47 protein-coding genes and 4 pseudogenes (2 of these 51 only partly in view) are annotated in these 57,671 nt (G+C 39.2%); 24 read left to right on the top strand and 27 right to left on the bottom strand.

Annotated elements, in window-relative coordinates; translation table 11 throughout:
* On the bottom strand, nt 1–333 hold the beginning of the coding sequence (locus V4P57_RS07985) for a tyrosine recombinase XerC (protein WP_455465999.1). Its footprint begins 636 nt before the window's first position; the window shows 333 of its 969 coding nt (coding positions 1–333); its start codon is at nt 331–333; the stop codon falls past the left edge of the window.
* Nucleotides 334–336: 3 nt separating this feature from the next.
* The gene (locus V4P57_RS07980) at nt 337–1,158 is read right to left on the bottom strand and encodes a SapC family protein (protein WP_455465998.1); all 822 of its coding nucleotides are present in this window, start codon (nt 1,156–1,158) and stop codon (nt 337–339) included.
* Between the two features lie 127 nt (nt 1,159–1,285).
* Between V4P57_RS07980 and rimM the strand changes: the two genes are divergently transcribed.
* The 8 genes and pseudogenes from rimM to V4P57_RS07940 all read left to right on the top strand — a co-directional run bounded on the left by rimM (nt 1,286) and on the right by V4P57_RS07940 (nt 7,512).
* A complete protein-coding gene (gene rimM, locus V4P57_RS07975) occupies nt 1,286–1,837 on the top strand; it encodes a ribosome maturation factor RimM (protein WP_455465997.1) in 552 nt (183 codons plus the stop codon).
* A 51-nt stretch (nt 1,838–1,888) separates the two neighbouring features.
* Nucleotides 1,889–2,155, top strand: a pseudogene (locus V4P57_RS07970) (tRNA (guanosine(37)-N1)-methyltransferase TrmD); the annotation flags it as partial.
* 80 nt (nt 2,156–2,235) lie between these two features.
* Nucleotides 2,236–2,934: a tRNA (guanosine(37)-N1)-methyltransferase TrmD gene (gene trmD, locus V4P57_RS07965; RefSeq protein WP_455465996.1), complete on the top strand. Its 699-nt coding sequence runs from the start codon at nt 2,236–2,238 to the stop codon at nt 2,932–2,934.
* Nucleotides 2,935–3,146: 212 nt separating this feature from the next.
* Entirely contained in the window at nt 3,147–3,587 is a 441-nt protein-coding gene (gene rplS, locus V4P57_RS07960; RefSeq protein WP_455465995.1) for a 50S ribosomal protein L19, read from the top strand.
* A gap of 474 nt (nt 3,588–4,061) precedes the next feature.
* Nucleotides 4,062–4,463: a succinate dehydrogenase, cytochrome b556 subunit gene (gene sdhC, locus V4P57_RS07955; RefSeq protein ID WP_455465994.1), complete on the top strand. Its 402-nt coding sequence runs from the start codon at nt 4,062–4,064 to the stop codon at nt 4,461–4,463.
* Between the two features lie 18 nt (nt 4,464–4,481).
* Nucleotides 4,482–4,868: a succinate dehydrogenase, hydrophobic membrane anchor protein gene (sdhD, locus tag V4P57_RS07950; protein WP_455465993.1), complete on the top strand. Its 387-nt coding sequence runs from the start codon at nt 4,482–4,484 to the stop codon at nt 4,866–4,868.
* Between the two features lie 5 nt (nt 4,869–4,873).
* Nucleotides 4,874–6,718, top strand: coding sequence for a succinate dehydrogenase flavoprotein subunit (gene sdhA / locus V4P57_RS07945; protein ID WP_455465992.1), 1,845 nt, complete (start codon nt 4,874–4,876; stop codon nt 6,716–6,718).
* 14 nt (nt 6,719–6,732) lie between these two features.
* Nucleotides 6,733–7,512, top strand: a complete 780-nt coding sequence (locus V4P57_RS07940; RefSeq protein WP_455465991.1) for a succinate dehydrogenase iron-sulfur subunit — start codon at nt 6,733–6,735, stop codon at nt 7,510–7,512.
* A 233-nt stretch (nt 7,513–7,745) separates the two neighbouring features.
* Here the strand turns inward: V4P57_RS07940 and V4P57_RS07935 are convergent, their stop codons facing one another.
* Nucleotides 7,746–8,069 carry a helix-turn-helix domain-containing protein gene (locus tag V4P57_RS07935; RefSeq protein WP_455466987.1) on the bottom strand — a complete coding sequence of 108 codons (324 nt, stop codon included), beginning with the start codon at nt 8,067–8,069 and terminating at the stop codon, nt 7,746–7,748.
* A gap of 152 nt (nt 8,070–8,221) precedes the next feature.
* Here V4P57_RS07935 and V4P57_RS07930 point away from each other — a divergent pair, with 152 nt between their 5' ends.
* Nucleotides 8,222–8,752: a helix-turn-helix domain-containing protein gene (locus V4P57_RS07930; protein WP_455465990.1), complete on the top strand. Its 531-nt coding sequence runs from the start codon at nt 8,222–8,224 to the stop codon at nt 8,750–8,752.
* Between the two features lie 1,149 nt (nt 8,753–9,901).
* On the opposite strand, the gene virB11 is transcribed toward V4P57_RS07930, so the two are convergent.
* The 17 genes from virB11 to V4P57_RS07845 all read right to left on the bottom strand — a co-directional run bounded on the left by virB11 (nt 9,902) and on the right by V4P57_RS07845 (nt 23,885).
* Nucleotides 9,902–10,963 (bottom strand): P-type DNA transfer ATPase VirB11, encoded by a 1,062-nt coding sequence (virB11, locus tag V4P57_RS07925; RefSeq protein ID WP_455465989.1) that lies wholly within the window; start codon nt 10,961–10,963, stop codon nt 9,902–9,904.
* On the bottom strand, nt 10,938–12,095 hold the full coding sequence (gene virB10, locus V4P57_RS07920) for a type IV secretion system protein VirB10 (RefSeq protein WP_455465988.1): 1,158 nt from the start codon (nt 12,093–12,095) through the stop codon (nt 10,938–10,940). Before virB10 ends, virB11 begins: the two co-directional genes overlap by 26 nt.
* Nucleotides 12,095–12,901: a P-type conjugative transfer protein VirB9 gene (gene virB9, locus V4P57_RS07915; protein ID WP_455465987.1), complete on the bottom strand. Its 807-nt coding sequence runs from the start codon at nt 12,899–12,901 to the stop codon at nt 12,095–12,097. Before virB9 ends, virB10 begins: the two co-directional genes overlap by 1 nt.
* A gap of 13 nt (nt 12,902–12,914) precedes the next feature.
* Nucleotides 12,915–13,613, bottom strand: coding sequence for a virB8 family protein (locus V4P57_RS07910; protein WP_455465986.1), 699 nt, complete (start codon nt 13,611–13,613; stop codon nt 12,915–12,917).
* On the bottom strand, nt 13,610–13,753 hold the full coding sequence (locus V4P57_RS07905) for a lipoprotein (protein WP_455465984.1): 144 nt from the start codon (nt 13,751–13,753) through the stop codon (nt 13,610–13,612). Before V4P57_RS07905 ends, V4P57_RS07910 begins: the two co-directional genes overlap by 4 nt.
* A 188-nt stretch (nt 13,754–13,941) precedes the next feature.
* Complete coding sequence (locus tag V4P57_RS07900) at nt 13,942–14,832, bottom strand: type IV secretion system protein (protein WP_455465983.1); 891 nt, start codon at nt 14,830–14,832, stop codon at nt 13,942–13,944.
* 239 nt (nt 14,833–15,071) lie between these two features.
* Nucleotides 15,072–15,965 (bottom strand): type IV secretion system protein, encoded by an 894-nt coding sequence (locus tag V4P57_RS07895; RefSeq protein ID WP_455465985.1) that lies wholly within the window; start codon nt 15,963–15,965, stop codon nt 15,072–15,074.
* 164 nt (nt 15,966–16,129) lie between these two features.
* Complete coding sequence (locus V4P57_RS07890) at nt 16,130–16,273, bottom strand: lipoprotein (protein ID WP_455465984.1); 144 nt, start codon at nt 16,271–16,273, stop codon at nt 16,130–16,132.
* 188 nt (nt 16,274–16,461) lie between these two features.
* The gene (locus V4P57_RS07885) at nt 16,462–17,352 is read right to left on the bottom strand and encodes a type IV secretion system protein (protein WP_455465983.1); all 891 of its coding nucleotides are present in this window, start codon (nt 17,350–17,352) and stop codon (nt 16,462–16,464) included.
* 239 nt (nt 17,353–17,591) lie between these two features.
* Nucleotides 17,592–18,335, bottom strand: a complete 744-nt coding sequence (locus V4P57_RS07880; protein WP_455465982.1) for a type IV secretion system protein — start codon at nt 18,333–18,335, stop codon at nt 17,592–17,594.
* Nucleotides 18,332–20,803, bottom strand: coding sequence for a VirB4 family type IV secretion/conjugal transfer ATPase (locus tag V4P57_RS07875; protein WP_455465981.1), 2,472 nt, complete (start codon nt 20,801–20,803; stop codon nt 18,332–18,334). The genes V4P57_RS07880 and V4P57_RS07875 overlap by 4 nt, the downstream gene beginning before the upstream one ends.
* 2 nt (nt 20,804–20,805) lie before the next feature.
* Nucleotides 20,806–21,114, bottom strand: a complete 309-nt coding sequence (locus tag V4P57_RS07870; protein ID WP_455465980.1) for a type IV secretion system protein VirB3 — start codon at nt 21,112–21,114, stop codon at nt 20,806–20,808.
* A gap of 481 nt (nt 21,115–21,595) precedes the next feature.
* Nucleotides 21,596–21,910: a conjugal transfer protein gene (locus V4P57_RS07865; RefSeq protein ID WP_455465979.1), complete on the bottom strand. Its 315-nt coding sequence runs from the start codon at nt 21,908–21,910 to the stop codon at nt 21,596–21,598.
* Between the two features lie 157 nt (nt 21,911–22,067).
* Nucleotides 22,068–22,388, bottom strand: coding sequence for a VirB2 family type IV secretion system major pilin TrwL (trwL, locus tag V4P57_RS07860; protein WP_455465978.1), 321 nt, complete (start codon nt 22,386–22,388; stop codon nt 22,068–22,070).
* Between the two features lie 139 nt (nt 22,389–22,527).
* Nucleotides 22,528–22,839: a VirB2 family type IV secretion system major pilin TrwL gene (gene trwL, locus V4P57_RS07855; RefSeq protein ID WP_455465977.1), complete on the bottom strand. Its 312-nt coding sequence runs from the start codon at nt 22,837–22,839 to the stop codon at nt 22,528–22,530.
* Nucleotides 22,805–23,101 (bottom strand): KorA family transcriptional regulator, encoded by a 297-nt coding sequence (gene korA, locus V4P57_RS07850; protein ID WP_455465976.1) that lies wholly within the window; start codon nt 23,099–23,101, stop codon nt 22,805–22,807. The genes trwL (V4P57_RS07855) and korA overlap by 35 nt, the downstream gene beginning before the upstream one ends.
* 127 nt (nt 23,102–23,228) lie before the next feature.
* Nucleotides 23,229–23,885 carry a trwN protein gene (locus tag V4P57_RS07845; RefSeq protein ID WP_455465975.1) on the bottom strand — a complete coding sequence of 219 codons (657 nt, stop codon included), beginning with the start codon at nt 23,883–23,885 and terminating at the stop codon, nt 23,229–23,231.
* A gap of 722 nt (nt 23,886–24,607) precedes the next feature.
* Between V4P57_RS07845 and V4P57_RS07840 the strand changes: the two genes are divergently transcribed.
* Nucleotides 24,608–24,895, top strand: coding sequence for an H-NS histone family protein (locus tag V4P57_RS07840; protein ID WP_455465974.1), 288 nt, complete (start codon nt 24,608–24,610; stop codon nt 24,893–24,895).
* 926 nt (nt 24,896–25,821) lie between these two features.
* On the opposite strand, the gene V4P57_RS07835 is transcribed toward V4P57_RS07840, so the two are convergent.
* Complete coding sequence (locus V4P57_RS07835; protein ID WP_455465973.1) at nt 25,822–27,084, bottom strand: ubiquinone biosynthesis hydroxylase; 1,263 nt, start codon at nt 27,082–27,084, stop codon at nt 25,822–25,824.
* A gap of 461 nt (nt 27,085–27,545) precedes the next feature.
* Between V4P57_RS07835 and V4P57_RS07830 the strand changes: the two genes are divergently transcribed.
* The 11 genes and pseudogenes from V4P57_RS07830 (at nt 27,546) to V4P57_RS07780 (ending at nt 43,815) form a co-directional block, all read left to right on the top strand.
* Nucleotides 27,546–29,981 carry a DNA translocase FtsK 4TM domain-containing protein gene (locus V4P57_RS07830; protein ID WP_455465972.1) on the top strand — a complete coding sequence of 812 codons (2,436 nt, stop codon included), beginning with the start codon at nt 27,546–27,548 and terminating at the stop codon, nt 29,979–29,981.
* Nucleotides 29,982–30,018: 37 nt separating this feature from the next.
* Nucleotides 30,019–30,219, top strand: a pseudogene (locus V4P57_RS07825) (DNA translocase FtsK); the annotation flags it as partial.
* A 124-nt stretch (nt 30,220–30,343) separates the two neighbouring features.
* A complete protein-coding gene (locus V4P57_RS07820; RefSeq protein WP_455465971.1) occupies nt 30,344–30,967 on the top strand; it encodes a LolA family protein in 624 nt (207 codons plus the stop codon).
* Nucleotides 30,968–30,997: 30 nt separating this feature from the next.
* Entirely contained in the window at nt 30,998–31,807 is an 810-nt protein-coding gene (locus tag V4P57_RS07815; protein WP_455465970.1) for an exodeoxyribonuclease III, read from the top strand.
* 467 nt (nt 31,808–32,274) lie between these two features.
* A pseudogene (locus tag V4P57_RS07810) lies at nt 32,275–32,505 on the top strand (exodeoxyribonuclease III); the annotation flags it as partial.
* Between the two features lie 66 nt (nt 32,506–32,571).
* Entirely contained in the window at nt 32,572–34,056 is a 1,485-nt protein-coding gene (locus V4P57_RS07805; RefSeq protein WP_455465969.1) for an efflux transporter outer membrane subunit, read from the top strand.
* Nucleotides 34,053–35,279, top strand: a complete 1,227-nt coding sequence (locus V4P57_RS07800) for an efflux RND transporter periplasmic adaptor subunit (protein WP_455465968.1) — start codon at nt 34,053–34,055, stop codon at nt 35,277–35,279. The genes V4P57_RS07805 and V4P57_RS07800 overlap by 4 nt, the downstream gene beginning before the upstream one ends.
* Before the next feature lie 3 nt (nt 35,280–35,282).
* Nucleotides 35,283–37,268 (top strand): MacB family efflux pump subunit, encoded by a 1,986-nt coding sequence (locus V4P57_RS07795; RefSeq protein WP_455465967.1) that lies wholly within the window; start codon nt 35,283–35,285, stop codon nt 37,266–37,268.
* A 596-nt stretch (nt 37,269–37,864) separates the two neighbouring features.
* A pseudogene (locus V4P57_RS07790) lies at nt 37,865–38,332 on the top strand (type ISP restriction/modification enzyme); the annotation flags it as partial.
* A 188-nt stretch (nt 38,333–38,520) separates the two neighbouring features.
* Nucleotides 38,521–43,482, top strand: coding sequence for a DEAD/DEAH box helicase (locus V4P57_RS07785; RefSeq protein WP_455465966.1), 4,962 nt, complete (start codon nt 38,521–38,523; stop codon nt 43,480–43,482).
* Nucleotides 43,483–43,647: 165 nt separating this feature from the next.
* Nucleotides 43,648–43,815 (top strand): hypothetical protein, encoded by a 168-nt coding sequence (locus tag V4P57_RS07780; RefSeq protein ID WP_455465965.1) that lies wholly within the window; start codon nt 43,648–43,650, stop codon nt 43,813–43,815.
* Between the two features lie 117 nt (nt 43,816–43,932).
* Here V4P57_RS07780 and V4P57_RS07775 read toward each other — a convergent pair whose 3' ends face one another.
* From V4P57_RS07775 to V4P57_RS07755, 5 genes are all read right to left on the bottom strand, one after another.
* The gene (locus V4P57_RS07775; RefSeq protein ID WP_455465964.1) at nt 43,933–44,601 is read right to left on the bottom strand and encodes a YdcF family protein; all 669 of its coding nucleotides are present in this window, start codon (nt 44,599–44,601) and stop codon (nt 43,933–43,935) included.
* Between the two features lie 4 nt (nt 44,602–44,605).
* Nucleotides 44,606–45,559: a cell division protein FtsX gene (locus V4P57_RS07770; RefSeq protein WP_455465963.1), complete on the bottom strand. Its 954-nt coding sequence runs from the start codon at nt 45,557–45,559 to the stop codon at nt 44,606–44,608.
* Nucleotides 45,552–46,211 carry a cell division ATP-binding protein FtsE gene (gene ftsE, locus V4P57_RS07765; protein ID WP_455465962.1) on the bottom strand — a complete coding sequence of 220 codons (660 nt, stop codon included), beginning with the start codon at nt 46,209–46,211 and terminating at the stop codon, nt 45,552–45,554. Before ftsE ends, V4P57_RS07770 begins: the two co-directional genes overlap by 8 nt.
* A gap of 519 nt (nt 46,212–46,730) precedes the next feature.
* The gene (gene acs / locus V4P57_RS07760; protein ID WP_455465961.1) at nt 46,731–48,689 is read right to left on the bottom strand and encodes an acetate--CoA ligase; all 1,959 of its coding nucleotides are present in this window, start codon (nt 48,687–48,689) and stop codon (nt 46,731–46,733) included.
* 2,543 nt (nt 48,690–51,232) lie between these two features.
* Nucleotides 51,233–51,955, bottom strand: a complete 723-nt coding sequence (locus V4P57_RS07755) for a YggS family pyridoxal phosphate-dependent enzyme (RefSeq protein ID WP_455465960.1) — start codon at nt 51,953–51,955, stop codon at nt 51,233–51,235.
* Nucleotides 51,956–52,115: 160 nt separating this feature from the next.
* On the opposite strand from V4P57_RS07755, the gene leuS reads away from it, so the two are divergent.
* Together leuS and lptE are read left to right on the top strand one after the other, a co-directional pair.
* Nucleotides 52,116–54,758 carry a leucine--tRNA ligase gene (gene leuS / locus V4P57_RS07750; RefSeq protein ID WP_455465959.1) on the top strand — a complete coding sequence of 881 codons (2,643 nt, stop codon included), beginning with the start codon at nt 52,116–52,118 and terminating at the stop codon, nt 54,756–54,758.
* A complete protein-coding gene (gene lptE / locus V4P57_RS07745) occupies nt 54,745–55,335 on the top strand; it encodes an LPS assembly lipoprotein LptE (protein WP_455465958.1) in 591 nt (196 codons plus the stop codon). Before leuS ends, lptE begins: the two co-directional genes overlap by 14 nt.
* Nucleotides 55,336–55,343: 8 nt before the next feature.
* Here lptE and fsa read toward each other — a convergent pair whose 3' ends face one another.
* Nucleotides 55,344–55,985, bottom strand: a complete 642-nt coding sequence (gene fsa / locus V4P57_RS07740; protein WP_455465957.1) for a fructose-6-phosphate aldolase — start codon at nt 55,983–55,985, stop codon at nt 55,344–55,346.
* A gap of 683 nt (nt 55,986–56,668) precedes the next feature.
* Between fsa and V4P57_RS07735 the strand changes: the two genes are divergently transcribed.
* Nucleotides 56,669–57,671, top strand: the 5' end (the start) of a protein-coding gene (locus V4P57_RS07735; protein WP_455465956.1) for a primosomal protein N'. 1,235 nt of this gene lie beyond the right edge of the window; only the first 1,003 of its 2,238 coding nucleotides appear in the window; its start codon is at nt 56,669–56,671; the stop codon falls past the right edge of the window.

Genomic DNA, 57,671 nt, shown 5'->3' with positions numbered 1-57,671 from the left:
AGATAAGTATCTGAAAAAAGAGCGCAAACCCGCCATGCTTCGGCTTAAAGAGCGGGCGCTTACGTTATATGTACGACGATAAGCCAAATAAGCGCGCAAATCAATAACGCGTAAATTGGCGAGATCACTGATAGTTGGTTCGTGCCCCAAATGTTGACAAAGAAAAAACAAAAATTGCCGTGTATCACGCTCATAGGCTTGTGCTGTTTGTGTCGCCATACGACGTGTTTGCACAAGAGAATCTAACCAGTTTTTCCTTGCGGTCAAAATGGCATGGTTTGCCGGAATTAGGAAGACATTTTTGCCTTTTCTCGTGTCATCTTTTGTGGACATTTCTTAATTGAGAGTCTCTTTCTTTTTAGGTTTTTTGTCGTTAGAGTGATCGTCCTCATTTTGCGGTTGTTCCTCACGCTTGATAAGCTGCTTTTCACCTTTTAGCGAGAGTATTTTTAAAAGATTATGCGTTGACATAAGGTGCGCAAAAATCAATCCCAAAAAGCCATTTTTATGGAGTTTGGCAAGTTGGCTCGCGGAAAGTTTATTCAGTTTTTCCTCATCGACAATCCAAAAATGTTCTAATTGTGCTGAAAGGCCTTTGTCGTTTTTAACGTTGATAGATTTTTGACTGAGAAGATCCATATCCACAATGGCGTCAATAAATTCAGAGGTCTTTTCCATAGCGATTTTAAAGCTTTCAAGAAAACGAATACGCTCTTCCATAAAAGGAGAAATAGAACCATCGGAATTAAAAAGTTCCGTACCTGCAACTTCATTAAACATACCTGATTGTTGATCAAAACAAACAGAAAGCTCTTTTTCATTTTGAATTTGTGCAAGAACAAAAGGATAGCGACGAACAAAAGCTGGAACATAAGTATTTGTTTTCCAACTTTTATCAGAGGCGATATAATCATTTTCATCGTTAGAAAGACCTACAAGAGCAGCGGATGTATAGTGCCGCTTCTTTTGTTCATCTTCTGCGCACATAAACAAAATAGGATAGTCTAGTGCTGCTTGAAAATATTCACTACTTGCTAAAGGAACCCAGTGGGTATCTTTGGCGAAAGACATATCACTCGGAGGAGAAAATTTTAGGTTTTTATGGGAAACTTTGTTGATTGGGATGATATCTTTGTAAAACAGCATAATATTTGCCATAAGATTTTTCCTTTAATTAATTTGCTTTTGTTACCAAGAGAGGTCTTTTGGGAAGATTTTCGGTATGGCAACAAGATTGAAAAACTAAGAGATTGAAGGATTCGTTTTTGAGAGATGACATTTTCACATGGAATATAATAAAAAAAAGCTTAAAAATAAAGTCTATCTTGCCATTATTGGTTTGCCTCATGGTATAAAAGGGGACGTTTTGGTTAAGGTCTTAAGCGCTGAACCACAGCGTTTAAAGACTTACGATGTTCTCTATGATGATATGGGGCGTTCTTATGAAATTGTAACTCTTCGTGTGCAGAAAAATAATGCGATTGTGCGTTTTAAAGGGGTTGAAGACCGCAGTGTTGCTGAGAACTTAAAAGGGATTCGCCTTTATGTTACTCGCGATCAATTGGTAGATGATCTGGATGAGGATGAATTTTATCAAGTTGATCTCATTGGGCTTCGTGTTCAGGATTGTGCTGGTCAAGTTCTAGGAGAGGTGAGTGGTTTTTTTAATTTTGGAGCCGGCGATTTGCTTGAAATACGGTTGAATACGCATAAAACTATACTTATTCCTTTTAGCAAGGTAGCCGTGCCAGAAATTTGCATTACCTCTGGTCTTCTTGTTGTTGATCCATTGGCCGCTGGTTTAAGCGATGATAGAGAGAATGATGGTTCGAATTAAAAACAAAGGTGAAGGCAACAAAATAAAAGTGGAAAGTGAAAGAAGGCAAAAATGCGTTTCCAAACACGGGTGTTAGCACTTTATCCTGAAATGTTTCTTGAATTTTTAGATTATTCGTTAGCAGGGCAAGCTTTAGAGCGAGAGGTATGGGCGCTGGACACAATGAAATTTAGAGATTTTGCTTTGGATAAACACTATTGCGTTAATGATATCCCGGCTGGTGGGGAAGCTGATATAGTGATGCGGGCGGATGTATTAGCGGTTGCGCTTGGTAGTTGCCCACATGATTCGCCAAGGTTGTTGATGGGTTCGCGTGGATAGCGTTGATGATACACCAGTTGGTGCTGATTTAGATTTAGTACGGCTTAGGCTAAAGGTGAGGATGAAAGAATGAAGAAATGAAGTTTCAAGCGCGCATTTTAACACTTTATCCTGAAATGTTTCCTGGATTTTTAGGTTATTCGTTAGCGGGGCAAGCTTTAAAACGGGGAATATGGTCATTGGAGACAGTGCAAATTAGGGATTTTGCTTTGGATAAACACCATAGTGTTGATGATACACCGGCTGGTGGTGGTGCTGGTATGGTGATGCGGGCGGATGTATTAGCGGCTGCGCTTGATAGTTGTCCACATGATTCGCCAAGGTTGTTGATGAGTCCGCGTGGGCGGCTTTTTAATCAAGCTGATGCGCGCTCTTTGGCACATGAATCGGGAGTAACTTTGGTTTGTGGGCGTTTTGAAGGCGTCGATGAGCGGGTAATAGAAGCGCGGAAATTGGAAGAAGTATCCATTGGTGATTATATTCTTTCAGGTGGGGAAACAGCTGCGTTGGTCCTTTTAGATGCTATTGTGCGCCTTTTACCAGGAGTTATGGGCAATGAGGCTTCTGGAAAGTGTGAAAGTTTTGAGAATGGTTTGCTGGAACATCCTCAGTATACGCGTCCTTCTCTTTTCGAAGGACGGGGTATTCCGCCAGTGTTGACATCAGGTCATCACAAAGCTATCGCTGATTGGCGTCAACAGAAAGCCGAGATGTTAACACGTCAACGTCGCCCTGATCTTTATGCTCGTTATAATAAAAATCGTCAGAAAACTTGATTCATGTTGCAAGGTGGTGTATTGCATAGCTCTCTTTTTAGAGAGTTTTTCTGCGAAGGATTTTCTGTAGTTCCATAATTAAATTAAGAAATGGTGTATTCGCTCCTGCATAAAGCATAGCCTAAAGAACCTCTTTCCTTCTTATGAAAAGGCTTTTTCGGCAAGGGTCGAGCGCTCTGACTGTTCGATAAAAAACGTGAAGGATAAAAGGAATGAATATTATCGCACAGCTTGAAGCTGAACAATGTGCAAAAATTGAAGCAAAACGCAAATTGCCTGCCTTTCAACCAGGGGATACAGTTCGTGTCATGGTGCGCGTGACTGAAGGAACACGCACGCGTGTTCAGGCTTATGAAGGAATTTGTATTGCACGTTCAGGTGGTGGGTTGAATGAAACCTTCACAGTGCGCAAAATCTCTTACGGTGAAGGTGTTGAACGTGTCTTTCCAATTTATTCTCCCTTGATTGAAGGTGTTGATCTTGTGCGTCGTGGTAAAGTGCGTCGTGCAAAACTCTATTATCTTCGTGGTTTGAGAGGTAAGGCTGCGCGTATCGCTGAAAAAAGAGATCACCGGAAAAAAGGTGAAAAGGTTGCTGAGAGAGCACAAGAAACAGCTGTTGGTGCAGATGTCGCAACGAAAGTCGCCGAATAAATGCTGTATCTGCTAGAATTTATGCAGAAGCAGCATTGACGTCGCTTTTTTGTGTCTTCCATGATTCGTGTTTGCAGCTAAATTTGAGTGCGCGTAAAAATGTTGAGCCTTTAAAATCTGTATTTTTGTTTTTCTTAGATTATGACTTAAATTCAGAATCTCAAGACGTGTAGCGTTGATATTTTGAAGCAGGGGTGAATGTACTTGAAAAATGCATGTTTATATTTGAGAAACGATGTTAGACCTTTGACGTGAAGAGAAAATTGTATTAGATTAAAGCGGGTTTTACGGCTTGTTTCTGTAGAGCTATCGGTTTTTTTATGCGTGACCTTTAATCCGTTATTTGAGATAACCGACCTGTAAATATTGGCTCTTTAGGTGCCAAATTAAGTGGAAACATAATGTACTTGGTCGTTTTGCGCGAGTCTTTTCGATCATGATACGGTTGCAGTGAAAACTAGGTCAGGATATTTTATGGCAGAGACAACTAGGATAAAAGAGCGCCCTCGTTCCCCACATGTGAGTATTTATCGCTGGTCCATCACTATGGCGATGTCGATCGCGCATCGTATCACCGGTATGGCTCTTTATTTTGGAATGGTCTTTCTCGCCATTTGGCTCGTTTCCATTGCTTGTGGGGCCGAGGCTTTTAAAACAGTTCATGGGATTTATAGTTCTTTTCTTGGGCTTTGTATTTTGTTTCTTTATACGCTTGCTGGAGTTCATTACATGGTTGGTAGTATCCGCCATATTGCTTGGGATATGAAGCCTTGCCTTTTGGATAAAAAAAAGGCAACAGCAACGGCTTGGGCAACAGTTTTTATTTCTCTTATTATTACTTTTACGATTTGGATTATTGGATATAGCATCGTCTAGCTGGGGGTGGAAAAAGGTATGAAAAAAGATTTTCGAACAGAACTTGGAAAAGTGCGTGGACTTGGGAGTGCGCATGAGGGAACAGAACATTTTTGGCTAGAGCGTTTGACAAGTTTTATTAATCTGCCGTTTTTTGTTTTTTTTATCGTTCTTATTCTGTCACTTATTGGGAATGATTATAGTATCGTGCGTGCGCGGCTTGCACATCCTCTTGTTGCTATTTCAATGGGACTGCTAACTTTTTCAGCCCTTTATCATATGAAACTTGAAATGCAAGTTGTTATTGAAGATTATATTCGGCATGAAAGCGTGCGGATATTATTTTTAGCGTTGAACGTTTTATTTTGTTTTGTTCTTGGTGGTGTAATCATTTTTTCTCTTTTGAAAATTGCATTAGGGGTTTAGACAATATGGTAGACACTGGATCGTCTCTGAGCGTTGGAGTAAGTAACGCCCCTTATCACTATGTGGATCATAAATTTGATGTTGTTGTTGTTGGAGCAGGTGGTGCTGGTTTGCGTGCAACACTTGGTATGGCTGAACAGGGATTAAAGACAGCGTGTATCACAAAAGTTTTTCCAACTAGGTCGCATACGGTTGCAGCACAGGGTGGTATTGCGGCATCACTTTCCAATATGGGGCCTGACAATTGGCAGTGGCACTTGTATGATACGGTAAAGGGATCTGATTGGTTGGGTGATACCGATGCAATGGAATATTTGGTGCGTAACGCACCGGCTGCTGTGTATGAATTAGAACATTATGGGGTACCGTTTTCGCGTACGCAAGAAGGCAAAATTTATCAACGCCCCTTTGGTGGACATACGACAGAGTTTGGAGAAGGGCCACCAGTCCAACGCACTTGTGCAGCAGCTGATCGCACGGGACATGCGATCTTGCATACGCTTTATGGGCAGAGCTTAAAACATAATGCGCAGTTTTTTATTGAATATTTTGCGCTTGATTTAATCATGACTGATGGTGTGTGTACGGGCATTGTGGCGTGGAATCTTGATGATGGTACAATGCACCGTTTTTCTGCCAAGATGGTTGTTCTCGCAACTGGTGGATATGGACGTGCTTATTTTTCGGCAACATCGGCGCATACCTGTACGGGTGATGGTGGTGGAATGATTGCGCGTGCTGGATTGCCGCTTCAGGATATGGAATTTGTTCAATTCCATCCTACAGGTATTTATGGTTCTGGTTGTTTAATCACAGAAGGAGCGCGTGGTGAAGGGGGCTATTTGGTCAATTCTGAGGGTGAACGATTTATGGAGCGGTATGCCCCTTCCTTTAAAGATTTGGCTTCACGTGATTTGGTTTCTCGTTGTATAACGCTTGAAATTCGTGAAGGTCGTGGTGTTGGGCCAAGAAAAGATCATATCCATTTGGTTCTTAACCATATTGATCCCGCTATATTGCACGAGCGTTTGCCGGGGATTTCTGAATCAGCACGGATTTTTGCAGGGGTTGATGTAACAAAAGAGCCTATCCCCATCCTTCCAACGGTTCATTATAACATGGGTGGTATTCCCACAAATTACTATGGGGAAGTTCTCAATCCAACCCCTGATTCGCCTGATCGTGTTCAACCGGGTTTGATGGCGGTGGGAGAAGCTGGATGTGCTTCTGTTCATGGTGCTAATCGTTTGGGGTCAAATTCATTAATTGATCTTGTTGTGTTTGGTCGTGCAGCTGCAATTCGTGCCGGTGAAGTGATTGATCGAGATGCGGAAATTCCTCCTCTTAATGAGGACGCTGTTGACAAAATTATAGCTCGTTTTGATCGTTTACGCTTTGCTAAAGGAGCGATGCCAACAGCTGTGTTGCGTGAAAAAATGCAACGTACTATGCAGGAAGATGCTGCTGTCTTCCGTACTGAAGATTCTTTGCAACAAGGATGTCAGCGGATGAGCCAAATCTGGGGTGAATTGTCTGATCTCAAAGTAACGGATCGTTCGTTGATATGGAATTCTGATTTGGTTGAAACATTAGAGATTGAGAATCTGATGGCAAATGCAATCATGACTGTTTATTCTGCAGAGGCGCGTCTAGAAAGTCGGGGAGCCCATGCACGTGAAGATTATCCAGAGCGTGACGACAAAAATTGGCGTAAACATACGCTTTCGCACTTGTCAAAAGATGGTAAGGTGACGTTGTCGTATCGGCCTGTTCATGTTGATCCGTTAACATCTGAAGAAGATGGTGGTATCGACTTAAAGCGCATTGCGCCTAAAAAACGTGTTTATTAAGGGGAGAATGAGTTATGGTACAAATTAGACTTCCCAAAAATTCTCAAGTAAAAGCTGGAAAGGTTTGGCCTAAGCCTGAGGGCGCTACGCAGCTGACAGAATTTCACGTTTACCGTTGGTCACCTGATGATGAAGAAAATCCTCATCTTGATACTTATTATGTAGACCGCTCAGTTTGTGGCCCGATGATTCTCGATGGACTTTTGTTTATCAAGAATCATATTGATCCAACTTTGACACTTCGCCGATCGTGCCGTGAAGGTATCTGTGGGTCATGTGCGATGAATATTGATGGGACTAATACGCTGGCTTGTACTAAAGGTATGGATGATGTGAAACATCCAATTAAGGTGTATCCTTTGCCTTCTATGCCGGTTGTCAAAGATTTGGTTCCTGATTTGAAGCGCTTTTATGCGCAGCATCGTGTGATTGAACCTTGGTTGCAGACTGTTTCGCCTGAGCCTGCGAAAGAATGGTTGCAAAGTTACTCCGACCGCCAAAAAATTGATGGTCTTTATGAGTGTATTTTGTGTGCATGTTGTCAGACATCATGTCCAAGTTATTGGTGGAACGGTGATCGTTATTTGGGACCAGCTATTTTGCTCCAAGCTTATCGCTGGATTGCTGATTCACGTGATGAGATGTGTGGTGAGCGTCTTGATAATCTAGAAGATCCTTTTCGGCTTTATCGATGCCATACGATTATGAATTGTACGCAAACTTGTCCAAAGGGTTTAAATCCAGCTAAAGCAATTGCTGAGATTAAAAAACTCATGGTTGAACGTCGTTTTTAAAAATTGACAAATTAATAAGAGTTATGAAAAAGGCGAGAAGGTATGTAGGGTTTTTTCGCTTTTTTTGAAGAATGAAGTTTAATCTATAAAAATTTATTGGCTGTTATGTGCGAATTTAAAAAAGCACTTATCGTCTTTTAAAAAAGGATGTCTATCGTTTTGAGTAAAAGCAATGCCTCGTTGAAAAATACGTCTTGAATGTGGAATAAATAAGTGTAACGGATTGGTGTCGCTTAAACGATTGTAGTTTTCATAGAAATTATGCTTAATTTTGATAAATTTTTATAGGCGTCCAATTTTGCATTCTTATTAGCGTGTTTTGCTGTTTTGAAAATGCGACGGCGACTTTTGGGGTAGCGGTCGCTAAAAACCTGCTCAACGGGCAAGCCGATAAAATCGGCAATAGCGCGTTCAGCCTTCTCGTTAGACCGTGTCCAGATATGTTGAACACTGGATGACGATAATTGATAAGCTTTTGCGAGTTCCGCCAAGGTCATATTACGACGGCGTAGCTCGGCTAGAATACTATGGCGATCCCATGTTTGGGTGATGGTTATAACTTTCGCTCCTGCTTCAAACGGATGCTCAAATATCCGTTTTTTGTCGGGTTAATTGTAGAATATATGTCCGCTATATCGGGCGGTAATAAGAGTTATTATTTACATTTATAAATTTATTAACCCTAAATGTAAATCTGGAGTGATTTTTTTTGGCAATATCTGAAAAAAAACCCAAAACAGAACTGGCAAAGCGGTTATGTGAAATACGATTTGCTCTTGGTTTTACACAACGCAAGCAGTTTGCTGATCATCTTACAGTACCAGAAAGTACTATGTATAATTATGAAACTGGCTTACGCGAACCGCCTTCATCAATGTTAGTAATTTACAAAAATATTTGTGGTATAGACGTCAATTGGCTTCTCACTGGTGAAGGTGAAATGTTTAGTGACATGGCAAAGGCTAAAGCAGCAGGTTTTAAGGCACCTATCCTTCCTTCTGGCCTCATGAAAAAGCTCGGTCGCATAGCTTATACGACCTATCGTGATGCAAAAATAAAACTCCCCCCTGAAGATATAGCGGAAATCGCGGCGGAACTTTATGGAAAACTGCAAGAGCTTGTTCAAAACATCAACGACATGGAAGAAGTAGAGGCAACTTTCCCTCTTTTAAAATTGCATTTAAAACGTCAAATCGAAGCTGAAAGAGCACATCTAACAGCTACACAAAATACGGCTTAATGCCTCTATAAAATGAAAAACTGATATGAAAATCTTTTTTGCTTTTTTGGTCATTTTTGGTTGTTTTTGGAATCGCTTTTGCGATTTGTCTGATTTTTTTCAAAGGTCTTTCAAAGCCGGTTTTCTGGGCTTTCACAGACTTTTTAAAATTCTTCAAAGGATTTTCAAAGACCTTTTACAGACTTCTCTCATTTTTAGCACAAAATTCCGATTTTTGCTCTTTTTCGCTCTTTTGGGCAATTTTAGCTGTCAAAATCTAATTTTACAAAACGCGCATTTAATGGTAAAAATTGTACATAAAAACAACAAATTACCACCTATTCCTAACTAATCCCACCTCTTCCTACTTAGTACAAAACCTAGTGCCAAACTACAATTCTTTTGCATTTCTTCATGAAAAATAGAAATTTTTGCTGTAGTTTAGGTTTTTATTTTCTCACAATCTTTGGGTAGAGAAGTATAGGCTGTGTATGATTTTAGAGCAAAAGCCTACCTGTACAATCGTTCCTATGGTTAGGAAGTAACCTGCAATACTGCAAATTATGCTAAAGAAGAAGCAAAAAATGGGGTGAGTTATCATCAAGAATCAATAAAATCTGTTTCAAGATATTTTGTGATACAAGTTTGGTTTGCTGCAAAAAATAGAGTACGGTGCAAAAAAGACTTCAATGGCAATTGCTCGTAATGAAACGGTAATGAGGTGCAGCATGTTATATTATCCATTACCGAATTGAAAATGCAATTTGTTACTATTCAATCGGAACTTATAACGCATTAAGCTGTACACATTGATAAATTATATGAAGAAGTTATTTGATAGAAAAACATCTGTGTTGATGATTACAGAGTAGAACGTGGAATTTTGGAACGATAAGTTGTTATACCACAATCACTTGTGGTTTTGTGGTATGGGTATTGCACAGAAATTACGCTGATATGTAAATTAAGAGCTCTCTCTTTTGTTGAAATGTTTGTTGTGTAATGATTTTTCTTTGGAATTGTATCATCAATTTTTCGCCTTCTTTGTTATAAGAGCATGAAAGGTTCACCAGAAAAGTAAGCGGAGGTGGAAGCTTATTTCAAAAATTGATAAAAAGCCGCCACAAATTGCTGTGATTATTGTGACCTTTATGATACTGGTGGGTTCTTTTAAACTATCTTTGATTTAGAAAAAATTGGGTCGTAAAATACTTCAGAAAGTTTTCGATCTTTGAAGAACAATATCACATCCACTGTAGTGTAAAGTACTACCTTTATCATTTCCAATTCGAGTTGACGACCAACCTCTGATCTTTTGATCAATGTGGAACACCGTTCAAATGTTTGCAAAGCATTGTTGGCGTGTGTTGTTGTAATTGAACCAGGATGACCAGTGTTCAACGAGTTGAGATATTCCCACGCCTCATTACCACGCAGCTCAGCAAGAAAAATGCGGTCAGGTGATTGACGTAAACACGCATCCAGGCACTCATTAGCCGAAACACGACCGGCACCATTGCCATAAATCATATGTACACGGTTGGGATGATTGGGTAGAAAAAGCTCATGGACATCCTCAATCGTGATAATACGCTCTTCTACAGGCACATTTTCAATTAAGGAACGAGCAAATGTTGTTTTACCCGATCCTGTTTTGCCCGCGATGATGATGTTACGTTTATGAAGTACGCATTCTTTCAAAAACTCAAGAATATTTCCATCACGTTTGAGTTGCAGGAGTTGAACTTCAAATGGCTCTAATCGTGTGAAATCCTGTTTCAATAATAAGTTATTTGCTTCTTTTTCTGAAGGCTTATTAAAGCTTACATCGGTAAAGCCATCAAATACACCCTCATCGTTGAGTTCTTCTAGCGTTTTAACCGTAAGGGAATGTTTACGAATCATAAAGGATAGTGCACCATCGATAACAGCTGGTGTTTGTATAATTGTACCACGCTGTCCTCCAGGTAATCGCACGTAATTGATGCTTTTGGGAGCCATACCGTTATAAACAATAATAGCTGTGATAAGTGTCTGCAAAAAAGCAGTTGTTAATTCTGGTACGCTATGTACTTGCCAACCTACAAGGCTTTTTGCCCACACTTCACAAGGACGGCAGATTGATAATTCAGTGATTTTCGGATCTTCCAAGAAATGATCAAGTGGTTGCAGAAGTTGTGCAACTGCTTGATCTTTCTGTATCGGGTTAGCGTGTAACGAGGCTGTAGACATTACTGAAATCCAGATCACGAGCAACAAAAATATTCACTCTTTCACCTTGGTTTTTGTAAAGTGTTGGAACAATGTTGATAGAGTTTTGAAGGACGTCAGTCACTACCGATTCAGCATTCTGCACACCTTGAGATTGTGTTTTTTCTTTACTTTTTTGACCAATTTTGCCTTTTACCCACTCTCCCAAATCACCGATTATACTCACCATGATTGCACCACCGAACCGTTGCCAAAAATGTGTATCAATCCAACCACCGATGCCAGCTTCTCCAAGAGGGCCAGTACCGGGTGAGTCAAGATTAACAATAACACCAGAAGGCGTTTCAATACGCGACCATTGCACGAAGACACGCGCTTGTCCTTGTTGTAAGCCGCTTTGGTAAAAGCCAACAACTTTGGAACCACGGTCTAGTAAAACAACACGGCCACTCGTAGAATAAACATCACGCGTTAAATGACAGGTTGTCATTCCCGGTTGCGATGTAATGATTTTCGTTTCCAGTGTGCAATCCATTTGTGTTCCCTGCGTAATCAGGAGATCACGATTACGAAGCTGAACTGCGTGTGATTGATCTAAACGTATAGGTTGTAGGCTATTGAGTAATGCACCACTATTCCTATAATTGTAAGATGTATTATTTTTCGAATACTCTACAGCACCTTCACTACCACCGCTATTAAGGCTAGAATTTAACATACGCCTGCGCGCTAATTCTTCAGAATCCTTAACCAAATGTGGCGGAAGCGTTGTTTGAAGAAGTTTAGCCCAAGCCGCTGGAATCTCCTGTGTCGAATCTTCTGTTTGTGTTGGTTTTTCTATCTCTTCTACAATCTTCGGCTCTTCTATAATGCGAGGAGTATAGTGTGGTATAATTTGTTGCACTGTTTCTTGAGGTTTTTCCTCTTCCACCTCTACAATATTACGCATTTTTAAAGCTTTCCAGGTTAGAGCAATCGGTATAATGATTATGATAATAAATCCTATCATAAACAATATACGTGCGCCAGGAATCGTTGGACGGCGTTCTAAAATTAGTTCGGAGCTACCATATGCACCCTCAATGTGTTCCTGCTCGGTGTAATTTAGTTCCGCACCTTTATTGATGTCATCTCCTTTCTTATCGTCGAACATTATTTCTCTCCTTTATTGATGCGATGAACCACCGAAGATATCGTTCCAGTTGTATTTGGTATACCATTAGGGTCATAGGCTTCATTGAAAACGGCTAAAGCGCGTGTGCCAAGTCGTATAAGCCACTTAGGATTGATCTTATGAACAGCGATAATATCGTTGGAACTGCCTACAACAGTACGCGGTATTAAGCTTTCATTGCCTTCAGCATCTACTACGTAGACTGATGGCATATCCATGTTGGCGGAAAATTTAAAATAAGTAATGCGTCCATTGTCCCAAACATTTATCGGAGCAATATCTTGATTGCCGCTCATGGTATAATTGAGGTTATAACCTTTCACACCTTTGAGAAAACCACGCTCAATAGCAAGATGTTGATTATTTTCCTCTGGTTTTTGCGTATTCGCATCGGGATAATGGAAAGCTAATTCATAGGTGGAACCAGCACGGTCATTTCGAAACTGTAGTCGAAATTTGTAGCTACGTTTGTCAGTTACAACGATGAGATTCGTATTGGCAAGTTCTGCTTTAGGCTTAATAAAGATATGCCGTCCCTTATGCGCAAAGGCATAGGCATCCGAATCACCAAAGGCGTGGGTGATATACTGTTCGCCTTCTTCAAGAATGATATGTGTCGCTACACCGAGAACGGTTTCAATTTGAACCACATCATCCATGTTATACGTCACGTAGCGAATACGGTGATCATATTGTGAATTAGATGGGGTTTTAAGCGCTTGCACGGGTATCGTATAAAGAGAGGAAAACAAAGACAGTAGGGCAACGAACGCAAGTTTTTTCATAATAATCAATTCCTTAATTATTCAACAGTATTTCCGGGTCAGCACGGTAACTTGTCACTTGGAAACCAAGGGGATTAAGCAATCGATCAGATGATTTCATTGGCGCTCCAACATAGGTGTATCCGATTGTCGCGATCTGGTGTTGTTTTGCTCCAACTGCACCATTGCTATCATGTTGTTGTGTTGTAAAACGCACAGTCGCTTGACCACGTCCATTTGGTTGTATCGATCGTACTTTAACTGTGATGCGTGCTTTGTTGGAAAGCACTTTGTCACGCGCATTTTCACCTTCATAGATCTTATAAAATTCTTGCTGAACAGTTGGTGCGCTTAAAAGTGCTGCAGTATCATAGTTCAATTGAATGGTGTCGTAATCGTAAGTTTCACGGTTAAGGACATACTGGTTGAGCCAGTACCTATCTACAACTTCACCATAACTGGTTTCATGTTCGCGTATTACAGAAATTACATCAACCGCGCCAGTTGTATTATCAACACGTAACACCAAGGGAGCGGGAGCTGGTTGGGAAAAACCGACAACTCCGCACATCATACCAAACAACCCAAAAATTCCAACGACGCTCGCTACACGCCATGCCGTCCTGCGTGATCTTACAAACTCATCTATGAGTTCACGTTCCAAACCTCGACTTTCTTCATAATAACTATTAAGTCGTTCGGCTTTTATTGGTTTAGCTTGTTTTTTTTTCATATTGTTCCTCGCTGAATTTCGGCAGGAATTGTTTTATTAATAGGCACGCGGTTCCAGCCACTTGGTTGCTTTAGTTTTGGCGCTAATGCACAAGCCGATAAAAGACCGGCAATCAAAATTGTAAAAATGATCTTTTTCATTTTAATATTCATCTTTTATAATTGTAACATACTCCCATAACATTTTTTTATCATTATTTCAATTTTGATTATAAAATAAAAAGTATATAGTTTGCTGTTATCTCTCTTTTTTTAATTTTGTTACTTTATTTACGGCAATATTCAACGGTGGTGTAGATACTTTCCACCGCATAACAAAGACATTTTGGCTATTTAGCCATACGGCTTCTGCGAGGAGTATTACTTCCTACAGCATTTAATTTCCAAAGATGTCCAAAGGTAATGCCTTTTGCCAAAGCACTAGCAGCACTTGATAGTTTAAATAACAGTACAATAGAGATAATGGACAAGATGAGAGCACCGCCAAGTGCATAACCTACATTCTGTCTTCCATCAAATTTCAGTTCAGACATATAACTTTCAAAGATGCTCATCATCAGGCTGAATATAGTGACTATCAACACAATGAAAATTATATAGCCTAGGATTTGAGCTATCCATTGTTCGAAAAAGCGATAGGTTGGTTGCCAGAGCAGAGCAATGATAAAGAGTGGCCCAAGTCCGACAAGAAGTATAAGCACGACTTTTGCTAGCAAGATGAATGCGCCGCTGATTGCCACAAGAAAACTTGTTGCCAACAAGATGAGGATACCGAAGAGACCGTAAAGAAGCCCATCAGCATCCAAGAAAGCAGCTTCTTCAAAAGCGTCACTTGCATATTTGAATCCTACTCTTGCGACATTATCAATAAAACCGGCGAATTGGTTGCTATTTCTAATCTGTGGATTTTGTATGAGTGTATCTATAAGTTGATTAGGCATTTCCGTTATCAAATTTGCAATTTTATTTTGATAAAGCCCTGCAGTTAGTGCTATTGAAACAATAATGCTTATACGCAGGCAACGGCTCAAGAACCCAGAGATTGGCATATCTATTGCACCACGGATAATGAGCCATCCATATACCATAAAGGCAATGGTGAGGCCGATTGATACGATCGGTGTAATTGCAACAATCGCTTTTGAGGAAGTGTCTGTAACATAGGTTTTTGTCGCTATGTCAATTGCATTGAACAATTGCGTGAACATTTTAAAGTCCATAATATTCCTCTTTAGCGAATTTTCAATTTTTTATTATCTTTGAAATACGGATGCATATTATATGATTTATAGCACATTTATGCACTCTGCTATCGGCACTTCTCATCGGAATCGTTTGCAAGTGGATCAAATTTTTCCTGTATTTCCTCCAACTTTTAAGATTACACTGGATATTATGCATCGAATTTTATTTCCATGAGCACAAAGGACTGATAACACAAAAAATTGTGATAAAAACTTCAGCGAATAGGTCGTATAGTTGGCATTGTTTTATTCTCACTTGACAGAATTTTTAGATTTCGTTTCTGTTTCTGCTGTTTGATAAGTTCTTGCTCAGCATTGCGTAAATGTGCAATCATTTGTAATTTCGTAGTTTCATTCTGAATCATGGCTAGCATACCCTTAATGTGTGCTTGCAGTTCGGCAATGCTTTTTAGGTCTTCCATTTTACCGACATTCATCAATAACTGCACGATCTGATCAAAGCGCTGTTCTGTTTCTTGAAAAGTCCGCAGACTTACGGCTTTATCAACTATTGCTGCATATTGGCTGCGCACGCTAAGAGAACCGCGTGTTTCACGCAAGTCAGATACACGATAATCTTCCTCTGCGATGATTTGATCGATTAATTCAGGAATTCGTTTGGAAATATATGACTTTTTACTTTTATCGTAGATGAATTGTGGTCCAGTTAAAAACCAACTGCTATCACTTTTTGGTACAATGGGAATTGTCCGAAGACCTGTTATAGAATTATATATTTTGCGTCCGAAATCTTCACCCTGCGTATCAGAGTTTTGTTTGGATACTGGTGACTGCAAATTTACAACACCATTTTGATTTTCGGGGACGTATTGCAGATTTCCTTGCTGATCATACGACGAAATATCCGCCCAAAATCTATCTATTATTTCTTTACTAACTTCCTCATGATTTAACAATCTGCCATAGTTTTCTTTGGTTTGCAATGAATTTTTTATTTCATCATACATTATTTTATCAAATTGACCTGAATTGTATTTTTGCTTTATTGAATTTATTAAATCATTTCGTGCTTGATTCGAATTTTTCGATACCGCACACGATGTTCCAAGAATTACACTCATTACTGCTGTAATAATCAGCTTTTTCATGTTCAATTCCTTTTAGTTTGCACATACTACAGAAAAATCGATAATTATATTGCTTAATTACCGGTGATCTCACAAACTCATCTATGAGTTCACGTTCCAAACCTCGACTTTCTTCATAATAACTATTAAGTCGTTCGGCTTTTATTGGTTTAGCTTGTTTTTTTTCATATTGTTCCTCGCTGAATTTCGGCAGGAATTGTTTTATTAATAGGCACGCGGTTCCAGCCACTTGGTTGCTTTAGTTTTGGCGCTAATGCACAAGCCGATAAAAGACCGGCAATCAAAATTGTAAAAATGATCTTTTTCATTTTAATATTCATCTTTTATAATTGTAACATACTCCCATAACATTTTTTTATCATTATTTCAATTTTGATTATAAAATAAAAAGTATATAGTTTGCTGTTATCTCTCTTTTTTTAATTTTGTTACTTTATTTACGGCAATATTCAACGGTGGTGTAGATACTTTCCACCGCATAACAAAGACATTTTGGCTATTTAGCCATACGGCTTCTGCGAGGAGTATTACTTCCTACAGCATTTAATTTCCAAAGATGTCCAAAGGTAATGCCTTTTGCCAAAGCACTAGCAGCACTTGATAGTTTAAATAACAGTACAATAGAGATAATGGACAAGATGAGAGCACCGCCAAGTGCATAACCTACATTCTGTCTTCCATCAAATTTCAGTTCAGACATATAACTTTCAAAGATGCTCATCATCAGGCTGAATATAGTGACTATCAACACAATGAAAATTATATAGCCTAGGATTTGAGCTATCCATTGTTCGAAAAAGCGATAGGTTGGTTGCCAGAGCAGAGCAATGATAAAGAGTGGCCCAAGTCCGACAAGAAGTATAAGCACGACTTTTGCTAGCAAGATGAATGCGCCGCTGATTGCCACAAGAAAACTTGTTGCCAACAAGATGAGGATACCGAAGAGACCGTAAAGAAGCCCATCAGCATCCAAGAAAGCAGCTTCTTCAAAAGCGTCACTTGCATATTTGAATCCTACTCTTGCGACATTATCAATAAAACCGGCGAATTGGTTGCTATTTCTAATCTGTGGATTTTGTATGAGTGTATCTATAAGTTGATTAGGCATTTCCGTTATCAAATTTGCAATTTTATTTTGATAAAGCCCTGCAGTTAGTGCTATTGAAACAATAATGCTTATACGCAGGCAACGGCTCAAGAACCCAGAGATTGGCATATCTATTGCACCACGGATAATGAGCCATCCATATACCATAAAGGCAATGGTGAGGCCGATTGATACGATCGGTGTAATTGCAACAATCGCTTTTGAGGAAGTGTCTGTAACATAGGTTTTTGTCGCTATGTCAATTGCATTGAACAATTGCGTGAACATTTTAAAGTCCATAATATTCCTCTTTAGCGAATTTTCAATTTTTTATTATCTTTGAAATACGGATGCATATTATATGATTTATAGCACATTTATGCACTCTGCTATCGGCACTTCTCATCGGAATCGTTTGCAAGTGGATCAAATTTTTCCTGTATTTCCTCCAACTTTTAAGATTACACTGGATATTATGCATCGAATTTTATTTCCATGAGCACAAAGGACTGATAACACAAAAAATTGTGATAAAAACTTCAGCGAATAGGTCGTATAGTTGGCATTGTTTTATTCTCACTTGACAGAATTTTTAGATTTCGTTTCTGTTTTTGCTGTTTGATAAGTTCTTGCTCAGTGTTGCGTGAATGTGCAATCATTTGTAATTTCGTAGTTTCATTCTGAATCATGGCTAGCATACCCTTAATGCGTGCTTGTAATTCAGCAATGCTTTTCAGATCATTCGCTTCATCGATTTTATTTAATAATACTAAAATATGATTTAAACGAGCTTCTGTGTTTTCAAAAGCCTTCAAACTTACATCCCTATTTATAGCTGTTGTATATAATATGCGTTTTTCAATAGATTTACGCATATCACTGACAGATCCTATCAGACTTTCTTTTTGCTGCATGTCTGTGAGTGATGCCGATATTTCTGAACGTTTTTCTTTATTATAGATCGATTTTGGATCTTTGAGAAAAAAACTAGAATAGTTTACTTTCTCAATATTTAATTTCCCTTTTCCCGTTATAGAATCGTAAGTTTCTTTTGTTTTTTCGATATGCTCTTTGTGTAACTTAAGCTGTTGTTTTATTAAATTAATGATTTCTACATAGTGTTTTGGCATAGAAGGCTTTTGGGGTGAACCCCAGAAATTAGGCCACCCTGTTGGAACTGCTGCACCTAAATCTGCAGCTCCCGCTCCCCACGTCCAAGCTTTTACTGAGTTTGTTGTCCCTAAAGTTACTACTAATACTATTGCAATGATTACTCTTTTCATACTTCCCTCCTATCTTTTTTTACATGTTGCAAAAAAATTGGTAACCATACTTCAGGATCATTGCCTACTTCGGCGATGATGCTTTCAACCAATTCTGCATTGTCAGGTGTGCCTGATAACACCAAGAGTTCATCACTAAAGTCGTGTTCGATGGTTTCTCCATCGATTTTTACATGGAATTTACCGAGATTTAGCTCTGCAAGCGCGGATTGGTCACCCTGCTTGATGAGGAACTGGCGACTAAATTCACCAAGTCCTTTGATCAGTTCAAATTCAGCGTCTGTTAATTTAAAGCCTTCTGTGTAATCCTCATAATTTGCTTTGGGATTAGCTAGAAAAATGTAGGTTGCACATTGCTGAATGAGTGTCTTGGCAATATTGCTTTCTAGGGTATCACTGGGCTCTTGTGTAGCGTAAACAAAAATACCATTTTGTTTACGGATAGTTTTTTGTTTGTTCTTTGCCAAATCTTCAAAGTACGGATCTTGCAAAGATTTCCAAAACTCATCAAAGATATACATAAACCGTTGACCACTAATCATTCCTTCCGTGCGATAAAGCAAATACATCATAACAGGAGTACGAGTCTCTGGGTTATCTAAGAATTCGGTAATATCAAATCCGTAAATTTGATGTGTCGAGAGGTTGAGTGCATCATGGGGATTATCAAATAACCATCCATAATCACCACCTTCACACCATTTTATCAAGCGAGCGTGAACAGATGGATGTGCACTATAATCACTTAAGTGCGGATTTGGCAAAAATTGCACCAGAAAAGACAAGCGACGCAGTGATTTGTCAATGCTGCTACTCATAATAGATATGATGGCTTGATTAATTTCCTCTTCGTCGTGGTGCGTGACTTCACCACCAATTTCCACCAATTTTTTAACAAATTGTTTCAGAAAAATCAGATTGTCTTGTGTGGGGGGAAGTTGGAACGGGTTAAAACCACTTGGCCTACCAGCTCTAAATGACAGATATTGACCACCCATCGCCCGAATGGCAATTTCCATGCCGCGATCTTTGTCAAAAACAACAGTTGTCGGTTTGAATTTTTGCGCCTGTGCTAACAGAAATCCAAGCAGTACAGTTTTACCAGAACCAGATTGTCCAATGAGTGCGGTATTACCGAGCAATCGCTTGTTCGTTGAGTCTTCTTCAAGTTTGGAGGCATGAAAATTGAAATAAAGCGGCGTTTTACTTGTTGTCTTAAAAATTGTAACTGCTGGCCCCCATGGATTTCCAGTTGGTTTACCTGACATAAAATTATGAAAGGATGAGAATGACAAAAAATTCAATGATGTAATTGGTGCGGGGCGTGGTCGCCATTTCCAATTTCCGGGAAGTTGTGCCCAATAACCGGCCTCTATGGCCAAATCTACGGGCTTTGGCAATACTGCAACATCCAACATAGCTGCACTTGCTTTTGCCATATGGTCGCGAACTTGCTGAATTGTGTCTCCATAGATGGTTAATGTACAATGATGTTCACCCATGACAAAATGCCCGCTTACAAGCTGATTCAGTGCTTCGTCAATTTGCTCAATTTGGCTTGTTGCAACATCGCGAGCATCGATAAGGTTACGCTGATGTCGCTGCAAATAATCCTTAGCAGCATGTCGTGAGAGTACAGAAAAACTCTGTGTCAATACGAATTCAAAATCACTTTCCAGCAAAACATTCAATTGGCCTGGTTTTGTTGTTGCGTCGTATTCCTTAACTTCCATCATTCCAAATCGACGTATTCCACTGGTTGTACGTAGTTCACCAAAAGCACCCCATTTTGAGAAAAAAGGTCGATTGACAGATATATAGTCAGAAAAACGGTCGTAACAAATCGGCATAGGTCGATATTCGCCATTGACAAGCATTCCGAGAAATTCAAGCGCAGAAGAATAAGCATGACCATTTTTTTCATAAGTACCAAGAAGTTCCGCACCGTAACGTTTAAATGATACACCTAAGGTACGGTTGATATCATTGAGAGCTTTGATACATGATTCTTGCCGCATCTTTTTTTGATCGAGCGTCTCACGTTCATGCTGAGAAAAAAATGACATAATTCTATCAGCTACCGGTTGAAAAACGATGGTCAAATAGAGATCATTAACCATCAGGTTATAACCAGTAAAGCTTTGCCGGTATTTTTCATCAAGTTGGTGGCAAAACATTTTATCAAATGTTGAAGCAGGATATTCATAAACACGGCGGCGCACAATATGTGTCCACAACGATAAATTAGCTGATGCAATACCACGTAGAGTGTTGTTTAGCTCCGTAGTCCACTGAAAAATATCTTCTTCTGAAGCACTTTGATGTGAACGTCCATCAATTTTCCAAATCGATAAATATTCCGCGTTTTTAGTAGAAATAATTGTATCTGTAATATGGTGTGAATAGGGTATAAACAGGCTTACCGGCGTCTCTGATACAAGACGCTTGTTGCTCTCAACAGCCGTCATACTTATCTCCTTTTACGGTAGTTAGAGGGGCTGTAACTTGATGCACCCCAAAAGCTCTTATTGCGGTTGCGGAATTTACTATCGATCCACAACCACCAAATTCGAAATGCTTTATCATCATTTTTGGTAATTTGCGCCATAATGAACCAGAGTGGTGGTGCAATCATCCATAGAAAGATACTTACCGTCATGGCGATGGCAGCTACACTCACAGTCATAATTATAAGCGGCATCATTGGGACACCCCAAATTGTCGGAACACGAGTCGCTCCTTTAAATAAGGGAAATGTTTTATGTTTTTGTGGTTTCATTATGAACTCCAATTAAGTGATGTAAAACAATATCCTGCTAATATAAAATGCTGCACTAGCTATGATAACACTGAACGCCCATCGTAAGAATGTGGCTTTTGTGATGAAATTAAATGCATAAATAAGCAGTAGAAATAAAAGAATAACAGCACCAACAATAGGAATAATCATACTGAGCCCATATTGCAAACCTATGAGAACATTTATCTTATTCATTTTTTCTTGGGCATATGTATGCTGAATCATTAGAAACATAATCAAAAATGCTAAACCAGTCCTGATTTTGCCGCTAACTTTTATCTGAAGAGTATTGGAGCATTTCATATCTTTATTCTCATTGTTCTTGAAATTGTCATAAACGATGTCCATTCATTCGCAGCATAAACGAAAATTACCATTAGTATGTCTACGATAGGACGCTATAAAAGATGTTATTTTAAACATTTTGTTATCCATCATTTGCAATAAGTAACAACTAGAATTAAATCATGCGCTGTCGGAATGGACTGCAAAGTCTGCAATAACGACGCAGACTTACCCATCGTACCATATCTCTATTTGATAGAACTTTGATAGAGCATCCTGCGTAACCAATTGCCAAACCAAAAAATATTATAGTAGCGGCAAGAGGGATGGTTACAGAGATTTCTATTTGCAGAGCATCTAGTACTTTTTTAGCGTTCTCTAAGATTCTCGAAGCAAATAGAGAATTAGTCATAACAAACATAACAACAACCGCAACAATTATCTTATCCTTGTTGTCATTTTTTGATTGGAAATTATCTAACCATCCCATATTGTGTAATCCCATTAGATTTAACTGACACAAATAGCTTTTTCTACAAGACAAGAAACACTTTTATTGATTAGCAAAATTAATAGAAAAAAGCCTTCTCTTCGCATAGAAAAAGCACTCTACGCTAAATAGTTCTACATCTCATTCTCAGTTACCTTTAAGTGTTACCCTTAAACAACAAATTGGCAATTTCAACTGCAGAGCCCGCAATGACAACACCAATTGCCCACCGTACAAATGTATCTTTTTCGATATAACGCCCTGCGTAACCAATTGCTAAGCACAAAAGGATTACAGCAGCGGCAACAGGAATAATCAAGTTCAATTCACCCCTAAATTTTTCTAAAATATTTTTTACTTTTTCCAATTTTTCCGCTTGAGCATATACAGGATGAGCCATAAAAAACACAACTGCCATTGCGATAGTTCTTATGAATCTATCACTAATTATCACTCCAAAAGTATTTAATTTTTTCATATTATTTACCCTAATTCAGATTATAATTAGCACGAATAACCTTCTTTTCCCGATGCAAGCAGAATCTTCGTTGATATATACAACAACAATAAAATTCAGGTTTATCTTCTCGCACGGCTTTCTTTATGATTGATTCTCATTAACTAAGTAAAAGATTTGCAATTTCAGCTGCCGACCCCGCAATGACAACGCCAATTGCCCACCGTACAAAAGTATCTTTTTCAATATAACGTCCTGCGTAACCAATTGCTAAGCACAAGAGGATTACAGTAGCAGCAACAGGAATAATTGTACCCAACTCTGTTTTGAATTTTTCTAAAATACCTTTCGCTTTAGTTAAATTCTGTGCTTGAGCACATACAGGATGAGCCATAAAAAATACTGTTACGATCGTGCTAGCTGCAACGATCTTATTATTAACTGCTGTTCGAAGAATATTTAATCTTTTCATGTTTTTTGTCCTGATTAAGTTTAAAACTGCCATAAACAACACCTCTTTCATGAAGAAACTTAAAGAGATATTTCGGATCAGCCCAAGTTCTTAGTTTTCCTCTTTGCGTAAGAAGCGTATACTTATTGGGACTGCCAGTTATTGGGTCATCTGCAACAAACGTAAAGTACCACTCTCTTTCTGAACACATCACAACTGTAATTTCACGTGCTGCTTTCTGGTTAAATGCCATATCGACACTATTTTGTTCTATCATTTTCATTGTTTTTGCCCTTAATTAGAAAAAATCATTCAACCTTATACTAATTAGAGCTTTAACACTTCCTTATCTACCTTCCATTCTTGTATCCTATCAAAATCATAGTTGTAATCCGTAAATGCAGTAAGCACTATTCCTGTTTTTTTCCCAATGAAGAAGTGTCTTCTGCTGCGAAAGCATCACGAACACCGCTTGCCTTATGCGTAAACACATCCACTAATTCTTCCGAAGGGACGGAAAGATAATTCGTATCAATTTCTTGCTTTGACCTCTCTGCATGAAGCTTTACAGGCCCTTGCGATTTTTTATCTAAAAGCATAGGATCTTCCACTTGGACACGCGAAGTAACTTTCTGTACATAAGCATTCGTAAAATCACCTTTGAAATTTCCTGCGTTATAAGAACTTAACGCATCTTGTAAAGAAGTCCGTTCAGACCTGTATCTCGATGCTATTTGATTGTAACAACGTGCCAAAGCAGCTCTTATAATTTCAAGATTCTTACAAGGATCAAACACATTAGAGAAAAAGATACCAAACTGTTCCCGATTTTCGACATTAATTTGTCTCAAGTTTAAGTCAAAATTATGTCTATCTAGCTTAAACTGATCAGTTATGATGCTTGCTTCTTTAAACATAGATGCTCGATATGATAATCCACTATTATCATGCACATCTGTCACATAGATATCATCCTGTGTTCTTTGCACGATGACAGCCAAAAACGACATAAGATGTACGGTAAATGCACATAGAGCAGCAAACATCATAAAATTTTGAATAGTCATAAGCAACACACCCAATGATGAAAAATATTATTAATGTAGGTGTTGAGACCGCGCAATTTCTCCGACTGTTGCCCTATTATATCTCTGTAGATTCGCAAAATGAAATCGCTTAGCTTAGAATATTTTTTGCAATCATAGATTCGGCTTTTAACATACGCCAACACTAGACCAACTGGATAAATATGTGGAATTAAACCACAATCAATATTATAGTCATTATGTTTGCAAAAAGGGAAATTACTTCCAAATGGTAACCATTGCGAAGTAGCCACAGATATCAACGGTCTTGTGTAATTTTCCGATTGTCTAAACTTTTTAGGAGAATAGAAAGATGAAGCAAAAATTCGTTGCATAAGAAAGCATTTCTCACTGTTAGAATGAAACGCACTATCATTATACGGAGAGGGCTTGCTCTTTGTTACGTATTGCCATAATTTATAAAGTGACGATTTATATTCATTGCTGGCCGCTGTTTCATGGGATTCAGAGGAATGAGTGTCTTTTGCATTCCAATCACCACTTCCAACGATCCAATTGAAAAAGGATACGACCGTGACAACTGAGACACAAATAAACAGTTCCTCGTGGTTCAAAGCACATCTCCAGCAAAGTGATATATTCATCATAATTTTAATTTCGATAATAAATAGATAAAACTTGTATATAATTGTGTTTAAAATATGGCAAAGCATAATTCTTTTTTTGCAAGGGGAGTAATTAAGGTGAATGATCTCAAAAATATGAATTTTGATGAGTTACAAGAGATGCGTACCCAAATCGATGTGGAACTAAAAAAACGGCAAGCAAAAGAGAAGCAAAATGCACGGCGGAAAATTCTTGAAATCGCAAGTGCGCATGGAATTGATATAGCTGATCTTGTGAGCAAAGAGCGTCATTATAGAAATCCCAATAACCAATGGGAATTGTGGAATGGGCGTGGGCGTAGACCTAAATGGATTAAAGAATGGTTGGAGAATGGTTATACTCTTGAAGAACTAGAAGTAACTTAATACATATGCAATCTTTGCAAGGTCAAAAGAATAGCAAAAGATATGAACTTAAAAAGCGCCTTCTTTTGAGCCAGTTGGTGTATTAAAAGCTGCTATATTAAAGTGCTGGGTGATAAAATAAAGTTATAAAAAGCACATAAATCTACTCAAGCGCAAATAGTATATCACCATAATAGCCGGTACTCTTATTCTATTTGCCAGCTCAAAATATTGTATCTTCCTCCTATTAAGATGATGTATGAAAGCATTTTATTCTTTATCTCAAACAGTTTTGTTTATATGTTGTCCCCTCTTGTAACGTGCAAACGAATTGTTCTTATTGAATTATCATAAAAGGATTGAAATATACGAATTTTACTGTATTTGAGAGGCTCAACTCTATATGTAAAATTGATAAATTATCATTATCAATAAATATATTGCCAGATGCATGCCATTATGTTTTTGAAATACTGTTTTATTATTATTCTGGGGTTTTTATGAATTTAGATCCAGTCTTTCTCTTTTAAAATTACATAAATAAGGCATCAAATTTTATCTTTTTATTGTTTTTGTGCTTTTGATGAGGAAGTGTCTTGGAAAATAAATTTTTTATGGTTAATACTGGTATTAATATAATTTTTGATATATTTGAAGTGTTCATTACTCAGTTTGATTGCTTATAAAATTAAAAGGCGTATTGAAAATAAAAAGGTGGAGCAGTTTTTAACTTCTATCTATTTTCTCTTGTGTGGAAGATAGTAGGTTTCAATGTACAGGTTATTACGTAGTGTGATGCTACAGGGTATTGGCAGCTTTATTGCATGTCGTCATATTTTCCTCTAAAATCTTGATATTTCAAAATAAGAAAAAGGCCCATTTTGATAAAAGGGAGTCTCATTCATGAATTGTAAAAAGTGAAAAAGTACGATTTTGATTCATTTTTCTTAAAGTGGCAGTCCGTGTAGCAAACGTGGAGCATGAGGAGTGAGTCCGGAAGCTTCCTGAATAAAGTATTTTTTTACTTTTGGTGCCTGATTGACAATTCCAAGACCAGTATCACGAAGCATTCGTAAGAAGAGATTATCATTAGAAAAAAGTCTATTAAGCCAGTCATTACTTAAAGCCATACGCACAGTTTCAAAACGTCTCCAGCTTTGGTAGCGTTCCAAGGCTGTAAGGGATCCGATATCAAGACCCAAACGTGCTGTTTCGATAATAACTTCGGCGAGTGCAGCGCTATCACGTAGTCCTAAATTGAGTCCTTGTCCTGCAATGGGATGGATTGTGTGGGCAGCATCACCAACAAGAGCAAAACGAGGTTTGATACAGTGACGTGTTAAACAAAGACTCAAGGGAAAAGCTTGACGCTCACCATTCCAAGAGATTTTTCCAAACCGATGACCAATGCGTTTTTCGAGTTCTGTTTCAAAAATAAGGGCATCAGCTTTGAGGTAATATTGCGCAATTTTATGGTGTTCATTCCATACAACAGCAGATCGATTGCCTTTGAGAGGGAGAAGAGCGAAAGGTCCAGCAGGTAAGAAATGTTGAGTTGCTTGTCCATGATGGGGTTTTTTATGTTCAATCGTGCAGATAATTGCTGTTTGTTTGTAAGTGTGAGAAAAGCTTTTCAGGCCTGCTTTTTCACGTAATTTTGAATGTGCTCCATCGGCTGCGATAAGCAACTTCGTTTGCCAAATGTCTTCATTGCTTAAAGTGACAGTTGTATGCTGGTCCTCTTGGTGAAAATCAGTGACACGCATGTTTGCAATGACGGTGATATCGAGACTTTTTATACGCTTTTTTAAAGCGTGGATGAGCTCTCTTTGTTCCACCATAGCAGCAAAAGGTTCGTTAGGAGCAACATTTCCTTCAAAGGTTAAAAAAACTGGTTTGACTGGATCATTTGTGCGTGAATCCGTGATGATCATAGAATAAATGGGTTGAGCATAGGGTTTCATATGTTCCCAACATTGCAATTGTTTTAACATACGAATAGAAGCAGCAGAAAGGGCAATGGTTCGTATATTGGAAGCGGGGATTCCTTCTTGAGGCGCAGCATCAATGATATTAATTTTCAGTTCAGGAGCTGATTGCTTGAGTGCTATTGCCAGAGTTAAACCGACAACCGCCCCCCCAGCAATGAGAATATCGCATTGTTTTATCTTTTTATTGGTTTTTTTACTTTTATTGAGATCAGAATACACAGTATTTCATTCCATTATTTGTAGTTTGTTTGTTCTTAAATAGGGTATTTTTCTTTATCATTATCTTTTCACTATATTCTGACTTCCTCTTTGCTCTACAGAACTAGATTCATTGATTTGCACGGATCTGTGAAATAGGGAGGCTTTTGGTTTATTCCTCCTGATAACCACTCATGTAATTTACTGCATAGTTTCCTTCAGCAAATCTTATTCTGAATATTCCGTTTAACTTTACACCTGTATACTTAGTTGATGTAAAAGAAAACTGAAATCAAACAGTGATGGCATTCTATTTTAATGATACATGAAAGCGTCTTAGTACCACCATTTTGAAGGGTGATGTTCTATGACCCTACAGGATAGGGAATTGTTATAATTATGATGGTTAAAACTGTATTAATATTTTGCGGTCATAATTTTACGACCTTTTAACATGAAGATTTTGTATTTGGAATTAATGGATGCACCAAAGTTCTTCTCCTTATGATTCATTAGAAGTGCAAAAATCTTATAGTTCACGGCTTATTGAAATGTTTTTGCGCCAGATTGGTGTTTTCATTGGGCTTGGGCTTTTGGGCTTTATTGTTTTTTGTGTTTTCGCTTTGGCAACTTGGAATGTTGCAGACCCATCTTTAACCCATGCAAGTACAAATAAAATTACAAACTTTATGGGGTGGCCAGGGGCAGTTTTTTCAGATTTTGTTATGCAGTTTTTTGGTTTGGCAAGTCTTGGTGTTCTATTACCGCCACTATTTTGGTCGTTTCTTTTGCTAGCACAACAGGATATCCACAATTTGATTTTTCGCTTTTTTTTGTGGCTGGTCTCAACGATTTGTTTTTTAATTTCTTTTGCTCTTATGACTCCTGTTGCCTCTTTTACGTACTGGCCATTGCCGATGGGGTTGGGAGGGGTTTTGGGAGATAAAGTTTTAAGTGCTGCTTCTTTAATTTTCCCTATCCCGCTTTCTTCTTTTCAGAATGTGCTGTTGGGCGTTGCTCTTATCGTTTTAGGTTTTCTGATAGCTGCTTTTGCGGGCAATGTTGTATGGCGGCGCCAGACAAATAAAAGAAAAGTAAAAAATGTCCGGAAGAATGAAATAGTGGATCAAGTTTTGGATATATCAGAAGAGACAGAATCTGCTACAGATGAAGTACAGTACAGCTTTTTTACGACAGCTTTTGGAGCTGTTTTACATCTTTTTTATTTTTTACAAGCGCGTTTTTTTCGCCTTTTCTCTTTCAAAAATCAATCTAAAAAACAAAAAAAGCCCTTTGATCGAATTGAGCCAATTTTCTTTGATGAAAAAATAAAATGTGAGGGGTCTCAAGATAAGATGCCTGTTTCTCCCTCGAAAAGCCGTGTTTTAAAGTCTTTAACAGCTTCTTCAAATGGGGGCTTTCTTCTTCCACTTTTGGATTATCTTTCGGTTCCACCTCCAACCGCGAGAGATGCAAGACTTTCCCCTACGGCCTTGAAAGCTAATTCTCAGGAACTTGAGGGTGTTTTGTTAGATTTTGGTGTCAAGGGACAAATTATTGATGCGCGTCCTGGTCCGGTGGTAACTTTGTATGAATTTGAACCGGCTGCTGGCATTAAGTCTTCCCGTATCATTGGTTTGGCAGATGATATTGCACGCTCGATGCGTGCGATTTCAGCGCGTGTTGCGGTGGTTCCAGGACGTAATGTGATTGGAATAGAATTGCCTAATGCAAAGCGTGAGATGGTTTATTTAAGAGAGATGTTGCAGGCACAAGAATTTATTGACAGCAAAGCAAAATTGGGACTTGCTTTAGGCAAAACAATAGGTGGTGAAACGGTTATTGCTGATCTAGCAAAAATGCCACACCTTTTAGTGGCTGGTACAACAGGGTCGGGAAAATCTGTTGCCATTAATACAATGATTTTATCACTTCTTTATCGGATGACACCTGAACAATGCCGTCTCATTATGGTGGATCCAAAAATGCTTGAACTTTCAGTTTATGATGGCATTCCCCATTTGTTAACACCTGTAGTAACAGATCCTAAAAAAGCTGTGATTGCGCTTAAATGGGCTGTTCGTGAAATGGAAGAGCGCTACAGCAAAATGTCAAAACTGGGTGTGCGTAATATTGATGGATTTAATGCGCGTCTTAGGGAAGCGGAAAGTCAGGGAGAAACAATGGCGCGGACAATTCAAGTTGGATTTGATCATGAAACTGGTGAGCCTCTTTATGAAACGGAAAAACTCGATTTTAGTCCTATGCCCTATATTGTTGTCATTATTGATGAAATGGCCGATTTGATGATGGTTGCGGGTAAAGACATTGAAGGAGCGGTTCAGCGCTTGGCACAAATGGCGCGTGCTGCCGGTATCCACGTGATTATGGCAACCCAGCGTCCTTCGGTGGATGTGATTACTGGAACAATTAAAGCCAATTTCCCCACACGCATTTCTTTTTCTGTGAGTTCAAAAATTGATAGCCGAACAATTCTTGGTGAACAGGGCGCTGAACAATTGTTGGGACAAGGAGATATGCTTTTTATGATGGGAGGTGGGCGTCTCCAGCGTGTTCACGGACCCTTTGTGGCTGATGATGAAGTGGAGCAAGTTGTAGCGCATCTCAAAGCACAAGGCCTCCCTGATTATTTGGAGACTATTACGCAAGAGATCGCAGAAAATATGCAAGATGTTTCCTTCACATCACCTTCAGAAGATGATCCCTATAGGCAAGCTGTTGCTATTGTGCTTCGTGATCGTAAGGCTTCAACTTCTTACATTCAACGCCGTTTAGGCATTGGTTATAACCGTGCCGCTTCACTGATTGAGCGTATGGAAGAAGAGGGTATTATTAGCCCAGCAAATCATGCGGGAAAACGAGAAATTTTGGTATCTGCTGAAGAAGATCCCTTTTGATGAAATGGCGAATTTGATGACGGTTAACGGTGAAGATGCAACAGATGATTTCTATAGGCAAGCTGTTGCTATTGTGCTTCGTGATCGTAAGGCTTCAACTTCTTACATTCAACGCCGTTTAGGCATTGGTTATAACCGTGCCGCTTCATTGATTGAGCGTATGGAAGAAGAGAGTATTATTAGTCCAGCAAATTATGCGGGAAAACGAGAAATCTTGATATCTGCTGAAGAAGAATAATTTTGAAATAAAAATCTCTTGATAGTTATTTTCAAATAATATCTTTCTCCTGTAAAGGAGGCTATTTATTCAGCATTTGTTACTTAATAATAAGATAAATATGTATTGTTTGGGAGCATTTTCTATGAAAACATCTTTTATACTAAAAGGAAGAATCTTTGGGAGAAAAATCTTTGGATTTGTTGGAATCATTGTCTTTTGTTGCCTAACTTTTTCTGCTTTTGCGCAGACATCCAATAAAGTGGCACGGGCTCAGAATATTGCTAATCGCTTTGCGGCAATTAAAACAATGACGGGTGATTTTATTCAGTTTAGTCCAAAGGGAAAAATGTCTCAGGGGACATTTTATTTAGAGCGCCCAGGGAAAATTCGTTTCATTTACAAAAAGATACCTTTACAGATCATTGCAGATGGTCAATTTGTGGGCATTAATAATCGCGCGCTGAATACTTGGAATTTTTCACAGCTTTTTCAAACGCCGATGAAGTTTCTGTTAGATGACAAAATTGATGTATCCTCGGGGCGTTTATTGGCATTTCGTGAAGATCCTGGAGCGGTGACGATTGTTTTGCGTGATAAAAGCATTGGAGCAGGGCAAATAAGAATGATTTTTGATTCTAAAAGCAGCATCCTACGTCAATGGACAATTGTTGATCAACAGAACTTGGAAACTACGGTTCAAATCATGAATGTGCGTACGGGTGTTAGGTTTGCTGATGGGATGTTCACACTTCCTTCGAAGAAATAGTGCGGTGTTTTGTCATTGGGATTGAAATGGATGTTTTTTCGTATTGCAACTTGGAATATTAACTCGATTCGTTTGCGCCTTGCGCAGGTTTTTCAGTATTTAGAGATCTTTTCTGCAGATGTTTTGTGTCTACAGGAGACAAAATGTCCAGATGCTTTATTCCCCGTTGAGGCTTTTGAAGCAGCGGGTTATAAGTATCTCGCATTGAGTGGACAAAAATCTTACAACGGTGTGGCAATTGTTTCACGTTTGCCTTTTAAGAGCGTTGAAAAGCATAATTTTTGCCAAAAGGAAGACTGTCGCTACATTTCAGTTGTTGTTGAAGCTTATGGCAAAAACATACGGATTCATAACTTTTACGTTCCTGCTGGTGGTGATGTGCCTGACGCTAATGTGAATGAAAAATTTCGGCATAAACTTGATTTTTTAGAAGAAATGTCCTCCATTCGTGCGGATCAAGGAGATGGTCTTTCTTCTCTTTTGGTGGGAGATTTAAATATTGCTCCTTTGGCAGAAGATGTTTGGTCTCATCAGCAATTGTTGAAGGTTGTAAGCCATACTCCCATTGAAACCGAGCGTTTAAAAGCTTTATGCTGTCAAGGTGGATGGGTTGATCTTATGCGGTTGCATATCCCTGTTCCTACCAAGCTTTACACATGGTGGAGTTACCGTGCACGCGATTGGGCACTTGCTGATCGTGGGCGGCGGCTTGATCACATTTGGTCTTCTCAAGATTTAGCACCTTTTGTTGTGGATCTTTCGATTTTTCGTAACGCTCGTGGGTGGGAGAAACCTTCAGATCATGTTCCAGTGCAAACTGTATTTGATTTTTTACAGTAGTTTTGCAATAAAAACTTAGTAAATGAAATGTTAATAAGTTAATTCTGATGACATGCAAAAGAATGAATACAGATTAAAAATTTAAAATAAATTGTTTCAAACAGTTTATTTTATAGTGTTTTTTTGTAACTAACCAGTATTATCTTTATATTTGTCAGTTCTCAATGTTGCGATAGTTTTTGCATTACGCCAGTCCATAAGAGGCATTTTCATTCTTTTCTTAACGTGCTTTTTACCACATGTTGATCCCCCATTGTGAGGGATAAGCGAATGATTTTGATTGATTCATCATGAACAGGTTTGAAGTGAAAGAATCTTACGATATTCATGTCTGTCATTTAACATACAAAATAATAAATTATTATTATAAATCAATATATTACTGCTAAGTTGTATGATCAACTCTCATTATCATAAGATATCCTTTAAGGTTCTAGCTGTTTGGGGGTAATAATCGGCAAAGAAAGGTCAATCTTATGCGGTTGCATATCCTTGTTCCTACCAAGCTTTACACATGGTGGAGTTACCGTGTACGCGATTGGGCACTTGCTGATCGTGGCCGATTAGTTGATTATCTTTGGTCTTTTTCGGATTTAACTTCTTTTATTGCTTATCTTTCGATTTTTCGTAACGCTCGTAGGTGGGAGAAACCTTCAGATCATGTTCCAGTGCAAACTGTATTTGATTTTTTATGTTAAGTTTGAAATAAGAAGTAAATAAAGTATTAATAATAGTACTGATTCTGAGAAAATGCAGGAGATTAGATGTATATCAAAAATCTCGAAGGGGTTGCTTATAATAGATTAGGCTATGGTGTTTTGCTGTGTTTTTTTATATTATCGGGATGTATGGTTGGTCCTAATTACCAGAAAACATCTTTTCGTGTTCCAGCAGTTTGGGGAGAAAAATCTGCACAGAATGCAGGGCAACCAGTTGCGCTTGCCGGATGGTGGCGGCGTTTGAATGATCCTGTTCTAGATGCATTAATGGATTATGCGATTTCTGGAAATAATAATGTTGCTGTTGCCAAAGCTCGGGTGCGTGAGGCGCGTGCGGGTTTAGGACAGGTTGTGGGAACTCTTTTGCCAAATTTGTCCAATTCAATTTCAGGAACCCGTAGTCGTTCTGGACAGTCTGATGCATTGTTAAACCAATATCATAGTGGTTTTGATGCAAGTTGGGAACTTGATTTTTTTGGTGGGCATAAACGAGCAGTTGAAGCAGCGCGTTATGGTCTTGATGCAGCTGTGGAAGATATGCGCGCTACCATGGTGACACTGTTAGGAGATGTGGCAATAAATTATGTGCAAATGCGTGGCTGGCAACAGAAATTGTTGATTGTACGGCAAATTGCTGTATCACAACGTAAAACCTATGAGTTGATGCGTGCTAGATTAACAGCTGGTGATGTTTCTGAGCTCGATGTTTCAAATGCGCAAGCGCAAATGGTAAATACAGAAGCAGATATATCACAGATGGAAGCGAATTTAGCAATGAGCGTTCATCGCCTTTCTGTTTTAACTGGTCGTGTGCCTACGGCATTGAAGGATCTTTTACAAAAAAATGCTAAGCATGCAAAGATTCCACAACCGCACTGGCCGATACAAGCAGGAATTCCAGCCGATATTTTGTTAACACGTCCAGATTTGCGACGGGCAGAGCGTCAATATGCGCAAGCAACAGCGCGGATTGGTCAACGTGAAGCAGATCGCTATCCATCACTTACTTTAACAGGTAATATTTCGACAGCAGCAACGGCGATTGGTCAGTTATGGAAAAATTCAACGATTGGATGGTCTTTTGGACCTGGTCTGCGGTTTCCTCTTTTTAATGGAGGTCAGATCGAAGCTTCTATTGCGGTTGCGCGTGCACAGCGTGATCAAGCTTTTATTACTTATCGGGCTGCTGTGTTGGGAGCTTTAGAAGATGTAGAAAATGCGCTGGTAAGATTAACTAAAGAACATCAACGCTTAGAAAAGCTAATCATTGCGAATAAAGCTTTTCTGCATTCCTTAAAACTTTCACAGAGCCTTTTTGAGAATGGAAATACCAGTTTTCTTGAATTGTTAAATGCTGATCGCTCTTATTATTCTGCACAAATGGCACTTAAAGATAGCCGTGTTTCTTTGGTTACGCAATATATCACGTTGATGAAAGTATTAGGGGGGGGCTGGGATGGTGTTGTTGATGTATCACGTCCAGAAGTCGTTGATGGTGCACCTCGTTCGCGTGCAAAGGTAGGGAAATGAAAAAAAGCTTACTCAAAAATTTCATTACAAAACACAAAAAACTTTCCTTCTTTTTAACTGCTATATTCCTTCTTCTCTTGTTTTTATGGTTGCGCTCCATTGTTTTTGGAACATCTAGTCCAACTTATATGACAGCAGTGGTAAAGCGTGGGGATATTGAGGAAAGTGTTTTAGCTTCTGGTCTTGTACGTCCTTATCGGTTGGTGGCTGTTGGTGCGCGTGCAACAGGGCGTGTGGTGTCAATGCGTGTTTCCCCTGGGAGTGTCGTAAAAGAAGGCGATCTCTTAGCAGAGATTGATCCTACAGATCAAGAAAATGATTTAAAAAGAAAAAAAGCAGCATTGTCTCACTATTATGCGAGTTTGGTAGAACAAGAAGCCTATCTTTCTCTTGCACAGAAAAATTTAGCGCGTCAGAAAAAAATGATCGAAGCACATGCAATTTCACGGGCTAACCTGGATGATGCTGCAACACAAGTGAAAATACGTGAGGCGCAAATTGCTCAACTTCAACAGCAAATTGTGCAAGCACAAATTGATGTGAACAGTGCAGAGGTCAATTTAGGTTATACACGCATAACTGCCCCTTCAGCTGGAACCGTTTTGGCAACAATTGTGGAAGAAGGGCAGAATGTGAATGCGGTTCAGTCGGCGCCAACAATTCTTATTTTGGGCGATTTGTCAAAGATGACAATTAAGGCGCAAATTTCAGAAGCTGATGTGCTTAAAGTGCGGGCTGGACAACCAATTTATTTTACAGTTTTAGGGAATTCAGAGCGTCGTTATGAGGGCGTTTTAGAAAAGGTAGAACCTGCTCCTGAAGCAATTCGTTCTGATGTGAGTATTAATCCTAGCATAGTGAGTGGATCTAGCGCTTTAATTTCATCAGCTATTTATTATAACGGAATTTTACATGTTGATAATGCAGACAATTTTTTGCGAACCTACATGACTGCTCAAGTTCATATTATCTTAGGACGTGCTAAAAATGTCTTATTGGTGCCAAGTGATGCCTTACGCGATGAGACAAAAGAGCATAAGGCATGGGTTTCTGTTTTGGAGAGGGGGAACAAGGTGGTTACTAAACAGGTAAGCGTTGGGTTGAATAACAAGGTGATGGCAGAGATTATTTCAGGACTTAATGAGGGCGATGTTGTTATCACCGGCTCGCTCGATAGGGTAATGCCAGAGTCTTCTGACATGCACAGCGAAGACGAGATTTAAACCATGAACACAAACCAAGCAGATGCTGTCTTCGTGTTGGAAAATATTGTACGTCAATTTCCGGCGGGCGAAACATTTGTTACTGTTTTGAAGGATATCAATCTTACCATTAAGCGCGGTGAAATGGTAGCGATTGTGGGAGCTTCTGGTTCCGGAAAATCCACATTGATGAATATCTTAGGCTGTCTTGATCGGGCAACTTCTGGTCGTTATTGGATTGCAGGGAGAGAAACAGCTTCTCTTTCAGCTGATGAATTGTCGGCTTTGCGGCGCAATCATTTTGGTTTTATTTTCCAGCGCTATCATTTGTTGAATGAATTAACAGCTCTTGGGAATGTTGAAATTCCAGCTGTTTATGCAGGATGCGCCGTGAAAGCAAGGAAAAAGCGTGCACAAGATCTTTTAACGCGCTTGGGCATGGGTGATCGGGTGAATCATCGTCCAAATCAACTCTCCGGCGGTCAGCAACAACGCGTGTCTATTGCTCGTGCTCTTATGAATAATGCAGAGGTTATTCTTGCCGATGAGCCAACCGGTGCACTGGATAAACAGAGTGGACAGGAAGTGTTGCGTATTTTGGATGAGCTTCATCAAGAAGGACGCACTATTATCATTGTAACCCACGATATGCAGGTGGCAAAAAGAGCAGAGCGTATTATTGAAATCAGTGATGGAGAAATTATTGCTGACAGTATGACAAAAGTTGCAAAAAAAAGAGCAACGGAGAAAAAAATAAGGACGGATAGTCAATCTTTTTATGAAAAACAACAGCTTGGCTTTTTTCGTGCTTTTACTGAGCGGTTTCGTGAGGCATTTGTTATGGCTTTGTTGGCAATGAATGCTCATCGAATGCGAACTTTTTTAACAATGCTTGGGGTGATTATCGGTATTGCTGCGATTATTGCCATGGTGGCTTTGGGAAACGGCACACGAGAAAAAATTATGGAGAATTTTAAGAGTTTAGGGTCTAATACATTGAAAATTTTTCCTGGCAAAAGCTTTTCTGATCCACAAGCAGAGAAAATAACAAGTCTTGTTGAGGCTGATGCAGAAGCCCTGTCTGGGTTACCTTATGTTTCTGGTGTAACACCTCAGATTTCAGCAAACTCGAAAGTACGTTTTGGTGCAGTTGAAGTCAATGCTGTGATTACGGGGGTGGGAGAACAGTTCTTTCAGACACAAGGACTCAATGTTATTCAAGGGAGGTTGTTTGATCAAAAAAGTGTGCGTGATCGGACGGTTGATCTCGTGATCGAAAAAGAAGCGCTTTCTGTTCTTTTCCCCTATAGTCATGAGAGCCCCCTTGGAAAAGTGGTGCATGTGGGAAAGGTTCCTGCACGTATTGTTGGTGTGGTAGATCCACAACATAATGGAGGTGCGTCAAATACGTTGCAAGTTTATTTGCCCTATACAACAGTGCAAACGCGTTTTCTTGGTACAACAGAAGTTCGTGCAATTACAGTTAGGATTGCTGATGATATTGATTCTCATTTGGCGGAGACCATGGTAAAGCGTTTTCTCATTATGCGTCATGGTAAGGAAGATTTTTTCATTAGAAATTCTCAGTTATTCCGTGATCGTATAATGGAGAGTACAGATGTTTTAACGCTTTTAGTCTCTTCAATTGCAGCTATTTCACTGATCGTCGGCGGAATTGGGGTGATGAATATTATGCTGGTCACTGTTTCTGAACGGATCAATGAAATTGGCGTGCGTATGGCAGTGGGAGCGCGTCAGAGTGATATTTTGCAGCAATTTTTAATTGAAGCGGTTTTAGTTTGTGTGATTGGTGGTGGTTTGGGAATCTTGTTTGGGCTTTCTATTGGTGGTTTGTTTTTGCTCTTTAAGGCGCCTATCTATTTGGCTTATACAGCTGATTCAATCATTCTGTCTCTTACTTTTTCAACCCTTATTGGAATATGTTTTGGATTTTCACCAGCGCGGCAAGCTTCACGGCTTGACCCCGTTGTCGCTCTTTCGCGCGATTAAGAACCAATCCTTGCAGTAGGCCATGTTTGTTGCAAGGCTTTCCACTTGGATGAAGCGTTTATGATGCAAAATATGAATGGGAAAAGTTTAGCATTATTCGCTGCTCTATTTTAGAAAACGCTCTATTCGTTAAGCAGAGCATACTTTGTATAACGTTAGACGATGAAGTTTTATGGCACAACGGATCATGAATAAATTGCCCTTGTATTTTGTATAGCTATAAAAATACAAGGCGCGATAACTTTAGGATTTTAACCTAAAAATAGGCGAGGAAGTGGAGTGTATATCTGTTAATAAACATGATAAAAAAGAAGAAAGTTTAAATGAAAAACAGCTTATATCTACAAAATGAACGGGTATATGAGGTGGGTTGGTCTCTATAGTTTTTCTTTTCCTTTTGTTTATTTTTAGACTAGTTTTTTCTCATAAGTGATATGGAAAAAAGGAGCAGTGTTAGTATTGGCAACACTTAGTTTGGGATACTTTAGAACTTTATGCGATGGGGATACAGGTTTTCTGCGAAGCCCCAGTTTTGTAGGGAGAACTAGATATACACACTTATAGGCTTATATTGCTGGGAATGTTAGTTGCTGCATTCATTTGTTACAGCGGGTCGAAAACTTGATGATTTGCATATGAATTATGAAAAAGTTGAGCCATGTTCCGTTACATATAAACAGGGTGATCCACGCACCTGAATGATTTCTGATAAGGTGAGTTTCTACCGTGTTTAAGCGATGAAATTTGCTGGTAAACGTGGTGCACTTGACAAAAGCACAGTGATTTATAATGCGCATATCACGATGCAGAATATTCCTTTTGAAGCTTAAGAGTATGTGATCAATGGCAGGTCTGCTCTGGAATGGATTATGGAACGGCAGGTTGTCAAAACGGATAAAGCGAGCGGAATTATCAATGATGCCAATCGCTATGCTGTTGAGACGGTGGGTAATCCGGCTTATCCTTTAGAATTGTTTCAGCGGGTTATTACGGTAAATTTGGAAACAATGAAAATTGTTCGTAATCTGCCAAAATTGAAAGTGAGAGAAATTGAAAATGTTTGAGAAATTATGCCTCAAAGCAGTTTAAGTAAAATGAGAAGATCTCTATTTAGAAGATATTCCATTGTACATAATCGGTAGATTAAGCCGTTTTTAAGTATTTTAAGTGTAACGATAGACAGATAATAGACATTGATGTTTTCTAGATACAGTAGTTGAAGGCATTTTATTGGGGATCATTGGGGGAAAGCATGACGACGCTACAATCGCTTTTACAGACATATCGTGATGAAGCGCTCACCGAACGGGACAAAGGTACATATTTTGAGCGTTTTACTCTTGCGTATCTGACCCATGATCCTCTCCAGTTTGATCAGTATGAAAAGGTTCAAACTTTTAAAGATTGGGCTCACGAACATGGTTGGGATGGTCGTGATATTGGTATTGATCTTGTTGCCAAGATTCGTAATGAAGAGGGTTTTGCAGCAATTCAATGTAAATTTTATAATGCAGCGTATCGGATTAGAAAAGAAGACATTGATAGTTTCATTGCAGCATCAGGTAAGGATCCGTTCAAGCGGCGTGTTATTATAGATAGCACTGAAAAAGCTTGGAGTGAAAACGCTGAGACAATGATAAGAGGACAGGATATTCCTGTTATACGAATTAATCTTTCCGATATGCAAGAAAGTCCGATCCGTTGGGAAACTTTTGCAGCCAAAGGCAAAGTTGTGTTGGCGGATAAAAAGAAACTCCTTCCACATCAGAAGGATGCATTATGTTGCGTGCGTGCTGGACTTGCTGAAGCAGATCGTGGCAAGCTCATTATGGCCTGTGGTACAGGTAAGACATTTACCAGTCTCAAGATTGCTGAGGACTTAGCTGGTGAAGGGAAGTTTGTCTTGTTTCTTGTGCCATCTTTGGCTTTGATGTCACAGACGGTACGTGAATGGACAGCGGATACAGAAATCGGATTACGATCCTTTGCTGTGTGTTCAGATACACAGGTTGGAAAGCGTCGTAAAAATATTCATGATATTGCCGAAATTGATGTGTTTGATCTTGCTTTTCCGGCGACAACCGATGCTGCTAAACTTGCAGAATGTGCGAGAGATGGCATCGCAGATAAAATGACAGTTGTGTTTGCAACCTATCAATCCATTCAGGTTATTGCGGATGCTCAGAAACAGCATGGTTTTCCGACATTTGATCTTATCATTTGTGATGAGGCTCATCGTACAACAGGTGCAACGCTGGTTGGAGAGGATGAATCCAATTTTGTTAAAGTGCATTCTAATGACGTTATTCGTGCCAAGAAGCGCCTTTATATGACAGCAACACCACGCATTTTTGGTGATAATGCAAAAAGTCGTGCGAATGAAGTTGATGCAGTTCTTACCTCGATGGATGATGAAAAGCTCTTTGGTAAAACACTTTTTTATCGTGGTTTTTCATGGGCAGTACAAAATAATCTTTTAACAGATTATAAGGTTATTGTCTTAGCAGTGGATGAAAAATTAGTCAGTTCAGCTGTTCAGAAACGTCTTAGTGACGGTGAGTCTGAACTTGTTCTTGATGATGCAACGAAGATTATTGGTTGTTATAAGGCGCTCACCAAACAAGACATAAGGTCTGATGTTGGTGCTGATCCACATCCTATGCATCGTGCTTTGGCATTTTGTAAAGACATTCGAAGTTCCAAATTAATTCGTGATGAATTTTCTGCAGTTGTTAAAGAATATCTTGATTATACTAAAAAGGATATTGAAAAGGAGTACTCTCTGAAGTGTGACGCCAAGCATGTTGATGGCACTTTCAATGCGAAGGAGCGTGGTGCATTGCTCGATTGGCTGAAAGCGGATAGTGGTGATGATGTTTGTCGTATTTTGACCAATGCCCGTTGTTTGTCTGAGGGAGTGGATGTTCCGGCTCTTGATGCAATCATATTTTTAAATCCACGCAAGAGTCAGATTGATGTTGTTCAATCTGTTGGGCGGGTAATGCGTCGCTCTGAAGGCAAAAAGATGGGATATGTCATTTTGCCGATTGGCATTCCTTCTGGTATTTCGGTAGAACAGGCTTTAAACAATAACGAGAAGTATCGAGTTGTTTGGCAAATTTTGAATGCTTTGCGTGCGCATGATGATCGTTTTGATGCTACGATTAATAAGGCATCCTTAGGGCAAGATGTGAGCAATGTGATTGAGATTATTGGTGTCACTCAAAGTTCCGAATTACAGGCTGTTACTGCTGTTGTAGAGGATCTTCCTATTCGATCACAATCTGCACAATCGGGAATTGGAACACCGGAGTATGATTTCACGATCACAGAAAATGTACAAGGGGAACTTTCTTTTTCTGTCGATGAACTTTCTCGTGCAATCATGGCAAAGATCGTCAAAAAATGCGGTACGCGTGATTATTGGGAAGATTGGGCGAGTAATATTGCTGAGATTGCTCAGAATCATATCATGCGCTTAACAGGCATTTTAGCTGAACCAGATACTGAAGTGCGTCAAGCATTTGACAAATTTGTAGCAGAACTGCGTGGTGATTTAAACGATACTGTCACAGAGACTGATGCGATTGAGATGTTGGCACAGCATATCATTACGCGCCCTGTATTTCAGGTGTTATTTGAAGGATATCAGTTTACGCGTGAGAATCCTGTATCGCGTGCTATGCAGCGTATGCTCGATGTTCTTGATGAGGCGAACCTTGATAAGGAATCTAAAGATCTTAAAAATTTTTATGCAAGTGTAAAATTACGAGCAAGTGGAATTACGGATCCAAAAGCCAAGCAGAACTTGATTATAGAGCTTTATAATAAGTTTTTCCGTTGCGCTTTTCCACGCACGGTAGAAAAATTAGGGATTGTTTATACTCCCGTTGAGATTATAGATTTTATTATTCACTCAGTGAATGAGGTGTTACAAAATGAATTTAAGCAAACGCTTGGTTCATCTGGTGTTCACATCATGGATCCTTTCACGGGAACGGGGACTTTTATCACGCGGCTTTTACAGTCAGGTTTGATAAAACCAGAAGAGATGAAACACAAATTTTGTCATGAGATTCATGCCAATGAAATCGTGCTTTTAGCCTATTATATTGCCGCTATTAATATTGAAACGACGTATCATGGCCTTATGGGGGGTGATTATATCCCGTTTGAGGGAATTTGTCTGACCGATACTTTTCAGCTTTATGAGCAGGGAAAAGACCTGATTAGTGATTTGATGATGGATAATAGTACACGTCGGTCACGCCAGAAGGAACTGGATATTCGTGTTATTGTTGGCAATCCTCCTTATTCTACTGGACAAAAAAGCGAAAACGACAATGCAAAGAATATCAGCTATGCAAAATTAGATCGTCGTATTCGTGAGACTTATGCCGCTCAATCCAAAGCTAGCAATGTTAATGGGCTTTATGATAGTTACATTCGTGCAATTCGGTGGGCAAGTGATCGCATAAAAGACTGTGGTGTTATTGGTTTTGTTACTGGTTCTGGTTATGCTGAAAAATTAGCAATGGATGGTCTCAGAAAAGAATTGAATGAAGAATTTTCAAGCATTTATGTTCTCAATTTGCGGGGAGATATTCGCAAAAATATGCTGAGCAAAGGACGTGCTCAAGAGGGGCAAAATGTTTTTGGAAGTGGAAGCATGACAGGTATTGCTGTGACACTGTTTATTAAAAATCCAAATGTCACAAAGCAGTGCAAAATTTGTTATTATGATATTGGTGACAATCTCACAACAAAAGAGAAACTTTTTGCACTTCAGCGATTGGGCAGTGTTGGTGGTATTAAGCGTGAACATGGCTGGCAAATGATTACACCAGATGAGTATGGTGATTGGCTGGATCAGCGCAACAGTGATTTTGAAAAATTTCTAGCCTTAGGTGATAAGAAGGGTAATGATAAAAAACTCTTTGAAACTTTTTCTTGTGGCATTTCAACTGGTCGTGATACTTGGGCATACAACGCAAGTCGTGAAGCTTTAGCAAAGAATATGAGCAATATGATCGCCCTCTATAATAGTGAGGTGGAACGTTTTAATGCTACACATCTCCACTCTGACCGCAAGGCACGGGCAAATTCTGTGAATGATTTTGTCAATACAGATGCCAGAAAAATCAGTTGGAGTCGTAGTCTTAAAGAAGAATTAATAAGGGGAAAGTTTTCCGAATTTGAAAATAATTGCTTAGTTAAAAGTCTTTATCGTCCTTTTATACGGCAGTGGCTCTATTATGATCGTATTTTTAATGAAATGGTTTATCAAATTCCACGTATATTTCCTCTAGAGAAAGCGGTTGAAAATAGGGTAATACAAGTCACAGGCAAGGGAGCAAGAAGTGGTTTTTCCGTTCTGATGACTAAGGATTTATCTAATTCTGCTACAATGGATGCTAACCAATGTTTTCCACGATATGTTTATGAAAATGCTGAGTCTTTAGAAGATAAACAGGGTGATCAGGTTCATTTATTTGCACATTTTACAGAGGGAAGCAAAAAATCTGGCTTGCAGAGGCGTGATGCAATTACTGATGAAGGGTTGGCATATTTTAAAGCGGCTTATCCTGGTGAGATGATTACAAAGGATGATTTGTTTTATTATGTTTATGGGGTGTTGCATTCTGAGGATTATCGTGTGCGTTATGCGCATAATCTATACAAACAATTGCCGCGTATTCCAACAGTTAAAAGGGTAGAAGATTTTTGGGCTTTTGTTACAGCGGGTCGAAAGCTTGGTGATTTGCATATGAATTATGAAGAGGTTGAGCCATATCCCGTTACATATAAACAGGGAGATCCAAACACTTGGATGATTTCTGATGAGGTGAATTTCTACCGTGTTCAAGCGATGAAATTTGCTGGCAAACGAGATGCACTTGATAAAAGTACAGTGATTTATAACGCAAACATCACTATGCAAAATATTCCTATAGAGGCTTATGATTATGTGGTGAATGGCAGACCTGCTCTCGAATGGGTTATGGAACGGCAGATTATCAAGACCGACAAAGCAAGCGGTCTTGTCAATGATGCTAATCGCTATGCTGTTGAGTCGGTGGGTAATCCAGCCTATCCTTTAGAATTGTTTCAGCGGGTTATTACGGTAAGTTTGGAAACAATGAAAATAGTTCGTAGTCTGCCAAAATTGGAAGTGAGAGAAATTGAAAATGTTAAGTTATCCATTGTGACATAAAACATGTGTCATAAAACAGTGTCTTTTGGGGTGTGGTGATAAAACAGTATCGATAAAGGGCCTGTAGTAGAACTTATGGAAAGCTTTCTACATGAGGTGTTTTTAGCGGATGTGGTGAATATTTAGGGTAGAGATTGCTTGTCGAGCCTCATGGAGTGAACAGCGGTGCGTGATCAGCAGGTGGAACCTATTAGACAAGAAGCTGGATTGTTTAAAAAACCGGAGAAGGTTAAGGAGCTTTATTTTTTAGGGTGGGGAGGAAGTCAATTCCTCTTAAAAGCAATCAAAATTATTCGCCTGCACGTTATAAGTGGAGTTGCGTTTGGATACTGAAGAAAGGCATAAAGATGCCTTTTGTGAATGTTTTCGAGTGCTTGTTATAATATTTGGCTTGGCAAAGAGCGATGATATTGCTTGTGGCAAATTTGGGGGAAATTAGGAGAGAAAAGATTAGAATACGGTTCTTATGTATACTTGAATTGTTTTGATATATTGGAATATAAGAATACGTATTTGATTGATTTGTTGTATTGTGCTTTCATCGCCACTCCTTTTAACAGGGTAAGCAATAAAATTAACTTCAGGCATTAAATATTTAAGCTCACGCAAAGAGCGCCACATGTGGTAATCATGGGTGACGATATAAACTGTTTGGTAGTGATGTTTTTTGATCCAAGCTGCGCTTTCTTCAGCATTTCCTTTTGTGTTCGTCGCTTTATGACCGATGTCAACGCAACAGGCGAAGAGCTGTGGAGTAATATGCGTGCTGTGCTGCAGTTTCTGGAGATTGGTTGTGGTATTTACTCCACTAATCAAAAGGCGTGAACCAACCCTCTTTTGTAAGAGATTTAGTCCTGTCTCTATTCGGTTTTCTCCTCCTGTAAAAACAATGATTGCATCTGCTTTTGGTAAAGGATTTGGTGGTTGAAGCCGTTCGGTTTTTTCAGAAAAAACAATGAAACTTACACAAAAGAATAGAACAATCATTAAAAGCGTAAATGCTATCGGGGGCAAATAGCGAAACAAGCAGTGTAGATGCCATAGATTGGTGCGCCTGGGGAGGGAGTGCTCTTGATTGTCTTGCATCAGTGATTGAGAATTATATGAGTTATGGGTCATAAAATTAAAATAAACCGTTTTCGCATTGATCAATTTTTTTAAGTTGCGCCAAAATAGTCATGCGGTTTGTAAACATGGTCAGAAAAGAAACGAAAAAAATAAGACCGATGATTTTTCCATAAGGAATAGAACTTATGGAAAGATGTCCAAACAAAGCCGTGACTTGGTTTGCTTCTACTGTCCCTGTGTTATAATTTGTCCAAAAGCTAAAAACAACAAACAGCAATGCACTTGCGGCACCACCATATAATGCACCGCGGAGTGCGGTTTTAAAAAAATGCCAATCAAATTGTCGCGCAATGAAAAGAGGTGCAGTGCCGAGGAAGTAGAGGACATTGATAATATGCGCATTCTCTGCCAATGCATTGCGCGTGGAAAAAATAACCGTGAGTATCAGTGAACTTAGAACCAGTATTAAAATTGAAAAACCAATAAAAACAGTTGTGTGTGCCATTGTTGTAAAACGATTTACCCAAACACGGTGATCATCAAATTGGCCTCCTGGAATTTGAGTTTTGATGGCGTGATTGATGGCGCGAAAGTCGATTTTTTCTTTTTCGTTTAGTGTCACGATGATAAGGCGAGGAAGGGGTAATTCATTTAAGCTTAAACCCGTACCAAGCCATGGTTCGAGTAATTTTTCGGTGGCTTTTTGATCAACAATTTTGGCATTTTCTACACCATGAAATGTTTTAACCAATTTAACCGCATCATGGAGAGCTTTTTCAATATTGATATTTTCAATGGGGCGTATTTGTATCGTTGCTTCATAGCTAATTTGATTACTCCAATTATTAGCAGAACGTTGCACGAAATCAACACCGATCAATGTCAGGCTGGAGAGAAATGTCATAATAGCAATCACTGCAACGAGTGCTTGTCCAGAAATGTTGCCGCTAGGAATAATAGCAGTTGTGTTTTTTTTGTTGCTTATAAAAATTGAGAAAGACTTATTCATGAATTGTCATCCGTCCATTATGGAGAAGCATACGCCGTGCTGCAACCTGTTCCATTAGTGCGATATCATGGGTGGCGATGACGACCGCTGTTCCAAAACGATTTAATTCAATAAACAAGCGAAGCAAACGTTTTGCTAAAGGTGGATCAACATTTCCTGTTGGTTCATCAGCCAGAAGAATTTCAGGTTGGTCAATGAGTGCACGTGCAATCGCTACCCTTTGTTTCTCACCACCGGAAAGAACTGGTGGTAAAACATGAATATGATCTCCAAGACCTACCCAACAGAGAAGATCTTCCACTTCACTGCGATAAGTTGCTTCTTCTTGTCCTTTAATGCGTAAAGGTAAAGAGACATTTTCATAGGTGGTCATGTGATCGAGAAGGCGAAAATCTTGAAAGACAACACCTATACGTTGTCGTAGTGCAGGCAGCTCTTGTCGTTTGAGCAATGCTGTATCCGTTCCGAAGAGATCAATATGACCACGGGTGGGTTTAAGCGCCAAAAACATAAGACGCATTAACGATGTCTTCCCTGCGCCAGAGGCACCAGTTAGAAATTGAAATGATCCAGGAGGAATATGAAAGCTAATATCACGAAGGACTTCAGGGCCCATTCCGTAGCGCAGACCAACGTTTTCAAAATGAATCACTTTTCGTTACCACTTCTGCTTTTATAGTGTATTATTATTCTAAGGACCTTTGCTCTCATTGCGTGAGGCTTTTGGTTGTTTTCATACTTTACAGTTTTCAATATTTTCTTTCATCGTTTCCAGTTTATTATTAAGAAATATTGTTTGTAAGAATATTATCAATTATTGTATTTCCCTAATTTCATTTTTATCTGTGATTTTAGCAGGAATTCCAAGGCGTTTCTAGCAGAAACAAGAAAGCCAACACGCCCGTTTTTGATTCAGTAATGGTCTTTCATGTTTTGTAGTTGGCAAAAGTTATTTTGCTTTTATTTTTCAGGTTTTTCTCAGCATTCATACTCCATAATTTGAATGTTTTTCTTCAACCGTTTTGATTTATTATTGAGAAAAACTGTCTCTTTTCAGAGAGATTAGATAGCTTCATGCGATGTTTTCTTTTTTACTTTTATCGGTGACTTTAGCAAAAATGCAGAGACAGTTCTAGCAGCAACGCTAAAGTCGCCGTTGGTGTTTTGCCAATTAACCAGTGGTTTCTCTATTTTGATGGTTGGCAATAAGATCCTCAACGACTTGTGGTTCGGCAAGGGTTGAAATATCTCCTAGATCATCAAAATTGTTTTCAGCAATTTTTCGCAAAATACGTCTCATAATTTTGCCCGATCGTGTTTTTGGAAGCTGCGGGGCAAACTGAATTTTATCCAATATGGCTATGGAGCCAATTTCCTTTCTGACATGCCGAATAAGGTCTTTATGTAACTCTTCACTAGCCGGTGTTCCTTCCATTAAGGTGATAAAGCTATAAATTCCCTGTCCTTTAATGGGATGAGGATATCCGACAATGGCTGCTTCTGAAACAGCGGGATGAGAAACCAGTGCTGACTCAATTTCAGCTGTTCCTAGCCTATGCCCAGAGACATTGAGAATATCATCAACTCGTCCTGTAATCCAATAATAGCCATCGCTATCGCGTTTACAGCCATCGCCTGTAAAATATTTTCCATCATATATGGAAAAATAGGTTTGAACAAAGCGTTCATGATCATTATAGAGCGTGCGCATTTGACCCGGCCATGAGTCAATAATGCAAAGATTGCCTTCTGCTTCATCTTCTAAAATATTGCCTTGGCTATCTACGATTTGAGGTTGTACACCAAAGAATGGACGGGTGGCTGATCCTGCTTTTAAGCTTGTTGCACCAGGTAGGGGCGTGATCATATGCCCTCCTGTTTCTGTTTGCCACCATGTATCGATAATAGGGCATCGGCTGTCTCCCACCGTATGATAAAACCATTCCCATGCTTCTGGATTAATCGGTTCTCCTACTGTACCTAAAAGACGCAACGATGTTCTTGCCGAGTGTTCGACAAAGGAATCTCCTGCACCCATTAATGCACGAATAGCAGTTGGTGCGGTGTAGAGCGTATTGACTTTATGTTTATCGACAATTTCCCAGAATCTACCCTGGTCGGGAAAGGTTGGTACTCCTTCAAACATTAAAGTAGTAGCACCGTTGCATAAAGGTCCATAAACCAAGTAAGAATGACCAGTGATCCAGCCAATATCAGCAGTACTCCAGTAAATTTCACCGGGATGATAATCAAAAACATATTGGTGTGTCATCGATGCATAAACAAGATAGCCGGCTGTTGTATGCAAAACACCTTTGGGTTTACCCGTTGAGCCTGAGGTATAAAGAATAAAAAGTGGATCTTCAGCGTTCATCTTTTCTACTGGGCAATCCGTTTTGGCGTGAGGTATTTCCTCATGGTACCAAAAATCACGTCCCTCTACCCAATGAATTGTTCCACAGGTACGCCGTATGACCATAACTTTATTCACATGCAAATTCTGGTGGGCTGCTATGTCAATGGCATGGTTAACATTGTCTTTTAAGTTGATCCGTTTGCCTCCACGTAAGCCTTGATCAGCGGTAATGATGAAGGTCGATTTACAATCAACAAGACGTCCTGCTATTGCTTCAGCAGAAAAACCAGCAAAAATAACCGAATGAATGGCACCAATGCGAGCGCAGGCTAGCATGGCATAAATGGCTTCTGGGATCATGGGTAGATAAATGGTAACCCTGTCGCCTTTTTTTACGCCGTGCTTCTTTAAGATATTGGCAAATCGACAGACATATTCATAAAGCGCGTTATAGGTTATTTTTTTATCATGATAAGGGTTATCTCCTTCCCAAATCAGCGCAATGTTGTCACCATGGGTTTTTAAATGGCGATCAATACAGTTATAGGCAACATTTGTTACTCCATCCTCGTACCATTTAATTGATACCTCTTCGTTAAAGGAAGTATTTTTTACTTTTGTATAAGGCTTAAACCATTCAATGCGTTGACCATGTTTTGCCCAGAAACTTTCTGGATCATCGATACTCTCCCGGTACCATTGTTGATAGGTTTCCTCATCAATCAAAGCATTTTTTTTTATATTATCTGGTATTGGATAGTTTTTTTCAGACATAATTTCCCTCTCTTGTAATTTATTATTTGGAAAAGTCAGTTGCTATATTTTTGTGTTTTTTAGCAGAACTTTCCCAAAAAGCTTTTTATTCAATAAAAAGCTTCTTGAGATTAGACTAATTTACGAAGGTTTGCACAGTCAATTTTTAAAATTAGCCGCGTTTGTCATTACGTTTATATTTTGAGAGAGCTTTTTATAAACCGAGAAAAAAATTAAAGTTTAAAAATAACTTGATATAAAAGTTAAAAGGAGATGAGATGAGAGCGTCCGTAGGTTATCGGCATTATTTGTAAAGTCATCTTCGAAGGGCGAATATTGCCATGTTACAGGTTTATTACTTCCATAAATGTAAAAAATACTAGTATTCAGTGTTGTGCCGTTATACCATTCACTGAATATGCTGAGAGACGATGCTAGGAGATGGGATTGAGAGCAAGGAGAGATGTTTCTTAAAGATCCATATAAGATACGAATAAATTGAAAGATAAAATGAATTTCTTGCTTGTTTTTTAGGGAAAAAAGAAATTAGGTGAACTATCCGGTTATGCACGTCTTTAAAATATCATTAAAGTAATGGTGGAGTGTATCGGATAATTTATCGATTTGAATTTTTAGTTTGCTCTCTTTTATTTTAAAAAGAATACATTCATTAATGTATTAATATAAACCAAAATATCTACATAAATTGTCTACAATAAGCAGCATAATTCCTCCTGATAATGCTGATATTATAGATAATTTCTAACTAAAACTACTGAATAATTTCATAAGAGTAGCAGTTGTAGGGACAATTATAATAAGCATCCAAAACAACTTTACGATTTCATAACGAATATCCATTATAAAAAAAACCTGGTTATAGTATATAATGCTAATAGATATCTCTGAAAAACCTTTTATCCATAGATATAGATATTTAAGTTTGGTATATTTTTAAAACAATTACAAAATTACCAACTTCAGAGATATCTTCAAGCTATTCTCTATAAATTAGAACTAACATTGTTGTCACCATGGGTTTTTAAATGGCGATCAATGCAGTTATAGGCAACATTTGTTGCTCCATCCTCCATAAATTTTCTGTCCGAGACCCAAAAGAGCACCTCCCGTGTATCCCGCTGTGAAAGATGCGACTCCAGCTGAAAATGCACCTGCTGCTCTTCCAGCTATACCACCTAGCAATAGCTCCGCTTATTCCTGCCGGCCCTCCCTGTTTTGAAGCCTTGTGTATTCATGTGAGAAATAAAATCACTAGGGCTACATGCTCTTCCATAAACAGGTGTTGAATCATTTAAATTATAAACTAAACCTGGACCAAAATTACGTATATAAATCCTCCTTTAATTTTGAAATAAACGTATCATAATGATACATGAAAAGGATTATGATTTATCTTTTTAAGATGTCAAACATAATTTTGAAAAATAGTAATAAAAATATGTATAAAAATAAAATATATTATGGAATATATTTACTATATATAAATTATTATTTTTAAACAAATAATATTCTTAATTATAAATATAAAATTGATTATAATTTTATTTTAATAAAACAATAAAAGCAAATAGGTAATGCTGAAAATTGGTAGTTTTTCTTAGTTCAGAAAAACTACAAAGAAATATATTCATACTATCTTCGAATTCAGTTTCTTTGTCTTTGTTTGCACACACGTGCTGGGTAATCTTTTTGTTTTTTAGGCGATTGTTGACCGCATCTTACCCTTCAAGCATGTGGAAAGCCTTTATGTCATGCTTGGTCGTTATGATTGCTATCCATGCTGTCTATCGTGGCTCTTAGCACTTACTTTTATGAGCATTTAGGGGTTTATTTGGCTCATAGGCTCAGATGCGAATTTGGGTGCCGTATTTACATCCATGTTTTAAGCTTATCCTTGCCTGCTTTGCGTACTTGGTAAGTGGAGGAATTATTTACATGGATTGGTGAGGTTGATACAATTCGTAGTGTTTAATGAGAACTATTGTGCAACTGTGCTGAATTTTTTCGTGATCATTTAGCTTTCAATATTCTTTTCCATGAGTGTATAATGCATCTTTATCGTTCTCATTATTTTGCCTTTGTTTTAGGTACAGGAAATGATTGATGATATTGAAAGTGTTGATTTTTATCTCACTATAGACGGTAAAAAAATAAAATTAACTGAAAAAGATAATAATCATCTAAAAAATACTTAATCTGGAAAATCTTATAACAAAATTATTAATTAATAAAGATGACGATAAATAAAAATCCCTCTGGTTGCAACAGAGGGTCTAAAGTGGGGGTAACATTGAAGATTAAAGTCAATGTCAAAAAGTGAATTACAAAATTTAAAAAGCAGATAAAATACGCAAGTTCATATCTTAGCACTTCTTTAGGCATAGAAACAATCGATGAATTTATACCAACTAAACCTGTTAGTACTGAAAATGTCCGTAAAACTAACAGAAAATTAAAAAAAATGGCAAGAGGGAAAGAAATTTAAGCAGAAAAAAGAAAATTTTGCTGTATAGTAGGTTCCTTACATTTCAGTAAAAATAAATTCAGACAGGGCGTGTTCCAAATAAAGCAGAGCCAATGCGGAGCACGTTGGAGCCAAATTGAAGAGCTGTTTTAAAGTCATTAGACATGCCCATTGAAAGTTTTGGGAGACCCGCTTTTTTTGCTAATTTTGCTAACAGCGCGAAATAGGGACCAGGATTCTCTTGTACGGGGGGAATCGCCATAAGGCCAATAATATTAAGTCCATAGTGATTTTTACACTGGTTGACAAAAGATATCACTTCTTGTGGTGCGATACCACTTTTTTGCGGCTCTAGCCCAATGTTGACTTGAATATAGCAGGGGAGATGTTTTTTTTGTTTTTCCATTTCTTTAGCCAAATTCTTGGCTATTTTTTCGCGGTCAACGGTTTGGATGACATCAAAAATTTTTACCGCATCTGCTGTTTTATTCGATTGTAGGGGACCGATGAGGTGAAGTTTAATGGTTGCAAATTGTTGGCGTAGATTAGGCCATTTTTCAGCAGCTTCTTGCACACGGTTTTCTGCGAAAAGACGCTGCCCTGCTTGTAAAAGGGGAAGTATGTTATCTGCAGAGACAGTTTTTGAAACAGCGATAAGTTCGACCTTATCTGTGGGCCGATTGTAGTCTTGACATGTTTCAGCAATGTCTTTTTGAAGGTTTTTCCACGTTTCAACGCAATATGTTTCAACACAAGGGGTACGAGGGGAAGGGACACCAGGCGAGGTATTTGCTGTATTCATCTTCTTATACTTTCTATTTTTATTCAGTTATTGGGCGATTGTTTGTCAGAGCTTTGTAAAATACTTAGTAAAATATTTATTGAAAATATTGACGATAGAGTTAATTCGTGGTCAAGCATGAAACAGGTTTTAGTTCAATTTTATAAAGAGTATCATAGAAATGACGATTGAACGTTATATTTTAGGTGAACGCTATAATCCACGTGCCCGCGAGAAAAAATGGCAAGAAATTTGGGATGAAAAGAAAATTTTTCAGACTGTCCAAGAAGATTGCCGTGAAAAATATTATGTTTTAGAAATGTTTCCTTACCCTTCTGGGCGCATTCACATGGGGCATGTGCGCAATTATGCCATGGGAGATGTCGTTGCCCGCTATAAACGCGCTAAGGGGTTTAATGTGTTGCATCCTATGGGGTGGGATGCTTTTGGGATGCCGGCGGAAAATGCTGCTATGCAAAATAAAGTGCATCCCAAAACGTGGACTTATCAGAATATTGCTGTGATGCGCGGGCAATTAAAGCAATTAGGGCTCTCTCTAGATTGGGCGCGTGAGTTTGCGACTTGTGATGTGGATTATTACCATCGTCAACAAATGTTGTTTCTTGATTTCTATCAGAAGGGCTTGGTTACGCGTAAAGTGGCTAAGGTGAATTGGGACCCCGTTGACCACACTGTTTTGGCAAATGAGCAGGTTGTTGATGGGCGGGGATGGCGTTCTGGTGCGTTGGTGGAACAGCGTGAATTGACGCAGTGGTTTTTTAAAATTAGCGATTTTAGTGAAGATCTCTTGGCAGGCCTGGAAGAGCTGGAGCAGTGGCCGGAAAAAGTCCGCACGATGCAAAAGAATTGGATCGGGAAGTCACAAGGTTTGCTGATTCGTTGGGCTTTAAAGACAGCAGAGGGTGCTGATGCGGTTCGTGAGGCGTTTGATGAGGTTGTCTGTTATTCAACGCGTCCTGATACGCTTTTTGGTGCTTCTTTTTTGGCATTGTCTTTTGATCATCCCATTGCACAAGCTCTTGCACAAAAAGACAAAGCACTCAGCGCTTTTATTGAAGAGTGTCGGTGTGGTGGAACGACAACCGTAGCGCTTGAAACAGCTGAAAAACGAGGATTTCGCACGCCGCTTTTGGCTGTTCATCCCTTTGATTCAACGGTGCATATTCCCGTTTTTATTGCCAATTTTGTGCTCATGGACTACGGAACAGGAGCTGTTTTTGGGTGTCCTGCGCATGATCAGAGGGATTTGGATTTTGCACATAAATATGACCTTGGTGTGCAGCCGGTGGTTTTACCAAAAGGGGTTGAGAGAGAAGATTTTGTGATTTCTGAAACGGCTTATACTGGTGATGGCGTGATGATCAATTCCAGATTTTTGGATGGTTTGACACCACAACAAGCTTTTGAAGCTGCAGCCAAAAGGCTTGAAGGACAAATGCTTGGAGGGCAGCCTCAGGGGAAAAAAACAGTGCAATTTCGATTGCGCGATTGGGGGATTTCGCGGCAACGTTATTGGGGATGTCCGATTCCGATGATCCATTGTACCTCTTGCGGAGTGGTTCCTGTGCCGCGCACCGATTTGCCGGTCGTGTTGCCTGATGATGTGACTTTTGATCAACCTGGCAATCCACTTGAGCGTCATGAAACATGGAAAAAAGTGGCTTGTCCTGTTTGTGGTCAACCTGCTAAACGTGAAACTGATACCATGGATACATTTGTTGACTCCTCTTGGTATTATGCCCGCTTTACGGCACCTTGTGCACAAGAACCTGTCGACAAACAAGCAATCTGTGAATGGTTGCCTGTGCAACAATATATTGGTGGAATTGAACATGCCATTCTTCATCTTCTCTATGCACGCTTTTTTATGCGTGCCATGAAATTGATCGGACATGTGACTGTTGATGAGCCTTTTAAGGGGCTTTTTACCCAAGGTATGGTGGTTCATGAAACGTATCGGGATGAACAGGGGTGGGTTTCACCAGAAGAAATTTCGATTGTTGAAAAAGATGGCAAACGACAGGCTTATAAATTAACCGATCAAAGCGAGGTGACGATTGGTTTGATTGAAAAAATGTCAAAATCAAAGAAGAATGTTGTTGATCCTGATGATATTATCGCATCCTATGGAGCCGATACCGTGCGCTGGTTTGTTTTGTCAGATTCTCCTCCTGAACGGGATGTCATTTGGACAGAATCTGGTGTTGAAGGAGCATATCGCTTCGTGCAACGCGTTTGGCGCTATGTGGCTTTAGGTGCTCCAGTGTTAAGGGATGTGGCGCCTTGTGCTGGGAATAAGGGTGCAGCTTTAGAACTCTCAAAAGTAGCCCATCGCACACTTTGTGCGGTGGAAGATGATTTGGAAAAATTTGCCTTTAACCGAGCAATCGCACGCCTTTATGAATTCTTGAATATCATGGCGCCTTTACTAAATAATGTAGGGAATGTTGAAGATGAAATGAAGGCGTCTTTACGCCAAGCAATGGATTTTTTCCTTGCGATGATTGCGCCTATTATGCCTCATTTAGCAGAGGAATGCTACGCTGCTTTAGGGGGAAAATCTCTTGTTTCTGAGCTTCCTTGGCCCGTTTACGACCCCACGTTAACTGTTGAAGACTGCTACACTTTGCCGGTACAGATTAATGGTAGAAAGCGCGGTGAGGTAACTGTTGCTGCAACCGCTGATGAGGCAATGATTGAAGAGGCTGTGTTGGCTCTTGATTTTGTAAAGGCGCAGTTGGCTGAAAAATCGGTGAAAAAAATGATTATTGTTCCAAAAAGGATTGTGAATGTTGTTGTTTAGAAAATTTATTTTTGCAGGCTTAACCAGTTTTCTCACGCTTTTGTCTGGATGCAGAATTGAACCGCTTTATCAGCAGGTATCGCAGAATTCGATAACAATAGGTTCTGTGGATTCTGTTTTTGATGCTTCATCTCCAGAACTAAAATCTTTTATTCTTTCCGAAAAACTAGCCTCCATTGTCGTTGCTGAACCTTCCGATCGTTTTGGTCAAATGGTACGCAATCATTTGTTGTTTCTTCTTTATGGAAACGGGCGCAAACCTTCTACTCCAGCTTATCAATTGGCATTGAAAACATCCACGTTTACAAGGGAATCTGTACAGATAGAGGTGGATTTTGAGAAAAAGAGAGAGGGGAGACCTTCGGTTGGAACTGTGATGGGAAAAGTTTCCTATGTTTTACAAGATATGGAAGGTGTTCTTATTGCCGAAAGCACGATAAGCCTGAGCGCATCTTTTGAACGGCTTCGCCAAGAATATGCAACGATGCAAGCAGAAGAAAATGCGCGAAAGCATGTGGCTGAGGAGCTGGCTGAACAGATTTTATTGTTGCTTTCAAAAAATCTTTCAAATCATTAAGCGATATTTTATCCGGTTCTTTGCCAATCATCGAGGAAGATTTGCAAGCCTTTATCGGTTAGGGGATGTTTGACCAGCGCTTTTAAGATTGCTGGTGGAACAGTTGCAACATCCGCACCGCCTAGGGCAGCTTCTTTGACATGATTAACGGTGCGGATTGAGGCTGCTAAAATTTGTGTTTCAAAGTTATAGTTATCATAAATTGTGCGAATTTCGTGAAGCAATTCCACACCATCACTTGCGCAATCATCGAGCCTGCCAATAAAAGGTGAGACAAATGTTGCACCTGCTTTGGCGGCTAAAAGGGCTTGATTAGCAGAAAAACAGAGTGTGAGATTTGTTTTTAATCCTTGTGCTGTAAGGGCTTTACAGGCTTTTAATCCATCGAGCGTTAAAGGAAGCTTGATGCAAATATTATCGGCAATTTTTGCTAAAACAGCCGCTTCTTTCATCATGTTTTCAAACTGAGTTGCTGTAACTTCAGCAGAAACAGGCCCATCGATGAGGGCACAAATTTCTTTTGTTACCTCAAGAATATTACGTCCTGATTTTAGGATAAGGGAGGGGTTGGTGGTGACACCATCAACGAGGCTTAGATTTTGTAATTCTCTTATTTCTTCAATATTGGCGCTGTCCACAAAAAACTTCATGCCAAATCTCCTTGTCTTTAAACGCTTATTTAAAACCTCGGACGTTTCATCCTATTTTTAGTTATGCGTTATTGTTTATGGTAAAAGCAAGAGAGAGAATTACACTCTATTATAGGATTAGCCACGACATAAATTTGGAAAAAGAACAAAATCTGGGAGGGATTGTTTATATTGTGAGCATTTAAGGTATCCTTATTTAATGCATCAAACTCCATTTTATGAAGAGTGATGTGAGTTTTTATTTGTTTTCCAATGGGGAGTGGTGTGTGAAAACGCTTATTGCGGAAAAGGTGTTTTCGATAAGGAAATAATGATAAATCAGGCAAATGATTTTGTGCAATGCCATTACAAAACAAGCGGTGCGAATACTAAATGTGTGAACACTGATTGTATAAAAGAACTCGTGTAAAGTTACTATAGAACATGATGGAAAATGTAACGGAAGAATTGTTCCCCTTTTGGTGCTTTTTTTGCTGTGTATGCTTATCGTTGTTGGCTTACATTCATCTGCTATAGGGGAGACGTGGCTCTTTTTTTGTGGTTTAGTGATGGTTGGTGCATTTGTAAGGTGTTGTTGGAGGGTTGAAATGGTAAGTCTCGCAAAGGATTCTTCAGCAACAGATTTTAAAAGATAAGCAAGATGCTGTTTGTATAAGAGATTCGTATAAAATTTGAGACAAAAGATGAAGTCATATGTGACAAAAAACGTGAGAGGAGAAGATGTTAGAGAGGGAAAGATTGTTTCAGTCTTGGTACCTCTGCCTGTTGCTCAGGCTTATAGTTATGAGATGCCATCTGCTATGGAATGTGAGGTTGGATCTTTTGTTCGTGTTCCGGTAATGGGGCGCCAAGTTTGTGGTATTGTTGTGGATGTTGGAGAGCAGACGACAAAAGATAGGAAAATAACTGCTTCTGTGGCGCGTAAAAAACTCCGTTCTCTCCTTCATGTTTTTGATTGTCCGCCGTTAAAGGCTGAGATGATCGCGTTTTTGCGTTTTGTGAGCCGCTATACGATGGCACCTTTTGGTCTTGTTGCACGATTGGTTTTATGTGTACCTGCTGCTTTAGAACCTGAAGCACCAATGCTGGGCTTGCGGTATTGTGGGGGAGATGTGGAGCGTTTCACACCAGCACGATTGCGGGTTTTAGAGTTGGTGCGCGATGGTGCGGTTTGGACACGTTCTGGTCTTGCACATGCGGCAGGAACTTCTGTTTCCGTTGTTGAAGGGTTGAAAGCATTGGGGGTTTTTGAAGATGTTATGGTGCCAGTACCTGCTCTTGTGGGGATTCCTAATCCTGATTTTTGTCGTCCTCAATTGGAGGAAGCGCAGAATGAAGCAGCGCATCTTTTGCGAGAGGGTGTTTTGTCTTCTCGGTTTCAAGTTTTTTTGCTTGATGGGGTGACGGGGTCAGGAAAAACAGAAGTTTATTTTGAAGCGGTAGCTCAAGCGCTGACCTGTGGTAAGCAGATTTTGATTTTATTGCCGGAAATTGCTTTAACACAACAATTCTTAGATCGTTTTTATGCACGTTTTGGAGCATCAGCGGCAGAGTGGCATTCAGATTTGGCACCGCGTCGTCGGGAACGTGTATGGCGGCAAGTTGCAGAAGGACGGGTGCGGGTGGTTGCGGGAGCACGTTCGGCACTTTTTCTCCCCTTTCCAGAGCTTGGCTTAATCGTTGTTG

This window comes from Bartonella sp. B39 (genome assembly GCF_053795145.1).
The sequence above is the reverse complement of the archived record's forward strand: the minus strand, read 5'-3'. Positions and strand labels throughout refer to the sequence as shown.

Bases quoted from the DNA above. Each gene is read 5' to 3' on its own strand.
- V4P57_RS07980 (WP_455465998.1), bottom strand. From the start codon at position 1,158: ATGGCAAATATTATGCTGTTTTACAAAGATATCATCCCAATCAACAAA.
- rimM (WP_455465997.1), top strand. From the start codon at position 1,286: ATGGAATATAATAAAAAAAAGCTTAAAAATAAAGTCTATCTTGCCATT.
- trmD (WP_455465996.1), top strand. From the start codon at position 2,236: ATGAAGTTTCAAGCGCGCATTTTAACACTTTATCCTGAAATGTTTCCT.
- rplS (WP_455465995.1), top strand. From the start codon at position 3,147: ATGAATATTATCGCACAGCTTGAAGCTGAACAATGTGCAAAAATTGAA.
- sdhC (WP_455465994.1), top strand. From the start codon at position 4,062: ATGGCAGAGACAACTAGGATAAAAGAGCGCCCTCGTTCCCCACATGTG.
- sdhD (WP_455465993.1), top strand. From the start codon at position 4,482: ATGAAAAAAGATTTTCGAACAGAACTTGGAAAAGTGCGTGGACTTGGG.
- sdhA (WP_455465992.1), top strand. From the start codon at position 4,874: ATGGTAGACACTGGATCGTCTCTGAGCGTTGGAGTAAGTAACGCCCCT.
- V4P57_RS07940 (WP_455465991.1), top strand. From the start codon at position 6,733: ATGGTACAAATTAGACTTCCCAAAAATTCTCAAGTAAAAGCTGGAAAG.
- virB11 (WP_455465989.1), bottom strand. From the start codon at position 10,963: ATGTCTACAGCCTCGTTACACGCTAACCCGATACAGAAAGATCAAGCA.
- virB10 (WP_455465988.1), bottom strand. From the start codon at position 12,095: ATGTTCGACGATAAGAAAGGAGATGACATCAATAAAGGTGCGGAACTA.
- virB9 (WP_455465987.1), bottom strand. From the start codon at position 12,901: ATGAAAAAACTTGCGTTCGTTGCCCTACTGTCTTTGTTTTCCTCTCTT.
- V4P57_RS07910 (WP_455465986.1), bottom strand. From the start codon at position 13,613: ATGAAAAAAAAACAAGCTAAACCAATAAAAGCCGAACGACTTAATAGT.
- V4P57_RS07905 (WP_455465984.1), bottom strand. From the start codon at position 13,753: ATGAAAAAGATCATTTTTACAATTTTGATTGCCGGTCTTTTATCGGCT.
- V4P57_RS07900 (WP_455465983.1), bottom strand. From the start codon at position 14,832: ATGGACTTTAAAATGTTCACGCAATTGTTCAATGCAATTGACATAGCG.
- V4P57_RS07895 (WP_455465985.1), bottom strand. From the start codon at position 15,965: ATGAAAAAGCTGATTATTACAGCAGTAATGAGTGTAATTCTTGGAACA.
- V4P57_RS07890 (WP_455465984.1), bottom strand. From the start codon at position 16,273: ATGAAAAAGATCATTTTTACAATTTTGATTGCCGGTCTTTTATCGGCT.
- V4P57_RS07885 (WP_455465983.1), bottom strand. From the start codon at position 17,352: ATGGACTTTAAAATGTTCACGCAATTGTTCAATGCAATTGACATAGCG.
- V4P57_RS07880 (WP_455465982.1), bottom strand. From the start codon at position 18,335: ATGAAAAGAGTAATCATTGCAATAGTATTAGTAGTAACTTTAGGGACA.
- V4P57_RS07875 (WP_455465981.1), bottom strand. From the start codon at position 20,803: ATGACGGCTGTTGAGAGCAACAAGCGTCTTGTATCAGAGACGCCGGTA.
- V4P57_RS07870 (WP_455465980.1), bottom strand. From the start codon at position 21,114: ATGAAACCACAAAAACATAAAACATTTCCCTTATTTAAAGGAGCGACT.
- V4P57_RS07865 (WP_455465979.1), bottom strand. From the start codon at position 21,910: ATGGGATGGTTAGATAATTTCCAATCAAAAAATGACAACAAGGATAAG.
- trwL (WP_455465978.1), bottom strand. From the start codon at position 22,388: ATGAAAAAATTAAATACTTTTGGAGTGATAATTAGTGATAGATTCATA.
- trwL (WP_455465977.1), bottom strand. From the start codon at position 22,839: ATGAAAAGATTAAATATTCTTCGAACAGCAGTTAATAATAAGATCGTT.
- korA (WP_455465976.1), bottom strand. From the start codon at position 23,101: ATGAAAATGATAGAACAAAATAGTGTCGATATGGCATTTAACCAGAAA.
- V4P57_RS07845 (WP_455465975.1), bottom strand. From the start codon at position 23,885: ATGACTATTCAAAATTTTATGATGTTTGCTGCTCTATGTGCATTTACC.
- V4P57_RS07830 (WP_455465972.1), top strand. From the start codon at position 27,546: ATGCACCAAAGTTCTTCTCCTTATGATTCATTAGAAGTGCAAAAATCT.
- V4P57_RS07820 (WP_455465971.1), top strand. From the start codon at position 30,344: ATGAAAACATCTTTTATACTAAAAGGAAGAATCTTTGGGAGAAAAATC.
- V4P57_RS07815 (WP_455465970.1), top strand. From the start codon at position 30,998: ATGTTTTTTCGTATTGCAACTTGGAATATTAACTCGATTCGTTTGCGC.
- V4P57_RS07805 (WP_455465969.1), top strand. From the start codon at position 32,572: ATGTATATCAAAAATCTCGAAGGGGTTGCTTATAATAGATTAGGCTAT.
- V4P57_RS07800 (WP_455465968.1), top strand. From the start codon at position 34,053: ATGAAAAAAAGCTTACTCAAAAATTTCATTACAAAACACAAAAAACTT.
- V4P57_RS07795 (WP_455465967.1), top strand. From the start codon at position 35,283: ATGAACACAAACCAAGCAGATGCTGTCTTCGTGTTGGAAAATATTGTA.
- V4P57_RS07785 (WP_455465966.1), top strand. From the start codon at position 38,521: ATGACGACGCTACAATCGCTTTTACAGACATATCGTGATGAAGCGCTC.
- V4P57_RS07775 (WP_455465964.1), bottom strand. From the start codon at position 44,601: ATGACCCATAACTCATATAATTCTCAATCACTGATGCAAGACAATCAA.
- V4P57_RS07770 (WP_455465963.1), bottom strand. From the start codon at position 45,559: ATGAATAAGTCTTTCTCAATTTTTATAAGCAACAAAAAAAACACAACT.
- acs (WP_455465961.1), bottom strand. From the start codon at position 48,689: ATGTCTGAAAAAAACTATCCAATACCAGATAATATAAAAAAAAATGCT.
- V4P57_RS07755 (WP_455465960.1), bottom strand. From the start codon at position 51,955: ATGAATACAGCAAATACCTCGCCTGGTGTCCCTTCCCCTCGTACCCCT.
- leuS (WP_455465959.1), top strand. From the start codon at position 52,116: ATGACGATTGAACGTTATATTTTAGGTGAACGCTATAATCCACGTGCC.
- lptE (WP_455465958.1), top strand. From the start codon at position 54,745: ATGTTGTTGTTTAGAAAATTTATTTTTGCAGGCTTAACCAGTTTTCTC.
- fsa (WP_455465957.1), bottom strand. From the start codon at position 55,985: ATGAAGTTTTTTGTGGACAGCGCCAATATTGAAGAAATAAGAGAATTA.